Consider the following 57,671-nt stretch of genomic DNA (forward strand, 5'->3'; position numbering starts at 1 on the left):
CGGTCCCAAGGGTTGGGCTGTTCGCCCATTAAAGCGGTACGCGAGCTGGGTTCAGAACGTCGTGAGACAGTTCGGTCCCTATCCGTCGTGGGCGTAGGAAATTTGAGAGGAGCTGTCCTTAGTACGAGAGGACCGGGATGGACGCACCGCTGGTGTACCAGTTGTTCTGCCAAGGGCATAGCTGGGTAGCTATGTGCGGAAGGGATAAGTGCTGAAAGCATCTAAGCATGAAGCCCCCCTCAAGATGAGATTTCCCATAGCGTAAGCTAGTAAGATCCCTGAAAGATGATCAGGTTGATAGGTTCGAGGTGGAAGCATGGTGACATGTGGAGCTGACGAATACTAATAGATCGAGGACTTAACCATATAATATGTAGCAATGTTATCTAGTTTTGAGAGAACATAAAAAACTTGTTGACTTTTAAAGTAAATAAGTTATAATAATGATTGTCTCAAAAGAATAATGTCTGGTAATGATGGCAGAGAGGTCACACCCGTTCCCATACCGAACACGGAAGTTAAGCTCTCTAGCGCCGATGGTAGTTGGGACCTTGTCCCTGTGAGAGTAGGACGTTGCCAGGCAATATTATTCCGCAGTAGCTCAGCGGTAGAGCTATCGGCTGTTAACCGATCGGTCGTAGGTTCGATTCCTACCTGCGGAGCCATTGGAGAGCTGTCCGAGTTGGCCGAAGGAGCACGATTGGAAATCGTGTATACGTCACAAGCGTATCAAGGGTTCGAATCCCTTGCTCTCCGCCATAGGATTTATAATATTTGGCCCGTTGGTCAAGTGGTTAAGACACCGCCCTTTCACGGCGGTAACACGGGTTCGAATCCCGTACGGGTCACCACTTTGGAGGATTAGCTCAGCTGGGAGAGCACCTGCCTTACAAGCAGGGGGTCGGCGGTTCGATCCCGTCATCCTCCACCATATAAATTTTATATGAATAGTATTATCGCGGGGTGGAGCAGCACGGTAGCTCGTCGGGCTCATAACCCGAAGGTCGCAGGTTCAAATCCTGTCCCCGCAACCAAATGGTCCCGTGGTGTAGTGGTTAACATGCCTGCCTGTCACGCAGGAGATCGCCGGTTCGACCCCGGTCGGGACCGCCATTTTAATAAGGCTCGGTAGCTCAGTCGGTAGAGCAGAGGACTGAAAATCCTCGTGTCGGCGGTTCGATTCCGTCCCGAGCCACCATTTATTTTAATAAAATACGCCGGCTTAGCTCAATTGGTAGAGCAACTGACTTGTAATCAGTAGGTTGGGGGTTCAAGTCCTCTAGCCGGCACCATGTAAGTTTCGGAGGGGTAGCGAAGTGGCTAAACGCGGCGGACTGTAAATCCGCTCCTTCGGGTTCGGCAGTTCGAATCTGCCCCCCTCCACCATTTACATAGGGGCATAGTTTAAAGGTAGAACTGAGGTCTCCAAAACCTCCAGTGTGGGTTCGATTCCTACTGCCCCTGCCAAATATATTTACACAACATGGCGGTTGTGGCGAAGTGGTTAACGCACCGGATTGTGGCTCCGGCATTCGTGGGTTCGATTCCCATCAGTCGCCCCATTTTTATTTTAAAAATTACAAATAATCTAATGGATACTTACATATAATTAAGTAAGAATTCGATGGGCTATAGCCAAGCGGTAAGGCAACGGACTTTGACTCCGTCATGCGCTGGTTCGAATCCAGCTAGCCCAGCCATTTTTGCGGAAGTAGTTCAGTGGTAGAATACAACCTTGCCAAGGTTGGGGTCGCGGGTTCGAATCCCGTCTTCCGCTCCAATAAAATTTAATATGGCGGCATAGCCAAGTGGTAAGGCAGAGGTCTGCAAAACCTTTATCACCGGTTCAAATCCGGTTGCCGCCTTTTCTTTTGTGCCGATGTGGCGGAATTGGCAGACGCGCACGACTCAAAATCGTGTTCCTTCGGGAGTGTCGGTTCGACCCCGACCATCGGTATCATGAACGGCGTAATAAAAGACTCTACACCAAATGTGTAGAGTCTTTTTATGTTTTCATCATACTATAAAATAAGCAAAAATGGTGTGTTGGTGAAATGGTTATAAATGATTAAGGTAAACTTATTCATTTAGTACATGCGATACAGTTGGGGAAAGCTACAAAACAATAAAGGGATAAATTTTTATCCCTTTATATAATTTCATTATTTTATAGAGAATTTCTCCAACCTGGTGACATGAAGTTAAATCCGACGCCACCAGTAGATATTAGTACATGATCAGCTGTTAATTTCGTAATTTCTAAGAACTTCTTTTCAAACTCTTCTCTGTTGTATTTGTACATAGTTGAGTGGCATGACCACATGTGCGTTGAAGTACTCAACCAGTCTCCTAATTCCTTTAATTCAGGAAACGACTCAAATCGAATTGGTTCATCTAATTTCATGAATCTCACTTGATAGATAGTTGGGTTTAACTTCTCTCCTATTCCTTTAAAAGCATGTGATTTTTTGTCTTTGGAATGTGTCATAATTCACCCTCCATCTTTTCTTCAAATTTTTTCCTATTTTTATTGTACAACAATAGAAAACAATTATGGGAATAATATGGAAATGTTTATTGGCAATATAAAAAGACTGTAACAGAAATGTTAGAGTCTTTTTGTTAAATTATACTATGTGCTTCTAAAATTCGTAATAAACGTAGGAATTCATGTATAATATAACTTGTCGAAAGAACAAAATGATAGTGATTTATATTATGTCTGTAATATGAATCAAAAATGAACTTTTTATATTTCTTTTAAAAATGTGTTGAACACACATTATATTTCATATTAATATTTTTATGTAGATTTAAAACGGGAAAGAGAGTGGAAAGTATGGGCCGTAAATGGAACAATATTAAAGACAAAAAAGCATCAAAAGATGCAAATACAAGCCGTATATACGCGAAATTTGGGCGTGAAATTTATGTGGCAGCAAAACAAGGCGAGCCAGATCCAGAATCAAACCAAGCACTAAGAGTTGTATTAGAGCGTGCGAAAACATACAATGTTCCAAGAACAATTATTGATCGTGCAGTTGAAAAAGCAAAAGGCGGTTCAGAAGAAAATTATGACGAGCTTCGTTATGAAGGATTCGGACCAAATGGAGCTATGGTTATTGTAGATACACTTACAAATAACGTAAACCGTACTGCAGCAGATGTACGAGCTGCATTTAGCAAAAATAGTGGTAATATGGGTGTGAACGGTTCTGTAGCTTACATGTTTGATGCGACAGCTGTTATCGGCCTTGAAGGTAAAACATCAGATGAAGTTCTTGAAATTTTAATGGAAGCAGATGTAGATGCACGTGACATTCTAGAAGAAGAAGATTCTGTTATCGTGTATGCTGAACCAGATCAATTTCATGCAGTACAATCTGCACTTAAAGGTGCTGGCGTTGAGGAGTTTACAGTTGCAGAATTAACAATGCTTGCACAAAGTGATGTAACACTTCCTGAAGATGCTCAAGCACAATTTGAGAAAATGGTTGATGCATTAGAAGATTTAGAAGATGTTCAACAAGTTTATCACAACGTAGACTTAGGAGAGTAATACGATAGATGACCCTTTTCGCTTAGCGGATAGGGTCTTTTTTATGAAGTTAATTAAGGTGATGAAGTATTAAAGGTATTTTGTTGTAGGTAGGGAATATAATTATAGGGATATATAAAATATTCATTATCTCTAGGAGGCTTAATATGGAACATAAGACACCAAAGCATATCGTTGCTGTAGCCGGTTATTTAACAAATGGAAAAAATGAAGTGTTATTAACAAAAGTGCACTGGCGAGCTGATACGTGGGAGTTGCCAGGAGGACAGGTAGAAGAAGGCGAAGCGCTCGATCAAGCTGTCTGTAGGGAAATAAAAGAGGAAACAGGGTTAACGGTGAAGCCTATCGGAATTACAGGCGTTTATTATAATACTTCTATGCATATTCTAGCTGTTGTTTTTAAAGTAGCATATATAAGTGGTGAAATAAAAATTCAACCTGAAGAAATACAAGAGGCTAAATTTGTTGATTTAAATGAAGAGAACATAGATGAGTATATAACGCGTCCTCATATGAAATCCAGAACGCTTGATGCAATGAGAGCAACACATTTTATTCCGTATGAAACGTGGGAAGTACAGCCGTATAATTTAATAGGAAGATTGTAAAGAAAAGAGTAGCCGATTTGAGATACATTCGAATCACTACTCTTTTTTTGTATACTGTTTAAGAAAAAGGTCAAAATAATAGTAGCACTAGTATTGATTTTAAGAACGTTTGTTCTGTATAATAAATCTATATGTTATATACATTTAGATTACTAGATAGTCAAAAGTATATATATTTGTAGATGATATAATTAAAGTGTAAAGTGAAAATATAATAGTCTTAAGGGTTTCTCTTTTATTGGTTATTCGTACTTTAACATAACCTATATTCAATATTTCAGATGAATAGTAGATAAAAAAAGACTGTGATACAATACTTTTTTATCCCACTATTTGCTAGGCAGTAAGCTTGATTAATGAGGACCGATTAAAGTTTCACTTTATACCTTACAATGATGTAAGGTACGTGTAAGAGAAATCGATGGGATATTTTTTTACAACAATGTATTCTTAAAGTAAGAGTTATATGCTGTGTGGAAAAGAGGTGTTCAAGATGAAAGAACGAGTATTATCTAGGGTGAACTATCATCAAAAAGTTGCATTAAATCCAATGACTAAACTTTTTTATAAAGCCATTATATTATTATTATTGTTAAGTTGTACGTTATTATTCATTGGAAATGTAATGATTGAGAAAAGTGATATTAGTAAATTACATGTACCGGCTAAGTTAGAGGTGCCAGAATCATTAACACATGCATTTATTGCGACAGAAGATAAAAGATTTTATCATCATAACGGTTTAGATTATATAGCAATTATTAGGGCCTCTGTTGAGAATATAAAGGCTGGTGGTGTCGTGCAAGGAGGAAGCACAATTACACAGCAGCTATCTAAAAATGCCTTTTTAACGAATGAACGTACATTTTCTCGGAAGTGGAAAGAGATTTTTTATACGAAAAAAATTGAACGCACATTTACGAAGGATGAAATATTAAAATTATATGTAAGTAATATTTATTATGGAGAAGGAGCATGGGGAATTGAAAAAGCAGCAAACCTTTACTTCGGTAAAAAGGTGAACCAATTAACGTTGGCTGAAAGTGCAATGATGGCTGCTGTAGTAAAAGCACCTGCTTATTACTCACCTGCCCAAAATTATGATAAAGCAGTAGAGAGACGTAATGTCGTTTTGAGACTAATGGAGAAAGAAGGCTATATAAGCCATGATGAGTATGTTCAAGCAGTTAGTGAGAAATTGGTAATTCGTCATGATATAAAAATAGAGCAGTCGATGTTAAATAGCGCGCGTAAAAAAGCAGTAAGTTAAGAGAAGTTCCTACAGAGGAGCTTCTTTTTTTGAATAAATTGTGACAAATTGTGACACAATATCGTCACAATTATTGTGTTTTTGTAATTTATGTGAGCGTGTTCATTGCGTGACGTATATAAGTGTTGATATTATGTGTATTGTGTACAATGCTGTATACAGAATATGAATTTAAAGAGGAATGTATATGAAATCAAATAAACTCATGGCTCTTGGTATAGTTTTTTCTATCGCAGTATTGATTGTAATTGGAACAATTGCGTATAGCATCATAAATGACAAAAAAGATAAAGGGAATGAGATGTTTGCTTATTCTACGCAACAATCTTTAGGGAAAGATGATGCTCCAGTTAAGGTAGTTGAATTTGGAGACTTTAAATGTCCTGCTTGTCGTACTTGGGATGTAACAGTATTACCTCGATTAAAAGAAGAGTATATTGATAAAGGCAAAGTGCAGTTATATTTTATTAACTTCCCATTTATCGGAAAAGACTCAGATTTAGGTGCAGCAGCTGGTGAAGCAATTTATAAACAAGATAAAGATTCATTCTGGATTTTCTATGATGAGATTTATCAAAATCAAAAGAAAGATACGGAAGAATGGATTACAGAAGATTTGCTTCTTAGCATTGTGAAAGAGAAACTTCCAAAAGTTGATGTAGAGCAATTTAAGAAAGATTTACACAGTAAAGACATTAAAGAAAAAGTAAGTAAAGATTCAGATCGTGCTCAAAAATTAAAAGTTCAAGGTGCTCCTTCTGTATATGTAAACGGAAATCTTGCAAATCCTGATTTTGATAGTATGAAGAAGGCAATTGATAAAGAATTGAAAAAGTGATGAGGTCTCTCATCACTTTTTCGACTTTTTTCGATAAAATTCTTGCCTCTACTTTTTTTACATGCTATACTATTTTACATAAGTTATTCTAATATCTTATATGTAATTCATATTTGCGGGTGTAGTTTAGTGGTAAAACAAGAGCCTTCCAAGCTCTGGTCGAGAGTTCGATTCTCTTCACCCGCTCCAAATTTTATTAAAAGTTTTTCTATAAATTGTGATCAACGCAGTGTTTCGTTTCCGAGATAAACGAGGCATTGCGTTTTTTAATGTTTGAAAAATATAATTACATGCGAAAATAGAAGTAAATGATAGTATTCCAAACGTGAATTACTAACCAATAGAGTGGTTACATAAGGGGTGGATTCATCTGAGGAGGCGATTAAGAGTGGATTTTGAACAATTAAAGCAAGATGTAATTGCGTATAGTAAAACAATTGGCATAGATAAAATAGGCTTTGCGAGCGCTTCTCCTTTTGAGGAATTAAAGCAGCGCTTAATCCAGCAACAACAATTAAATTATCAATCTGGATTTGAAGAGCCTGATATAGAGAAGAGAACGAATCCGCAACTGTTATTACCGGGTGCTAAATCAATTATTGCGATTGCTTTAGCATATCCTTCAAAATTAAAAAATGCACCATTAAGTAAGCGTGGAGAACGCCGTGGGATTTTTTGTCGTGCTTCTTGGGGACAAGATTATCATCTTGTTTTACGAGATCGTTTGCAAAAATTAGAGGCATATTTAATTGAAAAACTTCCCGATATAGAAGTGAAGTCCATGGTTGATACAGGTGAATTAAGTGATCGAGCTGTATCAGAGCGTGCTGGTATTGGATGGAGCGGTAAAAACTGCTCTATTATTACACCTGAATTTGGTTCGTACGTATACTTAGGGGAAATGATTACAAATGTTCCATTCCCGCCAGATAAGCCGATAGAAGATCAATGCGGAGGCTGTACGAAATGTATCGATATTTGCCCTACCGGTGCTTTAATACAGGGGGGACAGTTAGATTCGAAGAAGTGCATTGCGTTTTTAACACAAACGAAAGGATTCCTACCTGAAGAATATCGCGATAAAATAGGAAATCGCATATATGGATGTGATACGTGTCAGACTGTTTGTCCGAAAAACAAAGGAATGGATTTTCATAATCATCCTGAGATGGAGCCGGATCCTGAGCTAGTTAAACCATTATTAACGCCACTTTTAACAATTAGTAATCGTGATTTTAAAGAGAAATATGGGATTATGTCAGGGTCATGGAGAGGGAAAAAACCACTGCAAAGAAATGCGATTTTAGCATTAGCACATTTTAAAGAAGCATCGGCAATTCCAGATTTAATTGGTGTTATGAAAGATGACCCAAGACCGGTACTACGCGGAACGGCAGCATGGGCACTTGGGAAAATTGGCGGAGATGGAGTAGGCGAAGCGATTGAGAAAGCGATGGAACGTGAGAAAGATGAAGAAGTGCTTCATGAAATGAATCGCGGGCTTGAATTGTTAGCACAGAAAAAAGAGTAGATAATATTTCCCTTTTTCATATTGTAATATGGGAGGGAGACAGAATGGTTGTAAAAACGAAGATTGAAAACCAAGTACAACAATTTTTAGCATATATAACGGAGAAAAGAACGAATGTGGATGGTATTGCTGAGGATTTACTACAAATGGCACTGAGAAAGAAACAATTGTTTCAAAGGCGTAGTGCACATATAGTGAAAGCAACTGCGGATGTTTCTTTCATTAGACAATTAAATAGTAATGACCATCAAGAAATTGATTATCAAATACATTTTAAATATTTAATTAAGCATAAAGAATTATTTTATATTGAAGAGGAACAATTAAAACGAAGAGTTTGTTTAAATAATAGTCGAATTATAGGCGATTCTGCTATTGAAGTGTCAGAAGAAATTAGAATGGGTGAGACATTAGAAAGGGATATTACGAAAGAGAAGTACGGTTCTTATCAGTATAATCGTTTAGAGGCAGTGAAATATGCAGAGCGTTGGTGGGATGACCGGAATCCTATGTATCGTAATTTCCCTGATAATTGTACGAATTTCATTTCTCAATGTCTTCATACTGGAGAAGTACCTATGAACGGGTATCCTAATATTCGTAAAGGATGGTGGCAAAGGGAGAATCAGTGGAGTTGGAGCTGGGCTGTTGCACATTCTTTTTATTGGTATTTGTCAGGTGCTACAACAGGACTTCGAGCAGAGGCGGTAGAGAGGCCAGAAGAACTTATTCTTGGAGATGTCATTGCTTATGATTTCGAGGATGACGGAAGATGGAATCATACGACGATTGTAGTAGCAAAAGATGCAGATGGTATGCCGCTTGTAAATGCACATTCAGCGAATAGCCGTCGACGTTATTGGAACTATGAAGACTCTAGTAAATATACACCACAAATGAAATATAAATTCTTTCATATTATTAATGGGTAGAGATTTTTCGCTCAAGTGGTATAATACGTAGTAGACAAAAAACAGAGGTGAATATCGCGTGGGAGTACATGTTGTTTTATATCAGCCAGAAATTCCAGCAAATACAGGGAATATTGCTCGTACTTGTGCAGCAACTGGAACAGAATTACATTTGATTAGACCGCTTGGATTTTCAACGGATGATAAAATGTTAAAGCGTGCAGGATTAGATTATTGGCAGCACGTAAAAATTACGTATTATGATTCAATTGAAGAATTTTATGAAAAAAATAAAGACGGTGAATTCTTCTATTTAACAAAGTATGGCGAGAAAGCTCATACAGCGTTTGACTATAGCAAGCGTGAGAAGGATTACTATTTTGTATTTGGAAGAGAAACAAACGGCTTACCAGCTAATGTAATCGAAGAAAACTTTGATCATTGTTTACGTATTCCAATGACAGATAAAGTACGTTCATTAAATTTATCTAATACAGCAGCAATTTTAATTTATGAAGCGTTCCGTCAACAAAATTACCCTGGATTAGATTTAGAAATCGTTTATTAAAAGTCGCCATATGGCGACTTTTTTTTATAAAATAAAAATAATATATAATCATACATTTAAAAGAGAGGACATAATCATATAGAATGGGATATATGATTAAAAATAGATAAGACGGGTTGAGATAAATATGAAGGAAGAATATAGTAATCAAAATACCTTTTTAAGTATGATAGATATGGATTTAATTAGACAAGGATTATTACATGCTATTCAAGATTTAGTATTCATATTGAAAGTTATTGATAATGAAACGTTTCAATATATGTATGTGAATAAAATAGGAATGGATTATGCTAGGTTAAGCGAAGAGTGCTATGGAAAAACTTTTGCAGAAGTATTACCAAAAGATATAGCGGGGATATTGCAAAGGCAATATGCAAAAGTAGTGAGAGAAGCGAAAGCACACACCTTTTGTGATGTAGTCAATTTACCAAAAGGTGAGATACATTATGAATCTTCACTTAATCCTGTCTGCGACGAAGAAGGAATATGTCAATTTGTTATTTGTATTACAAGAGATATTACAGCTCAAATTGAGGAGAAGACAAAGATAGAGGAAAAACAAATGTTATTTAAGTCGTTACTGGAATATAATAATGACTCAATTATATCTATAGATTCTATAGGGAGAGTTACATATGCAAATCCGGCAACGTATGAAATATTTGGATACCGGTATGAGGAATTAAATAATAAATTTATTTTTGAATTCATTAATAAAGAATATGAAAAAGATTTTCAAATTATATTTAAGGGATCGATGCAAGGAAAAGCAAAACAAATTGTTTCAAAGAAATATGTTCATAAAGAAGGGTACGAGCTATATATTTCTTTGAGAACTATCCCGATTATTGTGAACGGTGAAATTGTTGGGATTTATATTGTTACGAGAGATGTTACAAGGCAAGTATTAAACGAAATGCGAACAGAATATTTAGCTTACTATGACCAGTTAACGGGATTAATGAATAGAATTTCATGTACAAATAAGTTAAATACTTTTTTAAATGAGAGTGTAAATTTTGCGCTTGTATTTATAGATTTAGATGAGTTTCATCGTATTAATGATACATTTGGTCATAAAGAGGGAGATAAAGTATTACAAAAAGTTACAGAATGTTTAAGCAATCTAAAAATAGAAGGTATGCACTTATTTAGAGAACACGATGATCAATTTGTTATGTTGATAGAAAATATAACGAAAGAATATGTAGAGGAAGTTGCAAAAAGCATACTGAAAAATATTAGTGAATATTTTGTAATCGAAGAAGAAGATGTATATTTAAGTGCATCAATTGGAATTGTAATGGCTCCAGCAGATGGAGAAGATGAAAAAATACTATTTCAGAGGGTCGATGCTGCTTTAGAAAAAGCAAAAGAAAAAGGAAAAGGACATTATCATTTTTATTGTAGTGGATTAGACTGTGAGCGTGAACAAAGGTTTATAATAGAAAACCAGTTACATCGTGCTATAGAAAAAAATGAATTTTTCTTATATTATCAGCCACAAATTAATATTGAAACGAAAAAAATAGCTAGTATGGAAGCTTTAATAAGGTGGGAGAATAAGGAATTAGGATTTGTTTCTCCAAACCAATTTATTCCGTTGGCAGAAAGAACAGGATTTATTATTAAGCTCGATGAATGGGTAGTAAATCAAGTGTGTCAGCAACTGCGCGAATGGTTAAATAAAGGATATGAAGTGGTCCCAATTGCGGTTAATATTTCAGCTAGACACTTTCGTTCTATTACATTAATAGAGATGATTACACGGGCTTTAAATAAGTACAATGTATCAGCTCATTTATTAGCGATAGAGGTTACAGAAGGAGCTCTTATACATAAAGATATATCAAAGAGAGTGTTACTACAATTAAAAGAACAAAATTTAAAGATTCATTTAGATGATTTTGGAACAGGCTATTCATCTTTAAGTTATTTAAAAACATATCCAATTGATACTTTAAAAATTGATCGTTCTTTTATGGAAGGTATACATATAGATGAACGTGATACGAATATTACAGCTGCAATTATTCATTTAGCTCATACTTTAGAATTGAATATAATTGCAGAAGGAGTAGAAAAAAGGAGCAAATACAGTTTTTGAAAGAAAAGAATGTGAAGCTTGTACAAGGTTATTATTATAGCCGACCACTATCCAAATATGATATGGAAAATATGTATTATAAATAAAAAAATGATGTGCTAAAAGCACATCATTTTTTATGTGTACCTGGTTTGTCATTGTAACCGGATGTAAAAATAGCTGTAAGAAATGTGAGTGATACACCTAAAATTAATAATAATTTCATACTAATATCCTCCTTACTGTTTTCGGTTTATGAGTTTTATTTATTATCCAAAATGTATGTAAGGTTCTTAGAAGAAAAGAATTTATTTATAATGAATAGCAGTGTAAAAATGTTAATACCTATATTATACAGAATTTTCTTTGAATTTTGGAGAGAATTTTAGCGTGCTATTATATATTTCGTTTTGATTTAAAGAATGTTTAAGGACATCCTAGCATACCTTTTATAATAATCCGATTGAACAAGGAGATGGGGGAGGAGCTATAATGGATATTCTAAAAAAGATTGAACAGCATCGAGCAGCAGAAGAACGTTTACAATGGGAAGGTACGTTTGCGGAGTATTTGGAGCTTGTGAAAGAAAGACCATGGGTGGCTCAAACAGCACACTCTCGCATTTACAATATGATAAAAGACGCTGGAATTGAAGAAGTTGATGGTAGAAGAAAGTATAACTTCTTTAGTAATCAGCTCTTTGGATTAGAGGATGCTCTAGAACGTCTTGTAGAGGAATATTTTCATCCATCTGCAAAACGATTAGATGTTAGAAAAAGAATTTTATTATTAATGGGTCCTGTTAGTGGAGGGAAATCAACGTTAGTTACAATGTTGAAACGAGGATTAGAAACATATTCAAGAACAGATCGCGGAGCAATTTTTGCAATTAAAGGATGCCCAATGCACGAGGATCCACTGCATTTAATTCCACATCATTTACGAGATGATTTCTTTGATGAGTATGGGGTTAGAATTGAAGGGAATTTATCACCACTAAATGTCATGCGTTTAGAGCAAGAATACGGATCAAGAATTGAGGATGTAGTTGTAGAGCGTATTTTCTTCTCTGAAGATCGCCGTACAGGGATTGGTACATTTAGCCCGTCTGATCCAAAATCACAGGATATTGCAGATTTAACAGGTAGTCTGGACTTTTCTACGATTGCAGAATATGGTTCAGAATCAGATCCGCGTGCGTATCGATTTGATGGAGAATTAAATAAGGCAAACCGAGGAATGATGGAGTTCCAAGAGATGTTAAAATGCGATGAGAAGTTTTTATGGCACTTATTATCGCTTACGCAAGAAGGGAATTTCAAAGCGGGAAGATTTGCGCTTATTTCAGCAGATGAATTAATTGTAGCGCATACGAATGAAACAGAGTATCGCTCATTTATAGCAAATAAGAAAAATGAAGCATTGCACTCAAGAATTATTGTAATGCCAGTTCCTTATAATTTACGAGTAAGTGAAGAAGAACATATTTATGAAAAAATGATTCGTGAAAGTGATGTATCGAATGTTCACATTGCACCACACACACTTCGCGTTGCAGCAATGTTCACTATTTTAACTCGTTTAAAAGATCCGAAGCGTCCGGATATTGATTTAATTAAAAAGATGCGTTTGTATGATGGAGAAACGGTAGAAGGTTATAATGCGATTGATGTAGAAGAATTACAACGCGAATATCAAGATGAAGGTATGAAGGGTATTGATCCTCGTTATGTCATTAACCGAATTTCGTCTACAATCATTCGAAAAGAGGTACCATCTATTAACGCGTTAGATGTACTTAGATCTTTAAAAGATGGGCTAGATCAGCATCCATCCATTAGTAATGAAGACCGTGAACGTTACATGAACTTCATCTCATTAGCGAGAAAAGAATACGATGAAATCGCGAAGAAAGAAGTACAAAAAGCGTTTGTTTATTCATATGAAGAATCAGCTAAGACGCTTATGGATAATTACTTAGATAACGTTGAGGCGTACTGCAATAAATCGAAATTACGTGATCCGTTAACAGGAGAAGAAATGAGTCCAGATGAAAAATTAATGCGCTCAATTGAAGAGCAAATTGGAATTTCAGAAAATGCTAAGAAAGCGTTCCGTGAAGAGATTTTAATTCGCATTTCTGCTTATGCCCGTAAAGGAAAACGCTTTGATTATAATTCACATGAACGTCTTCGTGAAGCGATTCAGAAAAAACTATTTGCTGATTTAAAAGATATAGTGAAAATTACAACATCAACGAAAACGCCGGACGAAAATCAGCTTAAGAAAATCAATGATGTTGTTGCGCGTTTAATTGATGAGCATGGTTATAATTCTTCTTCAGCAAATGAATTACTACGCTATGTAGGTAGCTTGTTAAACAGATAGTTTGATAACAAAACGCTGTCTCTTGTATTTTGCGGGACAGCGTTTTATTATCCGTTCATATGTGTATAAAGTGTCATACCTTGTCCAAATGTAATAAATTAAGATGCAATTTTATGAATTTATTGTCAATTATTTTTACAATATGCATATGATAGAGTAACCAACCATTCATACGAAAAAAGCCAACACAATACAATATGTTGCAAAGTAAAAATGTGTGCAACAATGCATTGTGTTTCTTTCTTATCAGTGGCTGAATATTTCTTTCTATTTATGTGAGTGGCAAAATTTTGTTTAGGATGCTCGGGGTATTGTATGAAAAACGTTATAAATGTTTATGGGATGATTTTCTGTGGGCAGTTACCTTTCAAATATTCTAGCTTGCATATTACAGAACAAAATTTATAGATTGCTGTTCATACAGGAAGACAATTACAGTAAGGAGGGAAAGGAATGGGCGAAGAAAATCAACCAAATTATACGATTTCACAGGAAAACTGGTCCCTCCATCGCAAAGGATATGACGACCAACAGCGCCATCAAGAAAAAGTACAAGAGGCAATTAAGAATAATTTACCCGATCTTGTAACAGAAGAAAGTATAGTTATGTCTAATGGCAAGGATGTTGTAAAAATACCAATTCGTTCTCTAGATGAATATAAGATTAGATACAATTATGATAAAAATAAACATGTTGGGCAAGGAAACGGTGACAGCAAAGTTGGTGATGTCGTTGCGAGAGATGGATCAGGTGGTCAAAAACAAAAAGGGCCAGGAAAAGGGCAAGGAGCAGGAGATGCAGCTGGGGAAGATTACTATGAAGCTGAAGTCTCTATTTTAGAATTAGAGCAAGCGTTTTTCAGAGAGTTAGAACTTCCTAATTTAAAGAGAAAAGAAATGGATGAAAACCGGATTGAACATGTTGAATTTAATGACATTAGAAAAACAGGATTATGGGGAAATATCGATAAGAAACGAACAATGATATCCGCATATAAACGAAATGCGATGGGTGGTAAAGCATCTTTTCATCCAATTCATCAAGAAGACTTAAAGTTCCGCACTTGGAATGAAGTATTAAAGCCAGATTCAAAAGCTGTTGTATTAGCGATGATGGATACGAGTGGATCGATGGGAATATGGGAGAAATATATGGCACGTAGCTTCTTTTTCTGGATGACAAGATTTTTACGCACAAAGTATGAAACAGTTGATATTGAATTTATTGCTCATCATACAGAAGCGAAAGTCGTTACAGAAGAAGAATTTTTCTCAAAAGGAGAAAGTGGCGGAACAATATGTTCTTCCGTATATAAAAAAGCATTAGAACTTATCGATAATAAATATTCACCAGACCGCTATAATATTTATCCATTCCATTTTTCAGATGGTGATAATTTAACATCAGATAATGCTAGATGTGTAAAACTTGTTGAAGAATTAATGAAGAAGTGTAATATGTTTGGGTATGGGGAAGTGAATCAGTACAACCGCCACAGTACACTCATGTCAGCCTATAAAAATATTAAAGATGAAAACTTTAGATACTATATTTTAAAGCAAAAAGCAGACGTATTTCATGCGATGAAAAGCTTTTTTAGAGAAGAATCAGGTGAGAAAATGGCATAACCTCTTTTAAAGAGGTTCTTTTTTTGTAAACTTTTTATTTTTTTAGTTGACAATGATAATGAAAATCATTATCATTTATTCGAGAAATGATTACATTTTGAATTATATATTTCAGAGGAGATGTAAAGTTGAAACAAAATAAAAGAAAACGTATAAATGCAATGATTATAGCGGCGGCGTTATCACTTCCGTTTGCTGTGTATTCAACACCTGCTTTAGCGGCAGTAGCAATTGAGGCGAATAAAACTGGACAAGGTTTAGAAGATGGTACATATGACGCTGTTATTAAAGCGTATAAAGATAAAACGAATGAAGAGTCTATGGCAGCTGTTTATATAAAGGATCCGAAATTAACAATTGAGAATGGAAAGAAAATTGTAACAGCAACGTTAAGTGATAGTGATTTCTTTCAATACTTGAAGACAGAGGATATTCACACTCCAGGTGTGTTTCATGATGTGAAAGTAATATCAGAAGACAAAAAGAAAAATGGAACGAAAGTGATTCAGTTTGAAGTAGGGGAATTAGGAAAAAGGTATAATATGCGAATGCATATTTATATTCCAACAATGGCCTATGACAATAAGTACCAAGTACAGTTTGAAGTAAATACATTGAATTTAGATAAAGATGTTCCAGAAGCACAAAAGGAAAATAAAGAGGAGAAACAAGATGAAAACGGAAATGTAATATTAGATAAGCAATTACAAAAATATATTAATAAATACAACTTAGATAGAGATAATGTTGATGCGCCAATCACAAAGAAAGATTTATTAAAAATTAAAACGTTATCCATTTATTCTGGTAAAGGAATAAATGAAATAACTGGTTTAGAGTATATGACAAATTTAGAGAAGTTGACGTTACGAGAGTCTAATGTAAAAGACATATCAGCCATCTCGAAATTGAGAGGTTTGAAGTACGTTGATTTAACGTCTAATTCAATTGAAAGTATTCACCCAATTGAGCAGCTAGAGAATATTAATATGCTTTTTTTAAGAGATAATAAAATTTCTGATCTTACACCATTAAGTAAAATGAAAAAAATTAAAACATTAGATTTAATCGGTAATAACATTAAAGATATCCAGCCATTATTTACATTATCAACTATGAAACAATTATACTTAGCAAATAATCAAATCAGTGATCTTACGGGAATTGATCGATTAAATAATGTGGAACTATTATGGATAGGGAACAATAAAATTAATAATGTTGAATCTATTAGTAAAATGAGTAATCTTATTGAACTAGAAATTTCTGATAGTGAAATAAAAGATATATCACCATTATCTCAATTAGGAAATTTACAAGTGCTGAATTTAGAAGAGAATTATATCTCTGATGTATCGCCGCTGAGCACCTTAACAAATTTACATGAGATAAATCTTGGAGCTAATGAAATTTTTGACGTAAGGCCTGTTGAGGAATTAGGTAAGCGAATTTCAATTGACATTCAAAGACAAAAAATCTTTTTAAATGAAGCAAGTGTAGATGAAGAAATAAAAATCCCAGTATACAACCTTAAAGGAGAGCCACTTCAAAATATTAATCTACAAAGTGAGGGGGCTACTCTGAATAACGGATTTATAAAATGGAATAGTCCTGGAGAAAAAATATATGAATTTAAACTAGATACTAATTCTACTGAAAGTAAAATAAGATTTAATGGCACGGTTATACAGAATATAGTTGAAAAACAAAAAGAAAGTCAAAATGTAATTCTCGATAAAACTTTACAACAACATATTAATAAAGAGAATTTAGGTAGAGAGAATGTAAACGCTCCTATCACAAAAGAAGATTTATTACAGATTAAAAAACTAGAGATACTTAAAGAAAAAGGAAATGAGATAAAAGATATAACAGGTTTAGAATACATGACGAACTTAGAAAACCTCACTTTAGAAGGAGTAGGCCTGAAAAATATTGAGTTCATCTCAAACTTGAAACAATTGAATAATGTGAATATATCTCATAATCAAATTGAAGATATAACACCACTATCTTCATTGGAAAATTTACAGTGGTTAAATCTTGCGGACAATCATATTAAAGATGTAACGGTTATTGGTTCCATGCTAAACTTATTTAGCTTAAATCTAGCTGGGAATGAGATTCGTGATGTAAGGCCGTTAATACAATTAGGTCAGTGGTTTACAATTGATGTTGGAAGACAAAATATCATTTTAAATGATGCAAAAATAAACGAAGAAATTCAAGTTCCTGTATATGATTTAGAAGGAGAAAGTATTGAAAATATTCAATTGGCAAGTGAGGGAGGGACGTTTAATAACGGAGTAATAAAATGGAATACCCTAGGTGAAAAGGTGTATAAATTTGATTTAGATTCTGATGAAATTAGCATCAGGTTTAACGGAACAGTTATACAGAATATAGTGGAAAAAGAAGAAGAAAAAGAGCCGGTAAAAGAAATTGAAGAAACAAAAGAAGAAGTGAAAGAGCCGGTAAAAGAAGTTGAAGAAACAAAAGAAGAAGTGAAAGAACCAACAAAAGAAGTTGAAGAAGCGAAAGAAGAAGTAAAAGAGCCAACAAAAGAAGTTGAAGAAACAAAAGAAGAAGTGAAAGAACCGGTAAAAGAAGTTGAAGAAGCGAAAGAAGAAGTAAAAGAGCCAACAAAAGAAGTTGAAGAGGTAAAAGAAGAAGTAAAAGAACCAACGAAAGAAGTTGAAGAAACAAAAGAAGAAGTAAAAGAACCGGTAAAAGAAGTTGAAGAAACAAAAGAAGAAGTAAAAGAACCAACGAAAGAAGTTGAAGAAACAAAAGAAGAAGTAAAAGAACCGGTAAAAGAAGTTGAAGAAACAAAAGAAGAAGTGAAAGAACCGGTAAAAGAAGTAAAAGAGGAAGTAAAAGAGCCAACGAAAGAAGTTGAAGAAGCGAAAGAGGAAGTGGACGAGCCAACAACAGGAGTTGAAGGATCGAAAGCGGAGGTAAAAGAAACAGGAAAAGAAATTGAAGGTTCAAAAGACGCGGTAAATCAATCAGCAGTAGTCCAAGAACAAAACGTGAATAATCAAGTTGTGAAAGAAAATAAACCAGCTGTTAATAAGCAAGAAGAAAGTAAGAAATCATTAGGAGCAACAGGTGGACAAGAGAATACATCAACATTACTTTCAGGCATAGCGTTAGTTCTTTCAGCACTGAGTATGTTTGTATTTAGAAAGAGATTATTTAAGAAATAAAAAACGTTTTATCTTATTATAACGTAAGGTGATTATATGAGTTTTTGAGAAGACATTATCATGGCGATTTCATTTTGAAATATGCTTATGGTGATGTCTTTTTTAGAAGGATATAAATGGAAAAGGTGTGAATATATTAGTGAAGGAGGAGAGGTTATGTATGTCAGTTCTATTTTGAAAATTGAAGAGGTGGCAGCATTTATTGCGAATATGAATAAAGATGCTACTCATCATGTTGGCTATTGTGGAGATGAGAAAGAGGAGTTGTTACAGACAATTATTCATGATTTTTCAGATATAGGCTGGGAACAATCTTTTGTTGCTACTTATGAGAATAATAATTTAATAGGTTTATTAGGATTTGATGTGGATGAAGTAAAGAAATGTGCAGAGATATGGGGGCCGTTTATTATCGCAGAGAATTGGGAAGAAGTTGCTTTACATATGTGGAAGGAACTTATAGAAAAGGTGCCTTTTCATATTGAGAGATTTTATGGTTTTTATCATGTGGAAAATAATAATTGTGCCCGTTTAATGAGGAATTTACATGCAAAAGAACAAGGTCGACATAGTATTCTCGTTTTAAATAATATTGTGGAGCACCGTATTATATGTAATGTAGAAGAGGCTTTACCACAAGTGTTTGAGCAGTTTATCGCTTTACACAATCATGTGTTTTCTAATACGTATTATGACGGAAACGAAATTATTGAACGTTTAAGTAATACGAATAAATTATTTGTAAGTATGAAGAATGATAAGTTAGAAGGTTATGTATATGTGGAAGTAAATCCAGAGTTTCAAGAAGCGAATATCGAATTTATTGCAACCGCTGAAAATAGTAGAAGAAAAGGTGTCGGAGAGCGGTTATTACAAAAGGCAATTCAGTATATTATTTCCTTCCAAGGAATGAAGGAGATAGAATTATGTTTGAATACGAATAATGATCGTGCGATGAAATTGTACAAGAAAGTAGGATTTGAGGAGAAGGCATGTTTACAACACTATATAATAGAGTGAAAACCCATTCGTATGAAAATTATATTTCATACGAATGGGTTTTATTAATCTACTTTTCCCCCAGTTGTTACGGATTCAGAAGTAATTTGAGGTGCTAATCGTTACATAACCTTTTTTATTTTTTGAGATACTTCTTTTGTTTGCAAATTAACATCTTCTTTTCGCAGCTCCTTAAAGAGCGAAATGACCATAAGAACGACTACGATAGAAAATGGTAGTGCTGCGATGATAGCTGCGATTTGTAGTGCATTTAATCCTCCAGCTTGTAATAAAAGAGCGGCAATTATCGCGATTGTTAATCCCCATATAAGTTTTAAACTATTTTTCGGTGATAAGCTTCCGTTACTCGTTTGCATTGAAACAACAAATGTTGCTGAATCGGCAGAAGTAACGAAAAATGTGGCTACTAAAATTAACCCGATAATCGTTAAAAAGGTAGAAAATGGTAGATGTGAAATAACAGCAAATAATCCAATCTCTGTACCATTTTTTGCAATTTCATCAGCTATTCCAAGCGATTGGAACATTTCCATATGAATTGCGGTACCACCAAATACTGCAAACCAAAATGTACAGATAAGAGTTGGGACTAATACAACTCCAAAAATAAATTCTTTTATTGTGCGTCCTTTAGAAATACGTGCGATAAATGTGCCGACGAATGGAGACCAAGAGATCCACCATCCCCAATAGAAAATAGTCCAGTTTTCAATCCAAGAAGAAGATTTTTCACTAAATGCTCCTAAATTTAATCCCATACTAGGTAAAGCGCCGATATAAGAACCGAGTGTAGATGTGAAATATTTCATAATAAATACAGTTGGTCCTAAAAGTAAGAAAGAGATGAGTAAAATACCTGCAAGAGAGAAATTCAAGTTACTCAAATATTTAATCCCACGATCTAAGCCAGTTTGTGCACTTGTTAAATATAAAACAGCGAAGATAGCTATAAGTACGAGCTGAGTAAGTAAAGTGTTATGAATGGAAGGGAATAAATAGCTTAATCCTCCAGCAATTTGTTGAGCACCAATCCCAACAGATGGTACAATGCCAAACACTGTGGCTAAAACAGCTAAAATATCAACTGTTTTTCCGATACGGGAATTTTTCGATCGATTAAATAATGGAGTAACTGTAGCCCCGATAGTGCTACCTTTTTGTTTGCGGAATGTGAAATATGCAATTGTTAAAGCGACCATTGCGTATAGTGACCACGGAAAGAGTCCCCAGTGGAAAAATGAATATTGCATAGCGAGTTTGGCGCTTTCTTCTGTACCTGCTTTTCCTGTTAACGGATCTGTAAAATGTGAAATCGGTTCAGCGATTCCATAAAAGAGGAGTCCAATTCCCATTCCTGCCCCAAACAACATGGATAGCCAAGATGGATAATTATATTTTGGCTTTTCTCCATCTTTACCGAGACGAATAGAACCGTACTTGGAAAATGCTAAATAAGCAGCCAAAATAATCATTGTAGTCATAAGTAGAGAGTAAAACCATCCAAATTTATTGAGGATAAATGAGTTTAAAGAAGATGTAACACTTTGTAAATCGTAGCCTTGTATCCAACTTGCTGGGGTAATTCCCCATATAATGAATAATGTTGTTAGCAAGAAGGAGATATAAAATACACTGTTTTCTTTTTTTATCATAGAATCCCACCCTTATTTAATAAAGTTAACAATTATAATAATCATAACAATTAAGTTTTTAATTGTCAAAAAATTCCCTTTTTATAATGTGAAAGGATGCAATTTGTTTTAGGGAGGTAAAGAGCAATGCGTTCACGATATGTACAAATTATAGGAAGAAATAATATGAAATATTGCATTTTATATTGTTACATCCAGATTTTGTGTTAAATTCTTGAATGGAATATTAAAATAGGGGGTCAGGATATGAACAAGAAATCAAAGATCAATAAAGTGATGCTTAGCATTAGTACAATGGCTTTATCGTTAGGCGCACTTCAAACTCATGCAGCAGCGGAAGAAAAAGTACCGTATAACGTGTTAAAAACGAAACCGGTTGGAATTGAAAAGTCGGTAGATGAAGTTGGACATATTTCAAAAGTTGATGAAACTTTATCATTTCAAGAACGTTTAAAAGTAGGAGATTTTTCACAGCGACCAGCATCTATTACGAAGAAAACTGCAGTAAAGCAGGTTAAAGAAAGCTATTCAATGGCTGATTTAAACAAAATGAATGACCAAGAATTAGTTGAAACGTTAGGCAGTATTAAATGGCACCAAATTACAGACTTATTCCAGTTTAATGAAGATGCAAAGGCTTTTTATAAAGATAAAGGAAAAATGCAAGTCATTATAGATGAATTAGCTCATAGAGGTAGTACATTTACGAAAGATGATTCAAAAGGAATTCAAACGTTTACTGAAGTGCTGCGTTCAGCTTTTTATCTTGCATTTTATAATAGTGAATTAAGCGACTTAAATGAAAGAAGCTTCCAGGATAAATGTTTACCTGCTTTAAAAGCAATCGCAAAAAATCCAAACTTTAAGCTTGGTACAGTTGAACAAGATACAGTCGTATCTGCATACGGTAAATTAATTAGTAATGCTTCAAGCGATGTTGAAACGGTTCAATACGCATCGAATATTTTAAAGCAATACAATGATAATTATACTACTTATGTAAATGATCGAATGAAGGGACAAGCAATATACGATATTATGCAAGGTATTGACTATGATATACAGTCGTACTTAACTGAGGCTCGTAAAGAAGCGAATGAAACGATGTGGTATGGAAAAGTAGATGGGTTTATTAATGAAATAAATCGTATTGCTCTTCTAAATGAAGTAACGTCAGAAAATAAATGGCTCGTTAATAATGGAATTTATTTTGCTAGCCGTTTAGGGAAGTTTCATAGCAATCCAAATAAAGGATTAGAGGTTGTTACACAAGCAATGCATATGTACCCGCGCTTAAGTGAACCGTATTTTGTTGCGGTAGAACAAATTACAACAAATTATAATGGTAAAGATTATAGCGGGAATACAGTAGATTTAGAGAAAATACGTAAAGAAGGAAAAGAGCAATATTTACCAAAAACGTATACATTCGACGATGGATCAATTGTGTTCAAAACAGGAGATAAAGTATCAGAAGAAAAAATTAAGAGACTATATTGGGCTGCGAAGGAAGTAAAGGCACAGTATCACCGTGTAATTGGAAATGACAAAGCGTTAGAGCCAGGAAATGCGGATGATGTATTAACGATCGTAATTTATAATAGTCCAGATGAATATCAGTTAAATAGACAATTGTATGGATATGAAACAAACAACGGTGGAATTTATATTGAAGAGACAGGTACATTCTTTACATATGAGCGTACACCAGAGCAAAGTATTTATAGTTTAGAAGAGTTATTCCGTCATGAATTTACTCATTATCTGCAAGGGAGATATGAAGTTCCTGGTTTATTTGGAAGAGGAGATATGTATCAAAATGAAAGGCTAACTTGGTTCCAAGAAGGAAATGCAGAGTTTTTCGCAGGATCTACTCGTACGAATAACGTTGTACCAAGAAAGAGTATAATTAGCGGATTATCATCTGATCCTGCAAGCCGTTATACAGCAGAGCGTACACTATTTGCTAAATACGGTTCTTGGGATTTCTATAATTACTCGTTCGCATTGCAGTCTTACTTATATACGCATCAGTTTGAAACATTTGATAAAATTCAAGATTTGATTCGTGCGAATGACGTGAAAAATTATGATGCATATCGTGAAAATCTAAGTAAAGATCCTAAGTTAAATAAAGAGTATCAAGAGTATATGCAGCAGTTAATTGATAATCAAGATAAATATAATGTACCGGAAGTAGCAGATGATTATTTAGCTGAACATGCACCGAAATCGTTAACTGAAGTGAAAAAAGAAATTAGTGATACGTTGCCTATGAATGATACAAAAATGACAAAACATAATTCTCAATTCTTTAATACATTTACATTAGAAGGTACGTATACAGGTAGTGTCACAAAAGGTGAATCAGAAGATTGGAAAGCAATGAGTAAAAGAGTAAATGAATCTTTAGAACAATTGGCGCAAAAAGAATGGAGTGGCTACAAAACTGTTACAGCATACTTCGTCAATTATCGTGTGAATAGCTCAAATGAATTTGAATATGATGTAGTCTTCCATGGAATCGCAAAAGATGATGGAGAAAATAAAGCTCCAACGGTTAATATAAATGGCCCTTATAGCGGTCTTGTAAAAGAGGGAATTCAATTTAAAAGTGATGGCTCAAACGATGAAGATGGAAAAATTGTTTCTTATTTATGGGAATTTGGAGATGGAAGCACAAGTGCAGAAGTGAATCCAGTACATGTATATGAAAGAGAAGGTTCTTATAAAGTATCGTTAAGAGTAAAAGATGATAAGGGAAAAGAGAGCAGAAGCGAAACAACTGTTACGATTAAAGATGGAAGTTTAACAGAATCAGAACCAAATAATCGTCCAGAGGAAGCAAATCGTATCGGGCTAAATAGTACGATAAAAGGTAGTCTTATTGGCGGGGACCACACTGATGTTTATACATTTAATGTAGCATCAGCGAAAGATATCGACATTTCTGTTTTAAATGAGTATGGAATTGGGATGACATGGGTACTTCACCATGAATCAGATATGCAAAATTATGCAGCTTACGGTCAAGCTAATGGGAATCATATAGAAGCAAAATTTAATGCAAAACCAGGTAAGTATTACTTGTATGTATATAAATATGATAATGGCGATGGAACATACGAATTGTCAGTAAAATAAGTGATTTTCCAATGTATGTTTAACTTTACTTTTTGTGGAAAATAGTATATTATATAGATATATAATATATCGGTTATTTTCTAGGAGGAGCCTGTCACAATAGGTTTCTCCTGTTCTTTTTTAGGGGCCTGTTTTACAGGCTTTTCTTTAAAGAGTAAATAACTGAAAATTAAGAACTATAATCTTTGAAAGAGGTGGGGCATACACATAACAAAAAAGGGATTGTTTAAGAAAGGGGGATAAGAAATGGTCTTGTTTGGTTATCCACTTGAAACAATTTATTTATATGGATTTATTATTGCTACTATACTCACTGTTATTTATATCTTCTTTGGAGATATATTTGAATCGATATTTAGTTTTGGGGGCGGATCTGTATCCGTTGTTACTTTATTACTTAGTTTCTTCGCCATGTTATGTGGGCTTAGTTATATAGGAGAGTACTTATTTTCCTTTAATAGTATTACTATTTTCGGGGCTGCATTTGCTATATCTTTTATCGGTGTTTTCATCATGAAAATACTAATTTTAAAACCGATTGCAGAAGCAGAACAAAATACCGTACAACGTATGGATGAATTTATCGGTTGCAAAGGAGAAGTCATTACGACAATTCCTACAGAAGGATTTGGTGAAGTATTAATTTTATCCCAATTTGGAAGTAATGCAATCCCAGCTAAAACTGTTGGAAAAAAAGATATTTCGCAAGGCACAGAGGTTATTATCGAGGGAGTCCAAGATGGTGTTTTACTTGTACAAAACATCGCTTATTCTTTAAAAAAACCAAAATTATAAGGGGGAATTTACATGACGATTCCATTAATTATCGGTGGAGTTTTACTGGCAATTTTAATTCTACTCATTTTAGTATTCATTACGAAGTATCGTACGGTTGGTCCAGATGAAGCGTTAATTGTTACAGGGAACTGGCTTGGTGGAGGAAAGAATGTTGTTACCACTGATGATGGAAAGAAGATTAAGATTATCCGCGGGGGCGGTACTTTCGTAGTTCCAATTATGCAAAGAGCAGAGCCTTTAAGCCTATTAAACTACAAATTAGAAGTTGGTACACGTGATACGTATACGAAGCAAGGTGTTCCAGTTACAGTAAATGGTGTTTCTATTATTAAAGTAGGTTCTACAATTGAAGAAGTATCTACTGCAGCTGAGCAATATTTAGGAAAAGAAACAGAAGAGTTAAAAGTAGAAGCAAAAGAGGTTTTAGAAGGTCACTTACGTGCAATCTTATCTTCTATGACAGTAGAGGATGCGTATAGTAATAGAGAGCAATTTGCTCAAAAGGTACATGAAGTAGCTTCTACAGATTTAAAGAAGATGGGACTTCGCATTGTTTCTTTCACAATTAAAGAAATAATGGATAAAAACGGATACTTAGATGCGCTTGGTCAGCCGCAAATTGCGACAGTTAAGCGTGATGCAACAATTGCAAATGCAGAGCGTGAAAAAGAAGCACGTATTGAAAAAGCACGTGCTGAAAAAGAGGCAAAAGAAGCAGAATATCAACGTGATGCACAAATCGCTGAAGCTGAAAAACATAAAGAATTAAAAGTACAGTCCTATAAGAGAGAACAAGAGCAAGCACGTGCAGATGCGGATCTTTCTTACGAATTACAACAAGCGAAAGCACAACAAGGTGTTACAGAAGAGCAAATGCGCGTTAAAATCATTGAGCGTGAAAAGCAAATCGAGTTAGAAGAAAAAGAGATTGCGCGTCGTGAAAAGCAATACGATGCAGAAGTTAAGAAAAAAGCAGATGCAGATCGTTATGCTGTTGAGCAATCAGCAGAAGCAGAAAAAGTAAAACAAATTAAAAAGGCAGATGCGGATCAATATAAGATTGAAGCTGAAGCGAGAGCTCGTGCGGAAGAAGTACGTGTGGAAGGTTTAGCGAAGGCGGAAATCGAAAAAGCGCAAGGTCAAGCGAAAGCGGAAGTACAAAAAGCGCAAGGTACAGCAGAAGCAGATGTTATTAGATTAAAAGGTTTAGCAGAAGCAGAAGCGAAACAAAAAATTGCTGAAGCATTTGAATTATATGGTCAAGCGGCAATTATGGATATGGTTCTTAAAATGCTTCCAAGTTATGCGAAGGAAGTTGCAAGTCCGCTTAGTAATATTGATAAAATCACAGTTGTCGATACAGGCGGCGGTGGTAAAAATAGCGGGGCCGGAAAAGTTGCGGGCTATGCGACTGATTTAATGGCAACGATGCAAGAAACGTTAAAGGCTTCTTCTGGAATTGACTTAAAAGAGCTATTAGAAGGATTTGCAGGAAAAGGAGCAGTGCAACAATTATCAAGTGATAAACCTGTTGTATCTGTAGTAGATAATAAGAAAAAAGAAGTAGATAAAGAATAGTAAGGTGGAAAGAACCTCTAGTAAGTGAAATACTAGAGGTTCTCCTATGAATTATAACATTTCGAATAATATACATTTTTATACATTGTTTTAATTATTTAATTTATATAGAATGAAAAAGATATGTATCAATTCTTTAGATGTATAAAAAGATAGAGAGTCTCATTGATACATTTAAATCGTATTATTTTTATAGAAAGATTAAATGTTAATTAATTACATTTAAAACGGTATGGAGGGGTAGAAGTATGTTTCAAGGGAAATTAAGGAGTAGTAGTTTAAAAACAAAGTTACTTGTATCATTTATTATTATTTTAATTCTTCCAAGTATTGTAATTGGTTGGACGTCTTATCAACAGGCGAAGACGAATTTTAATGAAACGATTTTAAACTCGGCGAAAGATAATATAAAAATTTTGGATAATGTAATTAATAAAGAATTGGATAGTAAAAAAGTAGATGCAACTTATTTTACGAAATTATTCACACAATCAAGTTACCACGCAGATCAAATTCAAAACATACAAAATAAACTAGAAGAATACAATAAACTGCATCCAGAAATGGAAGCAATCTATACAGGATCTGGTAATGGACAGTTCATTCAATCACCAGCTATTCAGATGCCAGATGGATATAATCCTACAGAAAGAGATTGGTATAAAGAGGCCGTGAAGAAAAGTGGAGAGGTAATTGTAACTGCTCCATATAAGTCAAAAACGACAGGGAATATTGTTATTACACTAGCAAAACAAAACGAGGATAAAAGTGGAGTTCTTGGGATTGACTTAATCATTAATAATATTGTTACTACTTCCAAGATGGTTAATATTGGTAAGGAAGGATATGTAGCGATATTTGATCAAGATAAAAATGTAGTAGCGCACCCGAAAATGAAGCCAGGAGAGAAATTAGAAGAGAAACTTAGTAAAGAATTGTATAAACAGGAAGCTGGGGATTTTCATTATTCATTAGATGGTGAAGATCGCAATATCACTTTTAAAACGAATAAGAAAACTGGGTGGAAAATAGCAGGAATTATGCCTTCCAAAGAAATTATCGAAGCGGCTGAACCTATTTTCTATAAAACAGTAACTGTTCTTGGAATTTCACTAATAATCGGTGGGATTGTAATTTACTTCATAATTGCGTCTATTATTAAACCGTTAAAACAACTTGTCATATCATCGAAGAAGATTAGTGAAGGTGATTTAACAGAATCAATTACAGTTCATTCTAAAGATGAAATTGGACAGCTAGGAGAAAGTTTTAACGAGATGGCTGCATCGTTACAAAGTGTCATTTCCAATATAAACACTTCAGCAAGTCATGTAGCGGCATCTTCAGAAGAATTAACAGCTAGTATGAAGCAGACAAGCGAAGCAACGGAACAAATTACACAGGCGATAGAGCAAGTATCAAGTGGTGCAGAAATACAAACGAAAGAAGTTGAAGAAGGAGCAACATTGTTAGAAGAAGTTACAGAAGGAATTCAGCGTGTTGCAGATAGTTCTTCATTAGTATCTACAGCCTCTATGTATACGAAGAAAAAAGCTGAAAATGGTGGGAAGTTAGTTGAACAAACTGTGAATCAAATGCAATTAATTCATGAGTCTGTTTCACAGTCAGACAAAATCATTGGTTTGTTAGACGATAAGTCGAAACAAATTGGAGCAATCCTTGAAGTGATTCAACATATTGCAGAACAGACAAATTTATTAGCGTTAAATGCGGCAATTGAGGCTGCGAGAGCTGGAGAGCAAGGAAGAGGATTTGCAATTGTAGCAGATGAAGTGCGAAAGCTAGCAGAACAATCAGGACAGTCTTCTACGGAAATTGGGAAACTAGTGAAAGAGATTCAATTTGATATAAAAGAAACAGTAAGCTCTATGAATCAAGTTGGAGCAGAAGTACAATCAGGACTTGTAGTTGCAAATGAAACGAAGCAAAGCTTTGCCGAAATATTGAAGTCTACAAATGATACAGTTGTACAAATTGATAGCATGGTAGATGTAGCAAAACAAATGACGGTAGATGCAAAACAAGTAAGTGCATCTATTAATGAAATTGCAGCTACAATTGAAGAAAATGCAGCAAGCGTTCAAAATATTGCTGGTTCTTCAGAAGAACAATTAGCTTCAGTAGATGAAATAAATGCAGCAGCAGTCCATTTATCACAAATGGCAGAAGAATTACAAGAGATGATTAGTAAGTTTAAAGTGTAATAACAAATATTAAGAAACGAGGTAATAATTTTACTTCGTTTCTTTTTTTATGAAGAGAAAAATAAAGAAATATAGAGTAACCGTGTTATGATTAAGTATAATTAAAGAGACTGTATATTCTTTAAATTCTATCTTTAATCATGTTAGGGGAATGGTTTTGAAATTAAAAAAATTAAAACTCCAACCGAGAATTACATTAACTATTAGTACACTTATTTTAGTGGTACTTCTGCTAACGAGTTATTTATTTTATTACATATTATCTGAAACGGTAGAAGAGCAAATTGGGAAACGGGCTTTGCATGTTGCGAAAACAGTTGCCGCGATACCAGAAATTCAGGAAGCTTTTCAAAAAGAAAATCCAGCTTCTATTATTCAGCCAATCGCAGAAAAAATTCGAATGGATACAGAGGCTGACTTCATTGTAGTTGGAAACAAAGAGGGGATTCGTTATGCGCATCCTGAGCGAGATAAAATAGGAGAAAAAATGGTTGGCGGAGATAATAAAGGCGTTTTATTAGAAGGAAAATCATATGTTTCGAAAGCAACTGGATCATTAGGCCCTTCATTACGCGGAAAAGTTCCAATCCGTAATCAGGAAAATGAAATCATTGGTGTGGTGTCTGTTGGATTTTCAATGGCTGATATTCATGGAGCGGTAGAAGTGTATGGAAAGCGTGTATTTTGGATTACAATAATAGGGCTATTAATTGGAGTAATCGGCTCTATATATTTAGCGGCAAGTATAAAAAGAATGATGTTCGGGATGGAACCAGAAGAAATTTCATCTTTATATGAAGAGCATAGTACAGTGATTCAATCTGTACGTGAAGGGATTATTGTAATCGATAAAAATGGCATGATTAGTTTAGTCAATCAAGCAGCTTATGATATTCTTTCGCTAGATAAACAACAAAATATTATTGGGGAATTTATTTTAAATGTAATTCCTAATTCAACGATACTAGATGTACTTCAAACTGGTGAAGAACAGTTTGATCGCCAATTAAATATAAAAGGACAGGCTGTTATTGCGAACCGTCTACCTATTAAAGTAAAGAATAAAGTAACTGGTGTTGTATCGAGCTTACGTTTGAAATCTGAAATGGATCAGTTAACAGCAGAATTATCTCAGACGAAGCAATATACAGAGGCATTACGAGCGCAAGCGCACGAATATAATAATTTATTGTATACGCTTTCAGGTCTTATTCAATTAGAATCATACGAAGATGCTTTAGAGCTTATTCATAAGGAAACAGCGGTATATCAAGATTTTGTTCAATTTATTATGAAGCGGATTCAAAATCCATGGCTAGGTGGAATTTTAATTGGATTTTATAATAGAGCACGAGAGTTGAAGATTGATTTTATGCTAGATAGAGAAAGTGGTTTAGAAAAATTAAGTCCACATATTGAGAGTAATTATGTCGTTTCTATTTTAGGAAATTTAATTACGAATGCATTTGAAGCAATTGAAAAAAATGAAGAGAATGATAAGAAAGTAAGGATGTTTGTAACTGATATTGGAGAAGAAATATTAATTGAAGTGGAAGATTCAGGGCAAGGGATTCATGATGAAATAATTACTAGCATATTCTATAAAGGCTTTTCGACGAAAGAAGGAGGAGAGCGAGGATATGGATTAGCAAAAGTGAAAGAGTTAGTAGAAGATTTAAATGGAAGTATTGCAATTGAAAAAGGGGATTTAGGTGGTGCGTTATTTATTATTGCACTACCGAAAGAGAGAGGCGAATAGTAATGGGTGAGGAGATTGAAGTATTAATTGTAGAAGATGATATTCGGATTGCTGACATTCATCGTCGTTTTACTGAGAAAATTGAGGGATTTAAAGTAATTGGAACGGCAACGACTGGAGAACAAGCGAAAGAATGGCTAGAGCTTGTGAAGCCACAGCTTGTTTTATTAGATGTGTACTTACCTGATATGCAAGGAACGGAACTTGTCACATATATTAGGCATCATTTGCACGATACAGATATTATTATGATTACAGCGGCATCGGAAACAGATGTAGTGAGGCACGCCCTGCGGGGCGGAGTAACAGATTATATCGTAAAGCCACTAATGTTTGATCGATTTAAAGCAAGTCTGGAAGGCTATCAAAAAAAGATTATACAGTTAAAGAAAAATAATCAATTATCTACGGAGCAAATTGAATATTTATGGTCTCAAAGAGGGGTGAAGGGAGATCAAATAGAATATGCCCCGAAAGGGATAGATCCTTTAACTTTAGCGAAAATAAAAAAGCATATGTTAACAGTTAATGAAGAAGGGATTACAGCAGAGGTGCTAAGTTCAATGGTAGGCGTAAGCCGATCAACGGCAAGGCGTTATTTAGAGTATTTGATATCTGGGAAGAAAGTCCACGCAGAGCTAATATATGGAAGTGTTGGGAGACCCGAGAGACGTTATTTTCTTGTTTCTTCATAATAAAAAACAGTAGAGGATTTTATTCCTTCTACTGTTTTTTTGCATCTTATATTGGAATAATCCCAATTACAATTCCGGTAATTAACATAACCATTGTCGTTCCAACGGCCCACAATAAAGTGAAGCGTTGATGTTCACCGAAATCAACTTTTGCCATTCCGACCAATAAATAAGTGGAAGCGACAAGAGGACTTAATAAGTGAACGGGTTGCCCAAGTAAGGAAGCGCGTCCCATTTCAGCTGCACTAATTCCGTAAGTAGCAGCAGCTTTCGTCAAAATAGGTAATACCCCGAAGTAAAATGCATCATTAGACATGAAAAATGTGAATGGCATACTGAGAAGTGCTGTAATAATTGGCAATTGTGGTCCAAGTGCATCTGGTATAAGAGTTACTACACTGTTAGCCATTGCATCTACCATTTTTGTTCCAGATAAAATACCAGTGAAAATACCGGCAGCAAATACGAGAGAAACAACTGCTAATACATTCCCAGCATGAGAAGCAATACGTTCTTTCTGTTGCTCTAAGTTTGGATAGTTAATCATAACAGCGATAGCAAAAGCGACTGTAAATAAAACAGGTAATGGCATAACTTCTAGTATGAGACAGACAAGTAATGTGGCGGTTAATAAAAAGTTAATCCATAGAAGTTTAGGGCGTTTATGCACTGCTGCTTCGACAGTTGCAGCTTGCTCATCCATTGTTTGCATTTGTTTTAAATACTGTACATCCATAATTCCTAAACGTTTTCTTTCTTTTTTTCCAAGATAGTAGGCAACGAAAACAACCCAAATTGCACCAGCAATCATTCCTGGAATAAGAGGTGTAAATAATTCGGAAGCCTCAAGCCCAAGTGCGCTCATAACACGAGCTGTGGGTCCACCCCAAGGTGTAAGATTTGTTACCCCTGCCCCTAACATAACAACTCCAGCTAATATGAGGGGGTTCATTCCAAGGCGCTTATATAGTGGATACATTGCGGAAACTGTAATCATGTATGTTGTTGTACCATCACCATCTAGAGAAACGATAATAGTTAATATAGCCGTTCCGACAACGATTTTTAAAGGATCTCCTTTTACAAATTTTAAAATCTTACTAATGACAGGATCGAATAAACCGCTATCAATCATAATCCCAAAATATAAAATAGCGAACATAAGCATAATACCAGTAGGTGCTAATTTTTGGATCCCCTCTAACATCATAGGTCCCATATCGGCATAGAATCCGCCAATTAATGCAAAAACACTCGGAATTAATATTAATGCTACTAGCGCTGACATACGTTTCGTCATAATTAAAAACATAAAGACAAATACCATCGCAAATCCAAGTAGTGCTAACATGTAATTTCCCCCTCAAAAGAATGATTGCGCTTTCAAAATAGAATAAAAATTCAGAAAAAGGTTTTTTATTTATAATAAAAGCATCTATTCAAATGGTAAATAATTTGAAAAATAACATCATTAGAAGCATAATTTTTATTTTGTTCATTTTGTTCACGGTAGTTAATTTGAATTTTTAAAAAGTAAGCTGCTTCTCGTAAGAATGGTAGAATAAGATGAAAATAGTGAAGTGTGAAATAGGGAGTAGATGTTATATGAAAACGAGAATTGAAGAGATTTATAGCTCTTATGAAGGAAAAGTAGAGGAGATTTTTATTAATGAATCTTCTTACGTATATGAATGGGAAAAATTACTGATGATCCGAAAAAATGACGGTGAGCTTAAAAAAATTGCAGTCGGGATTAGTGGAAATATAAGATTGGTAAATGTAGAAGTTGGACAGGAAATTAGTGCGGATACATTATTAGTTAAATTAGAAGATGATTTGTTAATTACAGGTTGCGAGTGATGAGAGATGTGTAGAAATAACTACACATCTTTTTTTGTTTCCTATATTACAAAAAGCACATTGTTTTTTCACAAATCTCACACAACCTTTTGGTATTCTTTTCGTGGAGTATACGGTTTCTAGGGAGGAATATTGATGAAAGTAAAATATGTCGTACTTGCTATATGTTTATGTTTCGTATTTACGGTAGTCGGGTGTGGGAAAAAGGAAACAGCAGCTGTTGCCATTGATGAGAAACATGATAAATGTGATATTTGCCAAATTGGGGTAACAGATAATCAATTTGCAACAGAAATTATTTTAGAAAATGGAAAAGCGTTAAAGTTTGATGATATCGGTTGTATGTATAAATGGATGGAGATCAACTCAGATGAAAAGACGAAAGAGAAATTTGTCCGAGATTATGATTCGAAAGATTGGATTTCGTTAGAAGACGCTACTTACGTATATGATAAAACAATAACGACACCGATGGCTTATAATGTCATTTCATTTAAAAATAAAAAAGATGCAGAGAGCTTTGTATCTAACTATAAGGGGAAAGTTCTTTCGTATAAAGAGCTAGCAGAGCATAAATGGGAAATGAATAAAGAGATGATGGGGAAACCGAAAGCAGGAAATCATGGTGGACATCATTAATAGAAAAAGACAACTATGTAGTTGTCTTTTTCTATTATTACTCAGGTGCAAATATAGAAAAGGTGTAAAATTTTTAGCAGAACGGTTACAATGGAATATAGTAACCTAAAGCAATCATTTATGTACTTTTTAGAAATGTATACAAATGCGGTAAAAACGTGCTAAACTAATTGCTTCATAATGTTAATGATGGGGCCATCAGGCGTATCATTTCAATAGGTTGAGAAACATAGTATAAGCTTAAGATAATCCGATTAAAGAAGGAATCTAAAGGGCTTATGGATAAATGTACTCAAGAAGAGTTATTGTATGTGATGGAGGAATGGTTAAGAAAACATTATCTTTCATAGGAGCTGTAGTTGTGAGAAAACAAAAAATTTTATTATGTATTTTATTAGGACTTTTAATGACGGTAGTGGCTTGCGATAAGCAAGAAGAACCAGAATCGAAACCGGTTCATGTGAAAAATGAGAAGAAAAAAGAGAAGCATAAAGAACAGGAAGAATCTAAAGAAGAGAAAAGTATAAATTTAATGGACAAACAGTTGTTACTTTCAGCTACTCTTGGAGACACAGAGACAGCTATGAAGTTGATTCAGGATGGAGCGAATATAAACGTAGAAGGTGACAACGGAGAAACGCCTGTCCTTGCAGCGACGTACCAAAATCATGTAGAGACAGTTAAAGCATTAATTGGTGCAGGTGCTAATATTGAAATTAAAGATGAGAAAAAAAGTAATCCACTTCTTTATGCAAGTAGAGAAGGATATACGGATATTGTAAAAGTATTAATTAATGCAGGAGTTAATACGAAAGAAACGACTAGGTCAGGTGGGACAGCACTTATTTCTGCATCTGAGCGTGGCCATGTAGAGGTTGTTAAAGAATTATTAGAGCATACAGATATTGATGTGAATTATAAAAATGAACGTGGTGGAACAGCGTTATTAGAAGCAATTGTATTAGGAAATGGTAGTGAAAACCATAAGAAAGTAATTCAATTACTTATTGATCACGGTGCAGATGTAAACATGGCTAACAAGGAACATCTGACGCCACTGCAATACGCTGAAAAAAGAGGTTTTAAAGATATTGTAAATATGTTGAGGGTAGCTGGAGCGAATGAAGTAGTACAGCCACAACAACCAGTAGAGTAAAAAACGAAAAATAATCCCATTTAGATAGACAGAATGAAGAAATCAGTTAGTATGATGGATTCAGTAATGTGTATTTGAATGGGATTTTTATTTTGAACATGAAAAATAGATTATGAATGGATGGTAAATGGAGTAAATAAGGAGGCAACCTTATTTGGCAATTGTAAAAAATGAAAAAGTAGTTTCTGTTTGTTGCAGTGCCAGAAGTACGCCCGTAGCTGCTGAGGCAAGTGTGGAAACTTTAGCGGAGTTTCAAGGGAACGGATATGGTACTGATGTTGTTACAGCCTGGGCCATATCAATACAAGAGAAAAGGCGCATTCCACTTTATAGTACTGCTTGGGATAACTTTAGTTTGCAAGCAGTGGCAAGCAAACTAAAAATCATTAACTATGGAATGGATTTACATATTGATTGAATTTTAAGTATTGTTTCGTTCTATTTATTTATATTTTAATATCTAGATTAATGTAAATAATGATATGGTGAATATTAACATTCGATTAACACCTAATTAACAATCTATCAAAACTGACTTAATAAATGCGTAATATAGTAAAGGTAACAAAATAACTAGGGTAGAGAACATTTGAGAACACCCACTTACATATAATGTGCCACTTTCTTAGGTGTGCTCTATTCCCTAGAGTTCAAATAAGGAGAAAGGCGTTCTATGTAAGTAGGTGTTTTTAGTTTGGATAAAAATAGAACAGTTAGGTGGAATAAATGTTTAAAGAACCTTATATTGCGATGATAAAGGATTGGAAAGGATACAAAGCATACAAAAAATTGCCGAAAACAGTTTTTCTTATGACTGGTTCAATGCTGGAATTACCAGAGCGTGTATATGAATTGCAGAAACATGGACATGATGTATTTCTTCATTGTGATTTTATACAAGGCTTAAATACGAATACAGAGGAAGCGCTTTTGTATATTCAAGATGTTATCGGGGCACAAGGTATTATTTCAACAAAGGGTTCAACAATTCGAAATGCTAATAAAATTGGATTGAAAACAATTCAACGTATTTTTATTGTAGATACTTTATCTCTTACTAAATCAATTGAAAATTGTAAAACGACTAAACCAAATGCAGTAGAGATTATGCCGGGGATTATGCCTTCTATTATTAAGCAGCTAGTAGAGGAAATAGAGTTTCCTATTATTGCAGGAGGGCTGATTCAAACGCGAGAAGATGCGGAAATTGCAATTCGTGCAGGAGCAAGTGCGATTTCAACAAGTCATTATGAAGTATGGATACAAGAAGAAAAAAGGAGTGCAACCTTGTGATTGAATTGAAAAATGTTTCAAAGGTATATAAAAATGCAGAAGAGACAGCGGTTAAAGGCATATCGGTTCATATTAAGAAGGGTGAATTTTTTGTTTTAGTTGGACCTTCGGGATGCGGGAAAAGCACATTATTACGAATGATCGCTGGCTTAGAAGAGATTTCTTCAGGAGATTTAATTATTAATGAGCGTGTTGCAAATGATCTAGAGCCGAAAGACCGTAATCTATCAATGGTATTTCAAAATTATGCATTATATCCACACTTATCTGTAGAAGAAAATATTTTATTTGGACTTAAGGTAAGAAAAGTACAAAAAGAAGAGCGACAAAAGCGATTAATGGAAGCTATTGAAATGGTAGGACTGAAAGAGTATGTGAAAATGAAACCAGGCCAATTATCAGGCGGACAAAGACAGCGTGTTGCACTTGCCAGGGCAATTGTGAGTCAAGCGCCAATCTGTTTAATGGATGAACCACTTTCGAATTTGGATGCGAAATTACGTGCGCAAATGAGAATTGAAATTAGAGAAATTCAGCAGCGATTAGGAATTACGATGATTTACGTTACCCACGATCAAATAGAAGCGATGACTATGGGTGATCGTATCATGGTTTTAAATAAAGGAAGTATACAGCAAGTTGGAACACCACTTAACATATATAACGAACCAGCAAACGAATTTGTTGCAAGCTTTATAGGTTCTCCTTCTATGAATATAAATGATGGGGAAGTAAATAAAGAAAAAGGTGTATTACATATAGGACAATTGCAAATTCCATTATCTATTAGACAGTTAAAGCAATTACCAGAAGGAACAATTCGCATAGGCATGCGCCCTGAGCATATTGCACTGTCTGAGGAGGGACAAGAAGTGACGTTGCAATCTGTAGAAGTATTAGGGAATGAATCTATATTGAACTTTGCGGTAAATGGAACAACTTGGAGTGCGAAAGTTATCGGACAGTTACTCCTGAACAAAGGTGACAAAGTAAAATTATTATTCTCGCAAGAAAAGTTATGCTTCTTTAACGAAAACACGAATGAACGCTTAAAAGTGGTAGCTGAAGAAGAGTTGAAAGTGGTGGCGAAATAATGATCGAAGTAAGTAAGTTACCAGTTCAAACAAAGGTGTCAAAAAAGAAAAAATTATGGGAGAGAACGAAAGATTTAAGAATAGGATTATTGTTTTTGGCGCCATCTATTTTGCTATTTTCGATTTTTCTGTTCTATCCATTGTTTAGGACGATTTATTATAGTTTTTATTTAACCGATATACATGGAGAAGCTAATCTTTTCGTTGGCTTAGAAAATTATCAATATTTATTCTCTGATCCAGCCTTCTACAAAAGTATAAAATCAACTTTATTATTTGTTTTATATACAGTTCCTACGAGTATTATATTTGCTTTGTTTCTTGCATTGATTGCAAATGGAAAGGTAAGAGGTATTGGGTTATTCCGAGTTCTGTTTTCTTCGACGATGGGAATATCAGTAGCTGCTAGTGCAGTGATTTGGCTATTTTTATTTCATCCAAGTGTAGGATTATTTAATAATATATTAGCCTCTATGAACCTTCCTGCAATCGCATGGTTAACGAGTCCGGACTGGGCACTATTCTCTGTATCAGTTACAACAGTTTGGGTGAATACAGGTTTTGCATTTTTAGTTATATTAGGTGGTTTACAAAATATTGATACGTCTTTATATGAGAGTGCATCTATAGATGGTGCTAGTTATTTATATAAGCTTCGCCGTGTTACATTACCGATGCTATCACCAACTTTATTCTTTATTGTAACAGTAACATTAATTAGTGCGTTCCAAAGCTTTGGACAAATTGATATTTTAACGCACGGTGGACCAAATGATGCAACGAATTTAATTGTGTACTCGATTTACAAAGAGGCGTTTGTGAATCATCAATTTGGAACAGCAAGTGCACAAGCGATGGTATTATTTGTTTTCATTTTCGTTGCTACATTACTTCAATTTAAGTTTGCTGAGAGAAAGGTGCATTATAAATGATTGTTAAACAGTGGAAACAAAATTTCCTATTATACATGCTACTCATTATTAGTGCAGTGATGGTATTTTTTCCTGTACTGTATGCATTTTTAATAAGCTTTATGACACCAGACGATATTCAAATGAGAAGGTTATTTCCGACCCAGTTTACTTTTGATAATTTCATTAATATTTTTCAAAAAGTACCGCTTTTTACATACTTATATAACAGTTTAATTGTATCGACAGTCGTTATGATTGGACAACTTATCGTATCAAGTTTAGCAGCTTATGCTTTTGTTTTTCTTCAGTTTAAAGGGAGAAACTTAATTTTCTTCCTGTTTATTTCAACGATGCTTATTCCGTGGGAAGCAACGATGGTGCCTAACTTTTTAACGATTCAAAACTTTGGCTGGATCAATAGTTTCGCCGGGATGACAGTGCCGTTTTTTGCAACAGCTTTCGGTATTTTCTTGTTACGTCAACATTTTATGACACTCCCGAATGAACTGAAAGAAGCTGCTTTTATTGAAGGGATTGGAAATATAAGATTTTTATTCAGCGTTGTAATACCGTATTGTAAAACGAGTTTTATTACGCTTGGAGTATATAGCTTTTTAACAACATGGAATATGTATTTATGGCCACTTTTAGTGACCACTGATGAAAAAGTAAGAACAGTGCAAATCGGTGTAAAGCAGCTTCAGTCTCAAGAAGTTGCAACTGATTGGGGAAGCGTAATGGCCGGTGTTACGGTTATCGTTATTCCAACATTGATTTTACTATTTTTAGGGCAAAAGCAATTACAACAAGGATTAACAAAAGGTGCAATTAAATAACTAAGAGAAGGTGAGATTTAAATGAGTCTAGTTAAAAAAGGTGCTGCTCTATTAATGGTAGCAACAATGGTATTATCTAGTGCAGCTTGTTCAAATAGTAAAACAGAGGGAAAACCTGAAGTACAGGCAAAAGTAGCACCTGTTGAAAAAAATGGTGATAAAACTGTAATTCGCTTCTGGCATGCGATGGGTGGAAAAACACAAGGAGTATTAGATGGTCTTGTTGCAGACTATAATAAGTCGCAAAATAAATATGAGATAAAGGCAGAGTTCCAAGGGACATATGAAGAGTCTTTAACGAAATTTAGAACGATGTCTGCAACGAAAGAAGCGCCAGCTCTTGTTCAATCGAGTGAAATTACAACGAAATATATGATTGATAGCAAAAAAATCACACCAATTGATAGCTGGATAAAAAAAGATAAGTACGATACGTCAAAATTAGAAAAAGCAATTACAAATTATTATTCAGTTGATGGAAAAATGTATTCTATGCCATTTAATTCATCTACACCAGTATTAATTTATAATAAAGATGCTTTTGCAAAGGCGGGCTTAGATCCAGAGAAAGCTCCAAAAACATATGCGGAATTACAAGAAGCAGCGAAAAAGTTAACGATTAAAGAAGGCGGAAATGTAAAACAATATGGATTCTCCATGCTTAACTACGGTTGGTTCTTTGAAGAATTGTTAGCGACACAAGGTGCTTTATATGTAGATAACGAAAACGGCCGTAAAGATGCTGCAAAGAAGGCGGTATTTAACGGTAAAGAAGGACAGAAAGTATTTGGAATGTTAGATGATTTAAATAAAGCTGGCGCACTTGGAAAGTATGGAGCAAGTTGGGATGATATTCGTGCCGCGTTCCAATCTGGACAAGTTGCTATGTATTTAGATTCTTCAGCAGGTGTTCGTGATTTAATCGATGCATCTAAGTTTAATGTAGGTGTTTCATATATTCCGTATCCTGAGGATTCGAAACAAAATGGTGTTGTTATTGGTGGAGCATCATTATGGATGACGAATATGGTTTCAGAAGAAACGCAACAAGGTGCTTGGGACTTTATGAAATATTTAACGAAGCCAGACGTACAAGCAAAATGGCATACTGCAACAGGTTATTTCTCAATTAATCCAGATGCATATAATGAGCCATTAGTAAAAGAGCAATATGAAAAATATCCACAGTTGAAAGTAACAGTAGATCAATTGCAAGCGACGAAGCAATCTCCAGCAACACAAGGGGCTTTAATTAGTGTATTCTCAGAATCACGAGATGCAGTTGTAAAAGCATTAGAAGCGATGTATGACGGGAAGAATAGTAAAGAAGCGTTAGATGAAGCTGCCAAAGCAACAGATAGAGCAATTAGCATTTCAGCTCGTACGAGTCAAAAATAAGAGAAAGCCGTATCCTTAAAAGGGATACGGCTTTCTTTATAGGGAGATAAGGGATCAAAGAAATGATGAAGTCTTATCTCTTTTATATGAGTAAAGGGTCTAGAGTGAATGTTGTCCTTTTCATTATTTATTTAACTCCATTGCGACTTGTTTACCATTTACGAAAACCTCTACTACCGCTACTACAACGTCCATTACTTTTTTCATCTCTCATCTCTCCTTATTTTTTGTTTCATTTCTTACTCTCAGTATAAGGAAATACAGTAATTACAACTATCGAATTGGATGACAAGAGACTTACATTGTTGTAAGGATAATAGTTTAGTTTGTAATAAAGTGAAACTGTAATCAGTGGGGGGCTTACTGCCCGTTAATGCGGGATTTTAATTCTGAACTTTCTGTCGTTTTGAACTATAATTAGAAAGAGGGGGGGATAATATGAAAAGAATTCTTGTTATTAGTGATATTCATGGAGAGATAGAAAAGTTCGAACATTTATTGGAAGAAGCTCAATATGATGCGAAACAGGATCAATTAATCTTACTGGGAGATTATGTAGATCGTGGTCCAAATGCGCGTGCTGTAATTGAAAAGGTAAGAGAATTGAAAAAAGAGGGAGCACTCATTTTAAAAGGAAATCATGAAGATATGATGATTAAGGCGTTAACGACAAATGAGGAACGTTCATGGAACCATTGGGTAAAAAGAAATGGTGGAGATAAGACATTATATAGCTATGGATTTGTAGAAGAAGATATTGCGGTTAATGAGAAAGACTTCCAAAAACCGATTTTACACTCTCGTGTATTAGAGGAACATATAAAGTTTATTCAAGAATTAGATCATTACATTGAAACAGAAGAGTATATATTTGTACATGCTGGGGTTGAACCGATGAAACGAGTTTCTGAATCTGAACCATATACATTAATGTGGATCCGTAATGAATTTCATAATGGATATAGCGGTGAAAAGGTTATTGTATTTGGGCATACGGAAACAAAAACGCTTCATGGTAGTGAGGATTGCGGAGTGTATTTTGGTAGTAATCGTATTATTGGGATTGATGGCGGGGCTGTGTATGGCGGTCAGCTAAATTGTTTAGAGTTGCCGAGTAAAAAGGTATATGTAATAAAAAATTGAAAGAGATAAGAGGAATCTTATTTCTTTCAATTTTTTATTAAGCTAAATTTAAGACAAAGTTTTTATAATAAAACTTCAAAATTTTAGAAGGAAATAGTTAAAAATGAAATTACGTAATGTAACTACATTCTTTTGTTATGAAGAGAAGAAATGTAATAATAAATAGAATTGAACTATTTGATGGAAGGTGAGAGCATGCGTTTACTTGTAGTAGAAGATAATGCTTCGTTATTAGAGTCTATCGTACAAATTTTACGTGATGAATTTGAAGTAGATACGGCAATAAATGGAGAAGATGGATTGTTTTTAGCTCTTCAAAATATATATGATGCAATTTTGCTGGATGTGATGATGCCAGGGATGGACGGATTTGAAGTGATTCAAAAAATACGAGATGAAAAGATTGAAACACCAGTCCTGTTTTTGACAGCGAGAGATTCTTTAGAAGATCGGGTGAAGGGATTGGACTTTGGTGGAGATGACTATATTGTTAAGCCATTTCAGGCCCCTGAATTAAAAGCGAGAATTCGTGCTTTACTACGCAGAAGTGGTAGTTTAACAACGCAGCAAACAATTCGCTATAAAGGCATTGAATTGTTCGGAAAAGATAAAGATGTTCAAGTAGATGGAAAAGGTATGAAGTTATCATTAAAACAATATGAGCTTCTAGAGTACCTTGTTCAAAATAGCGGAAAGATTTTAATGCGTGAACAAATTTTTGATCGTGTTTGGGGATTTGATTCAGATACGACAGTAGCGATTGTAGAAGTGTATGTGCATCATTTACGTAAAAAATTAGAGCCATTCGGTTATCAGAAAGATATTCAAACCGTTCGAGGTATTGGATATATATTAAAAGAACAATGAAAAAAGGAAGTATGTTTCAAAAAACACGCATTCGTTTGACTATAGTGAACTCATTAGTATTTATTCTATTAATAGGTATATTAGGCAGTATTATTTATTCGTACACATACAAGCGTATTTATAGTGAAGTAGATCAATCTATAAAAATGATAGCTCAGTATAGAGAAAAATTAGATGTTAAAGTACCACCAAGAAAACGCATGGAGAATATCCAAATTGGAGATCCGCGAGTAACTAGAATAACTTGGAATGGGAAAATAGTGAAAATAGAGGGCGATAACCGTAAATTCCGTTCTATTTTTGAAGAGAATTTGGAAAGTTTTTCTCCCGAAAAATTAGAGGAGTTACAAGATATTGAAGTACAAGGACGATATTTTAGAGCATTTTCGCTTCAAAAAGATGGAGAAATAGTTCAAATCGTGCGAGATATAACAGCGGAAGAAGGAATGTTAAATACTTTATTTTTAATTCTTGTTATAGGTTGTAGTATAGGAAGCCTCTGTGCGATAGGTATTGGCTTTTTCCTAGCTGGTAGAGCACTTGTACCTATTCAAAGTTCATGGGAGAAACAGCAACAATTCGTTTCTGATGCATCACATGAACTCAGGACACCACTTGCAGTTATTCAATCAAAAACGGATGTTTTATTCCAGTCACCATCCGCTACGATAGAAGAAAAAGCGATGGATATTTCTACAATTTCAAAAGAATGTAGGCGGTTATCGAAACTCGTTAGTAATTTATTATTGCTAGCACGTTCTGATTCTAATCAAATTGAGATGGATAAGAAAATATTTGAACTTGATAAATTGTTAGAAGAAATAGTAGCTCCATATAAAGAGATTGCTTCTTATCAAGAAAAAGAAATGATGCTAAAAGTAGAACGTGGTGTATCTTTTATGGGGGATAGAGAGCGGATTCATCAAATGATGGTCATACTGTTAGATAATGCGATGAAGTATACAAACGAAGGTGGGCATATTCAAATTGATTGCACGCAAACGAGTAGTTCAATTCGCATACAGGTGAAAGATGACGGGATAGGAGTGAAAGAAGAAGATATTCCGAAATTATTTGATCGTTTTTATCAAGGGGATAAAGCAAGAAGTACGTCAGAAGGAGCTGGATTAGGTCTTTCAATCGCAAATTGGATTGTAGAAAAGCATTACGGAAAAATATCAGTAGAGAGCAAATGGGGAGATGGCACTTGTTTTGAAGTGATTTTCCCTAAAAATCAAAAAATATAAGTAAGAAGACGACCTTGTTTTTACAAGGTCGTCTTTTTTTAAGGGAAAGTTAAGAAACTATTTATATTATGTATGGCATAAAGAAAGTTCGTTACATGAAGAAGAGATTAGGTGTATGTGAGTGGGGTTTATCAATCATAATGTTATCTCAAGCAGCGATGAGATGTATGTATAGTATTAAAAAAACTAGGGGAATGATGGGAAAGAAAGTATAAGAGGGAGGAATTAATTTTGAAAAAGAAAATGATGACGGTATTCACTATTGGAGTAATGAGTTTAAGTATATTAGGGGGGGCCTCTCCTTCTGAAACACAAAAAGGAAAGACAGATTACACGCAGCGCAGTAAAGAACAATTGAACAATGGTAAGATACATGCAGTGCATACAGAAGAAAAAGCAGAGAAACTAGGTATTGAAACGGAAGGAAAAGAACAAATTACACTAGAAAAAGAAATTCATGAAACAGAAGTAGGAAGGGAAGCAGAGCAGTTAGGCATATCGATTGAAGGAAAAGATGTTGGGATGCTGTCAGAAGAAATCTATGAAACAAAAGTAAAGCAAGAAGCGTTAAAGCTAGGTATATCTATAGAGAATACATCAATTGTAGATTTAATTACTCAAATTAATGCGATTAAAATTAAAGATGAAGCAGATAAATTAGGTATTTCGACAGATGGAAAAGAAATCGAAGACATCGCGGAAGAAATCTACGGAAAGAAAGTAAGAGAAGAAGCAGGAAAGTTAGATATTTCTCAAAAAGGAAAAGAAATTGAAGAGTTAGCACAAGAAGTGTACGAACAAAAAGTACAAGAAGAAGCAAAAAAACATCATATTGATTTGTATGGTAAAGATATATATCAAATATTAAGAGAAATTAATGAACAAAAGGTGCTACAAATGGCAGATGAGCTTAATATGGATAAAATGAATATGAATATTCAAGAGTTAGCGGAAAAGATAAAAAAAGATCAGCCTGAAAAAGGAAAAGAACTAAATTTTGTACCGATGGTACGAACGGATGCTGACGCATTTTATTCTTATTTAACGAATTAATAAGGGTGTGAAAGCGATAAGAAAATTGAAGTGGTATATATGTACAGCTTTACTAGGTGCAGCAATATGGAGTGTATATACAAATGGAATTCCAAAGTATGTAGAGAAGTTAACATTCTCAAATATACAAAGAGGAAAAGAAACGGAGTTTAGTAATAACGATGAAAAAGTCATCTTAGCAAATGTTCCCTTAATTCAGCAGTTACCAGAATTGGATAGAGGCTGTGAAGTGACGAGCTTAGCGATGATGTTACAATACGCTGGTGTTTCAGTGGATAAGATGACATTAGCAAATGAAATAAAAAAAGTTGATTTTATAGACGATGGTGTGCGCGGGAATCCGAATGAAGGATTTGTAGGTAATATTTATACATTTTCTGAATCGGGATATGGTGTATATCATGGGCCACTTTTTCAGTTAGCGGAAAAATATTTACCTAATAAAGCTGTAGACTTAACAGGGAAGAATATAGAAGAAATTTATAAGAGTATAAAAGCAGGGCAACCTGTAGTCATGATCACAAATGCAACATTTGCACCATTAGATGAAGCTGAATTTACTACATGGGAAACAAATAGTGGAGATGTTTCTATTACGTATAATGAACATTGTGTTGTACTTATTGGGTATGATCAGGAATCTGTATATATTCGAGATCCACTTGAGGATAGCTTAGATGTAAAAGTACCGAGAGAAACCTTTGAACAGGCATGGGTACAAATGGGAAGTCAGGCAATTAGTTATGTAAAGAGCGCTAAATAAATTAGGACGAAGAGTTTTAGTAATATGACTATAAGGCGAAGGGTAAAGATTTGAGGATTATAAGAGAAGTTTTATAGAGTAGAAGCTGTTAAGAAATAAGAGAACTTTAGCATATATAATGCTAAAGTTCTCTTATTTTTATGATTAAAATACGTATAAGGAGTGGATATGCAAAAATGCATAATTGACGAAAAAATTACATATTATCATTATATATTGTTTTATATATATTAATTGTATAAAATGACACAAGTATCCACATTACATAAAGGAGGCTTATTATGCAAAAAATATTTAACTGGGTTAAATGTATGAGTATCAATAAAAAATTAATCATTTCATTTTTTATTATTTTAACTATACCAGGAATTATTATCGGTGGTGTTTCATATCAAACTGCCAAAACAAATTTTGAGCATCAAATGACAGATAAGGCAAAGGAGAATATTTCGATTTTAAATACTGTTATTTCTCAAAATATAGAAGAGAAATTTGTTGATGCGACGTACTTTGCAGACATCTTAACAGAGGATACATATCTAAATGGACAAGAAGAAATAGTAAGAACGAAGTTAGCACAATATATAAAGCTTCATCCAGAAGTAGAAGGTATTTATATTGGAACAGAGACGGGAAAGTTTATAAGAGAACCATTTATTCAAATGGCTGATGGGTATAATCCAACAGATAGATCTTGGTATAAAGAAGCACATGAAAATAAAGGGAAAGTAATTGTTACTGCGCCATATCAGTCAGCATCTACAAAAAATATGGTAGTGACGATTGCGAAAGAAGTAAAAGATGGTAAAGGTGTTATAGGAATTAATTTAAATTTAGATAACATCTTAAAAATTTCCAAAATGATTAACATTGGTGAAAAAGGTTATGCAGTTATTTTAGATCAAAATAAGCAAATTGTTAGTCATCCATCTAGAAAACCAGGTGCAAAAGTTACTGATCCTTGGATTAAACCAATTTATGAAGATAAACAAGGAAATGTGTCTTATACAGAACAAGATGATAAAAAGAATTTAATCTTTGCAACAAATGAGAAAACGGGCTGGAAAGTAGTTGGTGTTATGTTCGATGAAGAAATTACCCAAGCTGCCAGTCCAGTGTTTTATAAGACTTTGATTGTCATTGCTATCGCTATTGCATTTGGTAGTATATTAATTTATTTCATTACAAAGTCTATTACAAGGCCATTACGAAAAATAGCTGAATCGGCATATAAAATTAGTAAGGGAGATTTAACAGAGAAAATTACAATCCATTCCAAGGATGACATAGGGAAATTAGGGAATTCATTTAATGAAATGTCTACGTCTTTACAAGATGTTATTACCCAAATTAGCTTTTCAGCAGAACATGTTGCAGCATCGGCAGAAGAGTTAACAGCGAGCGTACAGCAAGCAAATGATGCGACAGATCAAATTACAATTGCAATGGAACAAGTATCAGGTGGGGCTGAATCACAAAGTCAAGGTGTTGAAGAAGGTGCGGCTACATTGCAACAAGTAAATACAGCAATTCAAGATGTAACTGGAAGCGCAGAGTCAATTTCTATTTCCTCATTACATGCGCGAGAAAGAGCTGAAGAGGGAGAAGATTTAGTTGAACAAACTGCAAAACAAATGCAGTCTATTTCTAGGTCGGTATCCGAGTCAGATGCTATTATTAAACTGCTTGATGAGAAATCAAAGCAAGTAGGAGCTATTTCTGAAGCAATTCAAAACATCGCAACTCAAACAAACTTATTAGCTTTAAATGCGGCTATTGAAGCAGCAAGAGCAGGTGAACAGGGGCGAGGATTTGCTATTGTAGCAGATGAGGTTAGAAAATTAGCAGAGCAATCAGGAGAGTCATCTGGAGAGATTGCAAATTTAATTGCAGAAATTAAGGCGGATATTGAACATACTGTTAAGGCGATGGATAATGTGAATGGAGAAGTTCAACAGGGCCTTGATGTTGTAACAAAAACGAAAGTAAGTTTTACGGAAATTTTAAGTTCTACTACACATATTGTTTCTCAAGTTAATCAAATGGTAGAAACAACGAAGAGAATTGCTGGGGATGCAAATGAAGTGACAAATGCTATTGATGAAATTGCAGCTGCTGCAGAAGAAAATACAGCTAGTATGCAAAGTGTTGCAGCTTCAACAGAAGAACAGGTTAATTCCATGGAGGAAATTAGTTCAGCTTCGCAAAACTTAGCTGAGATGGCAGAAGAACTACAAGCGATGACTAGTAAATTTAAAGTATAATAACAGCAGATAAGTAAGGTGAAAATAATATCACCTTACTTATTTTTCTATTCAGCAATTAGGGGAGTCATTAACGGGATGAAAAAAAGAAAAAGACTATGGAATTTATGGAAAACGATTACATTGTTAGTTTGTACAGTTGTAATTTTTTCTTTACTTGTGACAGATATATTAATTAGTCATAATGTAGAACGGACGACGGAGGATAGCCAAGCAGAGAAGGCAAAAACAATTGCACACATTGTGGCGAATGATTCGATTGTAATCGATGGTTTGGTTGGGAAAGCAGATACCTCTGCAATCCAAACGTATACAAATAGAATATTACAAAACACAGGTGTTCAGTTTATTGTAGTTATGGACATGAATGGAATAAGAAAGTCACATCCAAATCCTCAAAAAATAGGGCATCATTTTATTGGGGGAGATGAAGGGCCTGCATTGAAAGGAAAAGAACATGTATCGTTAGCAGAAGGAACTTTAGGTATTTCCATGCGAGTGTTTGTACCAATATTTTCTGAAACAGGTGAACAACTTGGAGCTGTGGCTGTTGGTATTTCAGCAGATAATGTAAAAGAGAGAGTTAAGGAAAGTAGACATATCATTTATATTGGTGTCGGAGTTGGTGTATTAGTCGGAATTATAGGAGCAATATTGCTAGCTAGACATATAAAGAAAAGTTTATTCGGTCTTGAGCCGCACAGGATAGCAAAAATTCTTGAAGAAAGAAATACGATGCTACAATCTGTAAAGGAAGGTATTATTGCTGTAGATAAAGAGGCTAGAGTAACATTAATTAATAATGAAGCGAAACGTCTATTTAAAAAAAGCGGACTTGAAGAAGATTTTATCGGTAAAGATGTTGAGTTGTATATGCCAAATTCACGTATAAAAGAAGTATTGCAAACGGGAGAAGTACAATTAAACGAAGAACAAAATATTTATGGAATTACGATTGTGACGAATCGAGTTCCTTTATATGTAAAAGGAGAAATAGTTGGTGCAATTGCAACATTTCGTGATAAAACAGAGATTAGAAAACTAGCAGAGGAACTAACTGGTATTAGACTATATGCAGAAGCATTACGGGCACAATCTCATGAGTTTATGAATAAGATGCATGTCGTATTAGGGCTTACACATATGAAGCAGTATGAAGAATTACAGAAGTATATAAGCGGCATGGTATCAGAGCATCAATATGAAATTGGTGGAGTTATGAAAAGAATAAAAAGTCCAGTATTTGCTGGTTTTTTACTAGGTAAGCTCAGCTATGCTAGAGAGAAAAATATAAAATTAATTATAAGTGAAGATTCTTATATGCCGGAAATAGATGATGAAAGTATTACTCATGAACTTATTACGATTGTCGGAAATTTAATTGATAATGCATTAGAGGCAGTTACGAATTGTGAAAAGAAGCGAGTTGAAGTTAAGATACAACATGGGGATATACTAACTATTACAGTACAAGATACGGGAAAAGGTATACAAGAAAAAGAAATAGAGCAATTATTTACGAAAGGTTATTCCACAAAGGGAGATAACCGCGGTTATGGTTTGTATCTTGTAAAAGAAAGTATACAGCGAATAAATGGGGAAATTCATATGCATTCATTAGTAGGTAAGGGAACAACGATAACAATTGAAATACCTAAAGGTAGGGATGAGAGGCAAATATGATTAAAGTTTTAATTGTAGAAGATGACCCGATGGTAGCAATGCTAAATACGCATTATTTAGAGCAAGTAGGAGGATTTGAACTTGTTCAAGCAGTTAACTCAGTAAAGTCGGCGATCGAAATATTAGAGAAATCACGAGTAGATTTAGTATTACTTGATATTTTTATGCCTGAAGAGACTGGTTTTGAGCTTTTAATGTATATCCGGAACCAAGAAAAAGAAATTGATATTATAATGATTTCAGCTGTACATGATATGGGAAGTATTAAAAAAGCATTACAATATGGTGTAGTAGATTATTTAATTAAACCATTTACATTTGAACGATTTAAAGAGGCATTAACTATATATCGAGAAAAACTTACTTTCATGAAAGAACAACAAAAAATTAGTCAATCGGAATTAGATTCGTTAATTTTACAAAAAGAAAAAAGGGAGCCTACTGTCACGAAAGAGCTTCCGAAAGGGTTAACGAAGCAAACGTTGCAATTAATTTGGCAGAAGATCGAGTCGTTGAATGGAAGAGTGTTTACAACAGATGAAATGGCACAATTAGTTGGAATTTCAAGAGTTTCTATTCGAAAATATGTAATGTTTTTGACTGACATTGGAGTGTTAGAAAACGAAATGATGTACCAACATGTGGGCAGACCTGTAAGTAAATTAAGATGTGTTGATCAAAAGAAAATAGAGTTTTACGTATAAGCGACTTAATATAAGTCGCTTATACTTTTTTTAATTACAAAATCAATTACAAAACTTACAAAAACTATTTTTACTATTGAAAGCGTTTTAATATTGTTATTAAGAAAACGAGGGGGTGCCATATGGGAATTCAAAAGAATGTGGAAGCGGTATCATTTTCTGAAGGAAATGAAGTACAAAGAGAATCTTTCGCTTCTAAAATTATGAATGTAAAAATCGGTGTTATACCTTTACCGTTATATGTAGTATTGGCTGCTATTATTTATGGGGCATCTGTATATAATAAATTGCCAGCAGATATGATTGGTGGATTTGCAGTTATTATGATCATGGGGATTTTCTTAGGCGATATTGGGATGAGAATTCCAATTTTAAAAAATATCGGCGGTCCAGCAATACTTTCGTTATTTATTCCATCATTACTTGTATTTTTTAACTGGATGAATCCAGCTTCAATGGAAGCTGCGACTATGTTAATGAAAAAATCGAACTTTTTATATTTATATATTTCTTGTTTAGTAGTCGGAAGTATTTTAGGAATGAACCGTAAAGTGTTAGTACAAGGTTTCGTTCGTATGTTTATTCCTTTAGTAGTAGGGACGTTAGCTTCTGTAGCAGTAGGGTTATTGGTCGGTTCATTATTTGGATTTGAAATGAAGCACACATTCTTCTTTATCATCGTACCAATTGTGAGTGGTGGTATCGGGGAAGGGATTTTACCATTGTCGCTAGCTTATAGTGATATTTTAAATGAATCATCAGCGACGTTTGTATCACAGCTTATTCCAGCAGCTATTATTGGAAATATGTTCGCAATTGTAAGTGCAGGGTATATGAAGCGTTTAGGTGAGAAGAAACCGGAGCTTAGTGGTAACGGTGTATTAGTGAAAACAGACAATCAAGCAGAATTATTAAAAGAACAAAATACAGAGAAGCCAATTGACTTCTCATTAATGGGAGCAGGTTTATTAATTGCGTGTACGTTCTTCATCTTTGGAGGATTTGCTTCTAAGTTCATCGGTATTCCTGGGGCAATCATTATGATTTTTTCAGCAGCACTTGTGAAATACTTTAAATTAATGCCAGCAAAAATGGAGCAAGGAGCATTCCATTTATATAAATTTATTTCGAAGAATTTAACTTGGCCTTTAATGGTTGGATTAGGATTGCTATATATTCCGTTAAAAGACGTAGCAGCAGTTCTTTCAGTAGGATATGTTGTTGTGTGCGCATCGGTTGTTCTTACAATGGTAGCATCAGGTTTTCTTGTAGGGAAAGTGATGAAGATGTATCCAGTTGAATCGGCGATTGTAACTGGATGTCATAGCGGTTTAGGCGGAACTGGAGATGTTGCTATTTTATCGGCTTCAAATCGTATGGAATTAATGCCGTTCGCGCAAATTTCAACTCGTTTAGGCGGGGCGGCAATGGTTGTAACGGCGACAATATTATTAAAAATGTTTTCATGATCAAACAAGCTAGCTATATTCATATAGCTAGCTTGTCAAATTAAGGGGAGATTATAAGTATGTTAGCAAATCAAATTAATGAAAGATCATTGTTATTGCATAAAGAATTAGTAGGGAAAATTGAAATTACAAGTAAAGTGGAGGTAAATTCAGCGGATGATTTAAGCCTGACGTATACACCAGGTGTAGCGGAGTCGTGTAAAGCAATTGCGGCAGATGAAGAAACAGTGTATGACTATACAGCACGTGGCAATATGGTGGCAGTTGTTTCAGATGGAACAGCGGTACTCGGTTTAGGAAACATTGGACCGAAAGCGGCTATGCCTGTTATGGAAGGAAAAAGTATTTTGTTTAAGAAGTTTGCGAATGTAGATGCTTTCCCATTATGTTTAGGCACAACGGATGTAGATGAAATCGTTACCCTTGTAAAAAATTTAGAGCCTACATTTGCAGGGATTAATTTAGAAGATATTGCAGCACCGCGTTGTTTTGAAATTGAAAAACGATTAAAAGAAGAAACGAATATTCCTGTATTCCATGATGATCAACATGGAACAGCTATTGTCGTTTTAGCAGCTGTTATTAATGCATTAAAAGTTGTTAGCAAACAAATGGATAATGTGAAAATCGTTATTAACGGTGCGGGTTCGGCAGGAATTGCAATTGGAAAATTATTATTAAAGGCTGGTGCAAAGCACATTACGTTAGTTAGCCTAGAAGGTATTGTTTGTGAAGGTGAAACATGGATGAACGAAGCACAAATTGAAGTTTCAAAAAAGACAAATCGTGAACATGTGCGTGGAACGTTAAAAGAAGCAATTCACCAAGCTGATATTTTTATTGGCGTATCTGCTCCTAACGTATTAACGAAAGAACTTGTACAGACGATGAATGAGAAAGCAATTGTGTTTGCAATGGCGAATCCAATTCCAGAAATCTTCCCTGAGGATGCATTAGAGGCTGGGGCAGCTGTAGTAGGAACTGGACGCTCGGATTATGCGAATCAAGTAAATAATGTATTGGCGTTTCCCGGAATATTCCGCGGTGCGTTAGATGTGCGCGCAACTGATATTACAGAAGAGATGAAATTAGCGGCAGCATATGGGATCGCTAACATCATTACTGATGAAGAACGTAATGCGAATTATGTAATCCCGAATCCATTAGATAAAAGAGTTGTTCCAAGTGTTGCAGAAGCAGTAGCGAAAGCAGCTATTGATTCAGGCGTGGCACAAATTACGAAAATACCACGTTATTAATAGCGAAAAGCAGTGCCTAAAAGGCACTGCTTTTTTGAGATAAGAAATCAAAATAATGAAGAAGTGTAGAATTATTTATGTTTCTTCATTATTTATTTAATTCCATTGCAACTTGTTTACCATTCACTAAAACCTCAGTTACTGCTACGATCACTTCTATCATTTTTTTCATCTCTCATCTCTCCTCGTTTCATTTCTTACTTTAAGTATAAGAGAAGAGAGATAATTCAACTATCGAAGTACATGACGTAGAAATTACATTGTTGTAAGAAAGTGGTTTATTTTTGTCACTTTACTCAGCAGTGATTACAAACTGATCATAATATTTTTCATTCACATATATATTTAATAACCATAATCCAGATGAAGGTAGTGACATAGTGAGAGGGAGTTCGTTTGTAGTAGAATCGATTGTATTTGAAGTAGTCCAAGTTTGTTTGGAAGTTTCTTTTTGAAAGAGTACTTGTGTCGGAGTTACAGATCCTTGTTTTAGCGCAATAATAGACAATTTTCCAGTTGGTATTTCAGAATCTAGAAAGTGCCACATTATTTCATTTTGTTCATTTGCGATAATAGGACTATCAGCCATTGCGACTTTACCTTCGATGCCTTTTAAAGGCATTTTTCCTTCTACGAAAGAAGGTGTTTCTTCCCAATTTACATCTTTTAAAACACTAAGGTGAAAGAAGGAAGGTGCGTTCACTTGAGTGGATGACGTTGCTATTACGTCTTTTTTTTGTTCTTTTGAATCCGGTTGCGTTTGTGTGCATCCAGTGATGAGGAAGGAGAGAAGTAGCATAGTTCCGATTTTTTTCATGGTGCCACACTCCTAGTTTTTATTGTTAGTGTAATTGTATTTGCTAGAAGGCGGGACAATTCCTTTAAAGTATAAAAAGAGGTCGTAAGTTTTGTACGACCTCTTTTGACATTTTTATCCCGTAAAAGCCCGATTGGTGTAGGTTAATAATTAGTGGGAGATAGTCCCCACTAATTAAAGTTTCATTTTATATTTGTTCCGTTGTATAGGTTGGTTCGGTTTCTTTTTGAGGCATCGTCAAAAAAATAACGGACAGAACGATACATACGCCGCCTAATAATTGATATGTTCCAAAAGATTCATTTAGCCAAGTGATTGAAACGATGGCAGCTACAAGGGGTTCAATGCTAGATAAAATGCTTGTTTCTGTTGCTGCTAAATATTTAAGACTACCGATATATAGAAGGAAAGAAAGGGTACCACTAATAATGATAAGAATAAGCATAGAAAAAGTTTTTAGTGTAAGGGTTTGTGAAAATTGATTCCACCCGAATGAACGATTATAAATAAGTAGTGCAATTCCTCCGATTAACATCCCCCAACCAATTACTACAGTTGTCCCGCATTCTTTAATGAGAGAAGCCGGATGAAGGGTATAAAATGCAAATCCGATTGCTGTTAATAGTCCAAAAATAATAGCTTCTTTGGATAAAACAATATTTTCAATTGAGCCATTTGTAATAATAAAGTATGTTCCTATTAGCGCGGCTATAATTGCGAATAGTTGCATGGAAGCAGGGAATTTTCTTTGTTCAAATGCAACATACATGGTAATAAGAACAGGACCTAGAAATTGAAATAGCGTTGCTGTGACTGCATTACTAATATGAACCGTTTCGATAAAGGCGTATTGCGCACCGAGCATGCCGAGAATAGAGAAAATAATAAGTTGTATAGAATATCTAGGGTGTTTCCAAATTTGAAATATGTTTTGTTTCTTTATAAGTAAGAAAGACAAAATAAATATTCCTGCAAGCAACAATCGAATTGTTAAAAAATCAATTGAGGATACATTAGTATGTTGAAATAGCCACTGAATCATTGGACCAGATAATCCCCATAATGTAGCCCCTGTAATAATCATAATGAGTCCGATACGTCTACCATTGTTCATTATCATGTTTCTCCTCTCCAGTATTTGATTTTTTATGTGTGACATGATAAAAGGAATTATATATAACTTCTGGTACTGTAAAAAGTATCAGATTTTAGTTTTATTAAGGGGTCAGATATTATGTTAGAATTAACGCCTAATTTAAATATGAATAGTAAAAAGGCATTGTATGTGCAATTGTATGAGTATATAAAAAAAGAAATTAAAGATGGATCGATTGTCCCTTTTACGAAATTACCGGCTAAGCGAAAGTTAGCGATACATTTACAAGTAAGTAAAAATACAGTAGAGGCAGCGTACGAACAATTACTGGCAGAAGGTTATATTGAGTCGATAGCGAGAAAAGGTTATTTTGTATGCAAGATTGAGCAAATGGTTCATATAGAGGATAGCGGAGATAGAATAGAAGAAGTACCGTTTCAGGAGAAGAGTTATAAATTTGATTTTACACAAACAGGAATTGATACAAATGCTTTTCCATTCAATATGTATCGGAAAATTGTAAATGAAATATGGCAGCCGCATAATAACGAACTTCTCTTTCTAGGACACCCTCAAGGAGAAGCGAGCTTAAGAGAAGAGATTACGAATTATTTGTATGAATCTAGAGGTGTACGTTGTTCAGCTAGTCAAATTGTATTAGGAGCGGGAACACAAATATTAGTGAAACTATTGTTTCAATTGTTAAAGGGAAGCAATTATGCAGTTGAAAACCCAGGATATCATAGAAAGATGGTTGTTTTTGAACAGGGAGAAGCAAGAGTCCAAATGTTATCTTTAGATAGAGATGGAATTTGTATTGCAGATTTAGAAAATAGCAATGCGAATGTTGTATTTGTTACACCTTCCCATCAGTTTCCATATGGAATGATTATGCCTATTACGAGAAGGATGCAGCTTTTACAATGGGCAAAGAAAGAAGAGAGCAGGTATATTATTGAAGATGATTACGATAGTGAATTTCGCTATTCTGGAAAGCCTATACCGGCGCTGCAAGGGTTAGATACAGAGGGGAAAGTTATTTATATGGGGACGCTATCTAAAGCATTATTACCATCGCTACGGATGAGCTATATGGTGTTGCCGAAGAAATTAATTAAAAAGTATCAACAGCAATATTTATTTTATACACAAAGTGTTTCAAGAATGGACCAAGAAGTGATTAGAAGACTTTTAAATGAAGGCTATTGGGAAAAACATATTCATAAAATGCGTGTCGTCTACCGAAAGAAGAGAGATCGACTTGTTTTTGAAATAGAGAAGTATTTCTCTAATCGTGTTGAAGTGATAGGAGAAGATTCAGGATTACACATTTTATTAAAAGTGCATAATGGAATGCGGGAAGAAGAATTAATTCAAGAAGCTGCGAAACATAGTATCAAAATATATCCTGTGTCTACGTACTATAAAGACGATACTGCACCTGAAAATGTAGTTTTACTTGGGTTTGCGATATTATCAGAGGAAGAAATTGCGAAAGCGATTCAATTATTACACACGGCATGGTTTACAAGAAAGTAAAAAACATCCTCCAAACATGAGGATGTTTTTTATTATTTATTTTCATCTAAGAATAAGACCATATGCTCTTCGTCCCAATATTGTCCGTTATATTTTAATGAACGTTCTTGTACACCGAATGTTTTAAAACCTAATGATTCATAAAGTTTTTTCGCTCCATCGTTGCCAACAACAACATCAAGCATAACTTGTTCTACTTCTAAAGATTTAGCAAGCTCAAGACATTCTTTAATAAGTGCTTTTCCTGCTCCAAGTCCGCGCGCTTTTGGAGATACATATACAGAACCGATTTTAGCTTTATGTTCTTGTTTTACATATGGTTTCGTTTCCAGTGTTGCAACCCCGATTAATTTTCCATCTTTAAATGCACCTAGCGTATAGTTTTCATCTTGTGCTAATTTTTGTGCTTTATATTCAATCGCACACTCTTTATTAATAATATCTTCATAAGAAGAGCTGAATGCTTCAGGGTTTTGCTTTAATCCTTCTACGCGAAGTTCTAAGTAAATTTCTGCTTCGTCTTTTGTTAATACATGGATATCCAATTATATCACCCTCCAAATCTTTGCAAATGTACCTTTATTTTATATTGAAATAAGAATAATTTCAAAAGCTTAGCTTATATGAGCTGTTTTTATGAACAAAATAACACCAGTAGTGTTTACTGCTACTGGTGTTTTCACACGCATATTATTCAAAAGGTAGCTCGATTATAAAGTTTGTTCCCGCTCCTAATTGGCTTGTTACTAGAATAGAACCGTTATGCAATTCTACAATTTCCTTTGCAACAGCTAGCCCGATACCTTTTCCGCCTGTAGCTCGTGTTCTAGATTTATCGACACGATAAAAACGGTCAAATATATGCGGGATATCTTCTTCAGGAATACCTTCACCTTCATCTTGTACACTTATTGTAAAAGAATCTGTTTCCATGAGTACACGTATCGTAATGGCTGTGTTTTCTGGCGAATGTTGATAAGCGTTGTGTAATAAATTTAACATAACTTGTTCCATACGTCTTTCGTCTATACAAACTTCTAAATCATCTTTGCAATATACATGAAGTTGCATTTGCTTATTTGTTAATGTTGTTTTTGTTTTTTCTA

General features: G+C 34.6%; 43 protein-coding genes, 16 tRNA genes, 2 rRNA genes and 4 pseudogenes (2 of these 65 cut by a window edge). 58 read left to right on the forward strand and 7 right to left on the reverse strand.

Features of this window, described 5'->3' with window-relative positions; all coding sequences use genetic code 11:
- From ACUL40_RS22425 to ACUL40_RS22505, 17 genes are all read left to right on the forward strand, one after another.
- Nucleotides 1-366, forward strand: a 23S ribosomal RNA gene (locus tag ACUL40_RS22425) (it extends 2,556 nt beyond the left edge of the window).
- A gap of 100 nt (nucleotides 367-466) precedes the next feature.
- Nucleotides 467-582, forward strand: a 5S ribosomal RNA gene (gene rrf, locus ACUL40_RS22430).
- Between the two features lie 8 nt (nucleotides 583-590).
- A tRNA-Asn gene (locus ACUL40_RS22435) sits at nucleotides 591-665 on the forward strand.
- 2 nt (nucleotides 666-667) lie between these two features.
- A tRNA-Ser gene (locus ACUL40_RS22440) sits at nucleotides 668-759 on the forward strand.
- Nucleotides 760-776: 17 nt separating this feature from the next.
- Nucleotides 777-851, forward strand: a tRNA-Glu gene (locus ACUL40_RS22445).
- A gap of 4 nt (nucleotides 852-855) precedes the next feature.
- Nucleotides 856-931, forward strand: a tRNA-Val gene (locus ACUL40_RS22450).
- Between the two features lie 26 nt (nucleotides 932-957).
- Nucleotides 958-1,034 (forward strand) — tRNA-Met (locus ACUL40_RS22455).
- Nucleotides 1,035-1,037: 3 nt separating this feature from the next.
- Nucleotides 1,038-1,113 (forward strand) — tRNA-Asp (locus tag ACUL40_RS22460).
- Between the two features lie 9 nt (nucleotides 1,114-1,122).
- Nucleotides 1,123-1,198 (forward strand) — tRNA-Phe (locus tag ACUL40_RS22465).
- An 18-nt stretch (nucleotides 1,199-1,216) separates the two neighbouring features.
- Nucleotides 1,217-1,292, forward strand: a tRNA-Thr gene (locus tag ACUL40_RS22470).
- 10 nt (nucleotides 1,293-1,302) lie between these two features.
- Nucleotides 1,303-1,386: transfer RNA gene (locus ACUL40_RS22475), tRNA-Tyr, on the forward strand.
- A gap of 7 nt (nucleotides 1,387-1,393) precedes the next feature.
- A tRNA-Trp gene (locus ACUL40_RS22480) sits at nucleotides 1,394-1,467 on the forward strand.
- 19 nt (nucleotides 1,468-1,486) lie between these two features.
- Nucleotides 1,487-1,562, forward strand: a tRNA-His gene (locus tag ACUL40_RS22485).
- A gap of 63 nt (nucleotides 1,563-1,625) precedes the next feature.
- Nucleotides 1,626-1,700: transfer RNA gene (locus ACUL40_RS22490), tRNA-Gln, on the forward strand.
- Nucleotides 1,701-1,705: 5 nt separating this feature from the next.
- Nucleotides 1,706-1,780: transfer RNA gene (locus tag ACUL40_RS22495), tRNA-Gly, on the forward strand.
- Nucleotides 1,781-1,794: 14 nt separating this feature from the next.
- Nucleotides 1,795-1,865 (forward strand) — tRNA-Cys (locus tag ACUL40_RS22500).
- A 10-nt stretch (nucleotides 1,866-1,875) separates the two neighbouring features.
- Nucleotides 1,876-1,957 (forward strand) — tRNA-Leu (locus ACUL40_RS22505).
- A 210-nt stretch (nucleotides 1,958-2,167) separates the two neighbouring features.
- Here ACUL40_RS22505 and ACUL40_RS22510 read toward each other — a convergent pair.
- Nucleotides 2,168-2,488 (reverse strand): DUF3884 family protein, encoded by a 321-nt coding sequence (locus ACUL40_RS22510; protein ID WP_000149743.1) that lies wholly within the window; start codon nucleotides 2,486-2,488, stop codon nucleotides 2,168-2,170.
- 351 nt (nucleotides 2,489-2,839) lie between these two features.
- Between ACUL40_RS22510 and ACUL40_RS22515 the strand changes: the two genes are divergently transcribed.
- The 13 genes and pseudogenes from ACUL40_RS22515 to ACUL40_RS22575 all read left to right on the forward strand — a co-directional run bounded on the left by ACUL40_RS22515 (nucleotide 2,840) and on the right by ACUL40_RS22575 (nucleotide 19,620).
- A complete protein-coding gene (locus ACUL40_RS22515; protein ID WP_000532952.1) occupies nucleotides 2,840-3,559 on the forward strand; it encodes a YebC/PmpR family DNA-binding transcriptional regulator in 720 nt (239 codons plus the stop codon).
- A gap of 146 nt (nucleotides 3,560-3,705) precedes the next feature.
- Complete coding sequence (locus ACUL40_RS22520; RefSeq protein ID WP_000400469.1) at nucleotides 3,706-4,167, forward strand: NUDIX hydrolase; 462 nt, start codon at nucleotides 3,706-3,708, stop codon at nucleotides 4,165-4,167.
- A gap of 493 nt (nucleotides 4,168-4,660) precedes the next feature.
- The gene (locus ACUL40_RS22525) at nucleotides 4,661-5,437 is read left to right on the forward strand and encodes a transglycosylase domain-containing protein (protein ID WP_000664715.1); all 777 of its coding nucleotides are present in this window, start codon (nucleotides 4,661-4,663) and stop codon (nucleotides 5,435-5,437) included.
- Between the two features lie 187 nt (nucleotides 5,438-5,624).
- Nucleotides 5,625-6,275 carry a DsbA family protein gene (locus tag ACUL40_RS22530; RefSeq protein ID WP_000841307.1) on the forward strand — a complete coding sequence of 217 codons (651 nt, stop codon included), beginning with the start codon at nucleotides 5,625-5,627 and terminating at the stop codon, nucleotides 6,273-6,275.
- Nucleotides 6,276-6,390: 115 nt separating this feature from the next.
- A tRNA-Gly gene (locus ACUL40_RS22535) sits at nucleotides 6,391-6,464 on the forward strand.
- A gap of 199 nt (nucleotides 6,465-6,663) precedes the next feature.
- On the forward strand, nucleotides 6,664-7,806 hold the full coding sequence (gene queG / locus ACUL40_RS22540; protein WP_000345215.1) for a tRNA epoxyqueuosine(34) reductase QueG: 1,143 nt from the start codon (nucleotides 6,664-6,666) through the stop codon (nucleotides 7,804-7,806).
- 44 nt (nucleotides 7,807-7,850) lie between these two features.
- Entirely contained in the window at nucleotides 7,851-8,738 is an 888-nt protein-coding gene (locus ACUL40_RS22545) for an amidase domain-containing protein (RefSeq protein ID WP_000260591.1), read from the forward strand.
- A gap of 58 nt (nucleotides 8,739-8,796) precedes the next feature.
- The gene (gene trmL / locus ACUL40_RS22550; protein ID WP_000538147.1) at nucleotides 8,797-9,285 is read left to right on the forward strand and encodes a tRNA (uridine(34)/cytosine(34)/5-carboxymethylaminomethyluridine(34)-2'-O)-methyltransferase TrmL; all 489 of its coding nucleotides are present in this window, start codon (nucleotides 8,797-8,799) and stop codon (nucleotides 9,283-9,285) included.
- A 127-nt stretch (nucleotides 9,286-9,412) separates the two neighbouring features.
- Nucleotides 9,413-11,481 (forward strand): annotated as a pseudogene (locus tag ACUL40_RS22555) (sensor domain-containing protein).
- A gap of 385 nt (nucleotides 11,482-11,866) precedes the next feature.
- On the forward strand, nucleotides 11,867-13,762 hold the full coding sequence (locus ACUL40_RS22560) for a PrkA family serine protein kinase (RefSeq protein WP_000353273.1): 1,896 nt from the start codon (nucleotides 11,867-11,869) through the stop codon (nucleotides 13,760-13,762).
- Between the two features lie 453 nt (nucleotides 13,763-14,215).
- Nucleotides 14,216-15,391 carry a sporulation protein YhbH gene (gene yhbH, locus ACUL40_RS22565; RefSeq protein ID WP_000503517.1) on the forward strand — a complete coding sequence of 392 codons (1,176 nt, stop codon included), beginning with the start codon at nucleotides 14,216-14,218 and terminating at the stop codon, nucleotides 15,389-15,391.
- Between the two features lie 128 nt (nucleotides 15,392-15,519).
- Complete coding sequence (locus ACUL40_RS22570; RefSeq protein WP_445423152.1) at nucleotides 15,520-18,600, forward strand: leucine-rich repeat domain-containing protein; 3,081 nt, start codon at nucleotides 15,520-15,522, stop codon at nucleotides 18,598-18,600.
- A gap of 156 nt (nucleotides 18,601-18,756) precedes the next feature.
- On the forward strand, nucleotides 18,757-19,620 hold the full coding sequence (locus tag ACUL40_RS22575) for a GNAT family N-acetyltransferase (RefSeq protein WP_000289531.1): 864 nt from the start codon (nucleotides 18,757-18,759) through the stop codon (nucleotides 19,618-19,620).
- A 101-nt stretch (nucleotides 19,621-19,721) separates the two neighbouring features.
- On the opposite strand, the gene opuD is transcribed toward ACUL40_RS22575, so the two are convergent.
- Nucleotides 19,722-21,272, reverse strand: a complete 1,551-nt coding sequence (gene opuD, locus ACUL40_RS22580; RefSeq protein ID WP_000591574.1) for a glycine betaine transporter OpuD — start codon at nucleotides 21,270-21,272, stop codon at nucleotides 19,722-19,724.
- 246 nt (nucleotides 21,273-21,518) lie between these two features.
- Here opuD and colA point away from each other — a divergent pair, with 246 nt between their 5' ends.
- From colA to ACUL40_RS22615, 7 genes and pseudogenes are all read left to right on the forward strand, one after another.
- Nucleotides 21,519-24,416, forward strand: coding sequence for a collagenase ColA (gene colA / locus ACUL40_RS22585; RefSeq protein WP_001036408.1), 2,898 nt, complete (start codon nucleotides 21,519-21,521; stop codon nucleotides 24,414-24,416).
- Between the two features lie 246 nt (nucleotides 24,417-24,662).
- Nucleotides 24,663-25,211, forward strand: coding sequence for an NfeD family protein (locus tag ACUL40_RS22590; protein WP_000242445.1), 549 nt, complete (start codon nucleotides 24,663-24,665; stop codon nucleotides 25,209-25,211).
- Nucleotides 25,212-25,223: 12 nt separating this feature from the next.
- Complete coding sequence (locus ACUL40_RS22595) at nucleotides 25,224-26,792, forward strand: flotillin family protein (protein WP_445423116.1); 1,569 nt, start codon at nucleotides 25,224-25,226, stop codon at nucleotides 26,790-26,792.
- A gap of 248 nt (nucleotides 26,793-27,040) precedes the next feature.
- Nucleotides 27,041-28,075: pseudogene (locus ACUL40_RS22600) on the forward strand (HAMP domain-containing protein); the annotation flags it as partial.
- Nucleotides 28,076-28,156: 81 nt separating this feature from the next.
- Nucleotides 28,157-29,017, forward strand: a complete 861-nt coding sequence (locus ACUL40_RS22605; RefSeq protein WP_370622813.1) for a methyl-accepting chemotaxis protein — start codon at nucleotides 28,157-28,159, stop codon at nucleotides 29,015-29,017.
- 151 nt (nucleotides 29,018-29,168) lie between these two features.
- On the forward strand, nucleotides 29,169-30,776 hold the full coding sequence (locus tag ACUL40_RS22610) for an ATP-binding protein (RefSeq protein WP_002025277.1): 1,608 nt from the start codon (nucleotides 29,169-29,171) through the stop codon (nucleotides 30,774-30,776).
- Between the two features lie 2 nt (nucleotides 30,777-30,778).
- The gene (locus ACUL40_RS22615; protein WP_000503461.1) at nucleotides 30,779-31,471 is read left to right on the forward strand and encodes a response regulator; all 693 of its coding nucleotides are present in this window, start codon (nucleotides 30,779-30,781) and stop codon (nucleotides 31,469-31,471) included.
- A 46-nt stretch (nucleotides 31,472-31,517) separates the two neighbouring features.
- Here ACUL40_RS22615 and ACUL40_RS22620 read toward each other — a convergent pair whose 3' ends face one another.
- A complete protein-coding gene (locus tag ACUL40_RS22620) occupies nucleotides 31,518-32,822 on the reverse strand; it encodes a CitMHS family transporter (RefSeq protein WP_000880464.1) in 1,305 nt (434 codons plus the stop codon).
- Between the two features lie 254 nt (nucleotides 32,823-33,076).
- Here ACUL40_RS22620 and ACUL40_RS22625 point away from each other — a divergent pair, with 254 nt between their 5' ends.
- From ACUL40_RS22625 to ACUL40_RS22720, 20 genes and pseudogenes are all read left to right on the forward strand, one after another.
- Nucleotides 33,077-33,331, forward strand: coding sequence for a hypothetical protein (locus ACUL40_RS22625; protein WP_000857376.1), 255 nt, complete (start codon nucleotides 33,077-33,079; stop codon nucleotides 33,329-33,331).
- 135 nt (nucleotides 33,332-33,466) lie between these two features.
- Complete coding sequence (locus tag ACUL40_RS22630; protein WP_000865665.1) at nucleotides 33,467-33,970, forward strand: nitrous oxide reductase accessory protein NosL; 504 nt, start codon at nucleotides 33,467-33,469, stop codon at nucleotides 33,968-33,970.
- A 286-nt stretch (nucleotides 33,971-34,256) separates the two neighbouring features.
- Entirely contained in the window at nucleotides 34,257-35,126 is an 870-nt protein-coding gene (locus tag ACUL40_RS22635; RefSeq protein ID WP_000287336.1) for an ankyrin repeat domain-containing protein, read from the forward strand.
- Nucleotides 35,127-35,268: 142 nt separating this feature from the next.
- A pseudogene (locus ACUL40_RS22640) lies at nucleotides 35,269-35,544 on the forward strand (GNAT family N-acetyltransferase); the annotation flags it as partial.
- Nucleotides 35,545-35,852: 308 nt separating this feature from the next.
- Nucleotides 35,853-36,419 carry a glycerol-3-phosphate responsive antiterminator gene (locus tag ACUL40_RS22645; RefSeq protein WP_000472003.1) on the forward strand — a complete coding sequence of 189 codons (567 nt, stop codon included), beginning with the start codon at nucleotides 35,853-35,855 and terminating at the stop codon, nucleotides 36,417-36,419.
- Entirely contained in the window at nucleotides 36,416-37,513 is a 1,098-nt protein-coding gene (locus ACUL40_RS22650) for an ABC transporter ATP-binding protein (RefSeq protein WP_000571372.1), read from the forward strand. The genes ACUL40_RS22645 and ACUL40_RS22650 overlap by 4 nt, the downstream gene beginning before the upstream one ends.
- Nucleotides 37,513-38,445, forward strand: a complete 933-nt coding sequence (locus ACUL40_RS22655) for a carbohydrate ABC transporter permease (protein WP_000573797.1) — start codon at nucleotides 37,513-37,515, stop codon at nucleotides 38,443-38,445. Before ACUL40_RS22650 ends, ACUL40_RS22655 begins: the two co-directional genes overlap by 1 nt.
- On the forward strand, nucleotides 38,442-39,263 hold the full coding sequence (locus tag ACUL40_RS22660) for a carbohydrate ABC transporter permease (RefSeq protein ID WP_000635946.1): 822 nt from the start codon (nucleotides 38,442-38,444) through the stop codon (nucleotides 39,261-39,263). Before ACUL40_RS22655 ends, ACUL40_RS22660 begins: the two co-directional genes overlap by 4 nt.
- 21 nt (nucleotides 39,264-39,284) lie before the next feature.
- Entirely contained in the window at nucleotides 39,285-40,661 is a 1,377-nt protein-coding gene (locus ACUL40_RS22665) for an ABC transporter substrate-binding protein (RefSeq protein ID WP_445423115.1), read from the forward strand.
- 438 nt (nucleotides 40,662-41,099) lie between these two features.
- Nucleotides 41,100-41,804 (forward strand): metallophosphoesterase family protein, encoded by a 705-nt coding sequence (locus tag ACUL40_RS22670; protein WP_000821952.1) that lies wholly within the window; start codon nucleotides 41,100-41,102, stop codon nucleotides 41,802-41,804.
- A gap of 195 nt (nucleotides 41,805-41,999) precedes the next feature.
- Nucleotides 42,000-42,671 (forward strand): response regulator transcription factor, encoded by a 672-nt coding sequence (locus ACUL40_RS22675; protein WP_001238621.1) that lies wholly within the window; start codon nucleotides 42,000-42,002, stop codon nucleotides 42,669-42,671.
- The gene (locus ACUL40_RS22680; protein ID WP_000715835.1) at nucleotides 42,668-43,918 is read left to right on the forward strand and encodes a sensor histidine kinase; all 1,251 of its coding nucleotides are present in this window, start codon (nucleotides 42,668-42,670) and stop codon (nucleotides 43,916-43,918) included. The genes ACUL40_RS22675 and ACUL40_RS22680 overlap by 4 nt, the downstream gene beginning before the upstream one ends.
- Before the next feature lie 231 nt (nucleotides 43,919-44,149).
- A complete protein-coding gene (locus ACUL40_RS22685; RefSeq protein WP_000728585.1) occupies nucleotides 44,150-44,971 on the forward strand; it encodes a hypothetical protein in 822 nt (273 codons plus the stop codon).
- Between the two features lie 7 nt (nucleotides 44,972-44,978).
- Nucleotides 44,979-45,734, forward strand: a complete 756-nt coding sequence (locus ACUL40_RS22690) for a C39 family peptidase (protein ID WP_033689701.1) — start codon at nucleotides 44,979-44,981, stop codon at nucleotides 45,732-45,734.
- 422 nt (nucleotides 45,735-46,156) lie between these two features.
- A pseudogene (locus tag ACUL40_RS22695) lies at nucleotides 46,157-47,059 on the forward strand (cache domain-containing protein); the annotation flags it as partial.
- Between the two features lie 120 nt (nucleotides 47,060-47,179).
- Entirely contained in the window at nucleotides 47,180-47,998 is an 819-nt protein-coding gene (locus ACUL40_RS22700; protein ID WP_432804035.1) for a methyl-accepting chemotaxis protein, read from the forward strand.
- A gap of 78 nt (nucleotides 47,999-48,076) precedes the next feature.
- A complete protein-coding gene (locus ACUL40_RS22705) occupies nucleotides 48,077-49,681 on the forward strand; it encodes a sensor histidine kinase (protein ID WP_000746421.1) in 1,605 nt (534 codons plus the stop codon).
- Nucleotides 49,678-50,385: a response regulator gene (locus ACUL40_RS22710; protein WP_000598666.1), complete on the forward strand. Its 708-nt coding sequence runs from the start codon at nucleotides 49,678-49,680 to the stop codon at nucleotides 50,383-50,385. The genes ACUL40_RS22705 and ACUL40_RS22710 overlap by 4 nt, the downstream gene beginning before the upstream one ends.
- A 122-nt stretch (nucleotides 50,386-50,507) precedes the next feature.
- Nucleotides 50,508-51,854: a 2-hydroxycarboxylate transporter family protein gene (locus tag ACUL40_RS22715; RefSeq protein WP_000512722.1), complete on the forward strand. Its 1,347-nt coding sequence runs from the start codon at nucleotides 50,508-50,510 to the stop codon at nucleotides 51,852-51,854.
- Between the two features lie 59 nt (nucleotides 51,855-51,913).
- On the forward strand, nucleotides 51,914-53,113 hold the full coding sequence (locus ACUL40_RS22720; protein ID WP_000880780.1) for an NAD(P)-dependent malic enzyme: 1,200 nt from the start codon (nucleotides 51,914-51,916) through the stop codon (nucleotides 53,111-53,113).
- A gap of 292 nt (nucleotides 53,114-53,405) precedes the next feature.
- Here the strand turns inward: ACUL40_RS22720 and ACUL40_RS22725 are convergent, their stop codons facing one another.
- Both ACUL40_RS22725 and ACUL40_RS22730 read right to left on the reverse strand, forming a co-directional pair.
- Nucleotides 53,406-53,930 (reverse strand): DUF4871 domain-containing protein, encoded by a 525-nt coding sequence (locus ACUL40_RS22725; protein ID WP_000719692.1) that lies wholly within the window; start codon nucleotides 53,928-53,930, stop codon nucleotides 53,406-53,408.
- A 187-nt stretch (nucleotides 53,931-54,117) separates the two neighbouring features.
- A complete protein-coding gene (locus ACUL40_RS22730) occupies nucleotides 54,118-55,044 on the reverse strand; it encodes a DMT family transporter (RefSeq protein ID WP_001059054.1) in 927 nt (308 codons plus the stop codon).
- A gap of 120 nt (nucleotides 55,045-55,164) precedes the next feature.
- Between ACUL40_RS22730 and pdxR the strand changes: the two genes are divergently transcribed.
- Complete coding sequence (pdxR, locus tag ACUL40_RS22735) at nucleotides 55,165-56,565, forward strand: MocR-like pyridoxine biosynthesis transcription factor PdxR (RefSeq protein ID WP_445423114.1); 1,401 nt, start codon at nucleotides 55,165-55,167, stop codon at nucleotides 56,563-56,565.
- 32 nt (nucleotides 56,566-56,597) lie between these two features.
- On the opposite strand, the gene ACUL40_RS22740 is transcribed toward pdxR, so the two are convergent.
- Both ACUL40_RS22740 and ACUL40_RS22745 read right to left on the reverse strand, forming a co-directional pair.
- Nucleotides 56,598-57,110, reverse strand: coding sequence for a GNAT family N-acetyltransferase (locus ACUL40_RS22740; protein ID WP_000351212.1), 513 nt, complete (start codon nucleotides 57,108-57,110; stop codon nucleotides 56,598-56,600).
- A 145-nt stretch (nucleotides 57,111-57,255) separates the two neighbouring features.
- On the reverse strand, nucleotides 57,256-57,671 hold the final stretch of the coding sequence (locus tag ACUL40_RS22745) for a HAMP domain-containing sensor histidine kinase (RefSeq protein ID WP_000041022.1). It continues 1,039 nt past the right edge of the window; 416 of the gene's 1,455 nt are visible here — the last part of the coding sequence; its start codon lies off the right edge, out of view; the stop codon is at nucleotides 57,256-57,258.

The sequence above is a fragment of the Bacillus sp. KNSH39 genome (assembly GCF_052656585.1).

Excerpts from the sequence above, each read along its gene's own strand:
- ACUL40_RS22510 (WP_000149743.1), bottom strand. The coding sequence starts at position 2,488 with ATGACACATTCCAAAGACAAAAAATCACATGCTTTTAAAGGAATAGGA.
- ACUL40_RS22515 (WP_000532952.1), top strand. The coding sequence starts at position 2,840 with ATGGGCCGTAAATGGAACAATATTAAAGACAAAAAAGCATCAAAAGAT.
- ACUL40_RS22520 (WP_000400469.1), top strand. The coding sequence starts at position 3,706 with ATGGAACATAAGACACCAAAGCATATCGTTGCTGTAGCCGGTTATTTA.
- ACUL40_RS22525 (WP_000664715.1), top strand. The coding sequence starts at position 4,661 with ATGAAAGAACGAGTATTATCTAGGGTGAACTATCATCAAAAAGTTGCA.
- ACUL40_RS22530 (WP_000841307.1), top strand. The coding sequence starts at position 5,625 with ATGAAATCAAATAAACTCATGGCTCTTGGTATAGTTTTTTCTATCGCA.
- ACUL40_RS22545 (WP_000260591.1), top strand. The coding sequence starts at position 7,851 with ATGGTTGTAAAAACGAAGATTGAAAACCAAGTACAACAATTTTTAGCA.
- ACUL40_RS22560 (WP_000353273.1), top strand. The coding sequence starts at position 11,867 with ATGGATATTCTAAAAAAGATTGAACAGCATCGAGCAGCAGAAGAACGT.
- yhbH (WP_000503517.1), top strand. The coding sequence starts at position 14,216 with ATGGGCGAAGAAAATCAACCAAATTATACGATTTCACAGGAAAACTGG.
- ACUL40_RS22575 (WP_000289531.1), top strand. The coding sequence starts at position 18,757 with ATGTATGTCAGTTCTATTTTGAAAATTGAAGAGGTGGCAGCATTTATT.
- opuD (WP_000591574.1), bottom strand. The coding sequence starts at position 21,272 with ATGATAAAAAAAGAAAACAGTGTATTTTATATCTCCTTCTTGCTAACA.
- colA (WP_001036408.1), top strand. The coding sequence starts at position 21,519 with ATGAACAAGAAATCAAAGATCAATAAAGTGATGCTTAGCATTAGTACA.
- ACUL40_RS22590 (WP_000242445.1), top strand. The coding sequence starts at position 24,663 with ATGGTCTTGTTTGGTTATCCACTTGAAACAATTTATTTATATGGATTT.
- ACUL40_RS22595 (WP_445423116.1), top strand. The coding sequence starts at position 25,224 with ATGACGATTCCATTAATTATCGGTGGAGTTTTACTGGCAATTTTAATT.
- ACUL40_RS22605 (WP_370622813.1), top strand. The coding sequence starts at position 28,157 with ATGAAGCAGACAAGCGAAGCAACGGAACAAATTACACAGGCGATAGAG.
- ACUL40_RS22610 (WP_002025277.1), top strand. The coding sequence starts at position 29,169 with ATGGTTTTGAAATTAAAAAAATTAAAACTCCAACCGAGAATTACATTA.
- ACUL40_RS22615 (WP_000503461.1), top strand. The coding sequence starts at position 30,779 with ATGGGTGAGGAGATTGAAGTATTAATTGTAGAAGATGATATTCGGATT.
- ACUL40_RS22620 (WP_000880464.1), bottom strand. The coding sequence starts at position 32,822 with ATGTTAGCACTACTTGGATTTGCGATGGTATTTGTCTTTATGTTTTTA.
- ACUL40_RS22625 (WP_000857376.1), top strand. The coding sequence starts at position 33,077 with ATGAAAACGAGAATTGAAGAGATTTATAGCTCTTATGAAGGAAAAGTA.
- ACUL40_RS22630 (WP_000865665.1), top strand. The coding sequence starts at position 33,467 with ATGAAAGTAAAATATGTCGTACTTGCTATATGTTTATGTTTCGTATTT.
- ACUL40_RS22635 (WP_000287336.1), top strand. The coding sequence starts at position 34,257 with ATGTACTCAAGAAGAGTTATTGTATGTGATGGAGGAATGGTTAAGAAA.
- ACUL40_RS22645 (WP_000472003.1), top strand. The coding sequence starts at position 35,853 with ATGTTTAAAGAACCTTATATTGCGATGATAAAGGATTGGAAAGGATAC.
- ACUL40_RS22655 (WP_000573797.1), top strand. The coding sequence starts at position 37,513 with ATGATCGAAGTAAGTAAGTTACCAGTTCAAACAAAGGTGTCAAAAAAG.
- ACUL40_RS22660 (WP_000635946.1), top strand. The coding sequence starts at position 38,442 with ATGATTGTTAAACAGTGGAAACAAAATTTCCTATTATACATGCTACTC.
- ACUL40_RS22665 (WP_445423115.1), top strand. The coding sequence starts at position 39,285 with ATGAGTCTAGTTAAAAAAGGTGCTGCTCTATTAATGGTAGCAACAATG.
- ACUL40_RS22670 (WP_000821952.1), top strand. The coding sequence starts at position 41,100 with ATGAAAAGAATTCTTGTTATTAGTGATATTCATGGAGAGATAGAAAAG.
- ACUL40_RS22675 (WP_001238621.1), top strand. The coding sequence starts at position 42,000 with ATGCGTTTACTTGTAGTAGAAGATAATGCTTCGTTATTAGAGTCTATC.
- ACUL40_RS22680 (WP_000715835.1), top strand. The coding sequence starts at position 42,668 with ATGAAAAAAGGAAGTATGTTTCAAAAAACACGCATTCGTTTGACTATA.
- ACUL40_RS22700 (WP_432804035.1), top strand. The coding sequence starts at position 47,180 with ATGGAACAAGTATCAGGTGGGGCTGAATCACAAAGTCAAGGTGTTGAA.
- ACUL40_RS22705 (WP_000746421.1), top strand. The coding sequence starts at position 48,077 with ATGAAAAAAAGAAAAAGACTATGGAATTTATGGAAAACGATTACATTG.
- ACUL40_RS22710 (WP_000598666.1), top strand. The coding sequence starts at position 49,678 with ATGATTAAAGTTTTAATTGTAGAAGATGACCCGATGGTAGCAATGCTA.
- ACUL40_RS22715 (WP_000512722.1), top strand. The coding sequence starts at position 50,508 with ATGGGAATTCAAAAGAATGTGGAAGCGGTATCATTTTCTGAAGGAAAT.
- ACUL40_RS22720 (WP_000880780.1), top strand. The coding sequence starts at position 51,914 with ATGTTAGCAAATCAAATTAATGAAAGATCATTGTTATTGCATAAAGAA.
- ACUL40_RS22725 (WP_000719692.1), bottom strand. The coding sequence starts at position 53,930 with ATGAAAAAAATCGGAACTATGCTACTTCTCTCCTTCCTCATCACTGGA.
- ACUL40_RS22730 (WP_001059054.1), bottom strand. The coding sequence starts at position 55,044 with ATGAACAATGGTAGACGTATCGGACTCATTATGATTATTACAGGGGCT.
- pdxR (WP_445423114.1), top strand. The coding sequence starts at position 55,165 with ATGTTAGAATTAACGCCTAATTTAAATATGAATAGTAAAAAGGCATTG.